Origin of the sequence: Methylococcus sp. ANG (assembly GCF_040730495.1) — a bacterium.
In the GTDB taxonomy this organism is placed as follows: Bacteria; Pseudomonadota; Gammaproteobacteria; order Methylococcales; family Methylococcaceae; genus Methylococcus.
Genome location: NZ_CP160399.1, coordinates 400,071 through 456,927, shown reverse-complemented (window position 1 = coordinate 456,927; position 56,857 = coordinate 400,071). Strand labels below are relative to the sequence as shown.

At 62.9% G+C, this 56,857-nt stretch carries 55 protein-coding genes and 3 tRNA genes (2 of these 58 only partly in view); 23 read left to right on the top strand and 35 right to left on the bottom strand.

Translation table 11 applies throughout. The annotated features are described in order from the left end of the window. From ABZN20_RS02160 to ABZN20_RS02140, 5 genes are all read right to left on the bottom strand, one after another. On the bottom strand, positions 1-102 hold the 5' portion of the coding sequence (locus ABZN20_RS02160) for a hypothetical protein (protein WP_367026623.1). The gene continues 531 nt to the left of window position 1, outside the view; the window shows 102 of its 633 coding nt (coding positions 1-102); the start codon lies at positions 100-102; its stop codon lies beyond the left edge, outside the window. A 95-nt stretch (positions 103-197) separates the two neighbouring features. Next, positions 198-431 carry a hypothetical protein gene (locus ABZN20_RS02155; RefSeq protein WP_367026622.1) on the bottom strand — a complete coding sequence of 78 codons (234 nt, stop codon included), beginning with the start codon at positions 429-431 and terminating at the stop codon, positions 198-200. Beyond that, a complete protein-coding gene (locus tag ABZN20_RS02150) occupies positions 415-660 on the bottom strand; it encodes a hypothetical protein (RefSeq protein ID WP_218806500.1) in 246 nt (81 codons plus the stop codon). Before ABZN20_RS02150 ends, ABZN20_RS02155 begins: the two co-directional genes overlap by 17 nt. A 125-nt stretch (positions 661-785) precedes the next feature. Continuing rightward, a complete protein-coding gene (locus ABZN20_RS02145) occupies positions 786-1,637 on the bottom strand; it encodes a class I SAM-dependent methyltransferase (RefSeq protein ID WP_367026621.1) in 852 nt (283 codons plus the stop codon). 56 nt (positions 1,638-1,693) lie between these two features. Next, a complete protein-coding gene (locus ABZN20_RS02140; protein WP_255556385.1) occupies positions 1,694-1,828 on the bottom strand; it encodes a hypothetical protein in 135 nt (44 codons plus the stop codon). Between the two features lie 701 nt (positions 1,829-2,529). On the opposite strand from ABZN20_RS02140, the gene ABZN20_RS02135 reads away from it, so the two are divergent. The 6 genes from ABZN20_RS02135 (at position 2,530) to ABZN20_RS02110 (ending at position 8,264) form a co-directional block, all read left to right on the top strand. Beyond that, positions 2,530-3,468: an ABC transporter ATP-binding protein gene (locus ABZN20_RS02135; RefSeq protein ID WP_218806499.1), complete on the top strand. Its 939-nt coding sequence runs from the start codon at positions 2,530-2,532 to the stop codon at positions 3,466-3,468. Further along, the gene (locus ABZN20_RS02130; RefSeq protein ID WP_218806498.1) at positions 3,465-4,199 is read left to right on the top strand and encodes an ABC transporter permease subunit; all 735 of its coding nucleotides are present in this window, start codon (positions 3,465-3,467) and stop codon (positions 4,197-4,199) included. Before ABZN20_RS02135 ends, ABZN20_RS02130 begins: the two co-directional genes overlap by 4 nt. A 13-nt stretch (positions 4,200-4,212) precedes the next feature. Beyond that, positions 4,213-6,084: a GldG family protein gene (locus ABZN20_RS02125; protein WP_218806497.1), complete on the top strand. Its 1,872-nt coding sequence runs from the start codon at positions 4,213-4,215 to the stop codon at positions 6,082-6,084. Positions 6,085-6,096: 12 nt separating this feature from the next. Continuing rightward, positions 6,097-7,266, top strand: coding sequence for a DUF4340 domain-containing protein (locus ABZN20_RS02120; RefSeq protein ID WP_218806496.1), 1,170 nt, complete (start codon positions 6,097-6,099; stop codon positions 7,264-7,266). 156 nt (positions 7,267-7,422) lie between these two features. Next, positions 7,423-7,821: a group III truncated hemoglobin gene (locus ABZN20_RS02115; protein ID WP_218806495.1), complete on the top strand. Its 399-nt coding sequence runs from the start codon at positions 7,423-7,425 to the stop codon at positions 7,819-7,821. Next, entirely contained in the window at positions 7,818-8,264 is a 447-nt protein-coding gene (locus ABZN20_RS02110; RefSeq protein WP_367026620.1) for a hypothetical protein, read from the top strand. Before ABZN20_RS02115 ends, ABZN20_RS02110 begins: the two co-directional genes overlap by 4 nt. A gap of 74 nt (positions 8,265-8,338) precedes the next feature. Here ABZN20_RS02110 and ABZN20_RS02105 read toward each other — a convergent pair whose 3' ends face one another. The 9 genes from ABZN20_RS02105 to ABZN20_RS02065 form a co-directional block, all read right to left on the bottom strand. Continuing rightward, positions 8,339-8,503, bottom strand: coding sequence for a type II toxin-antitoxin system YhaV family toxin (locus ABZN20_RS02105; RefSeq protein WP_218806493.1), 165 nt, complete (start codon positions 8,501-8,503; stop codon positions 8,339-8,341). Continuing rightward, entirely contained in the window at positions 8,484-8,747 is a 264-nt protein-coding gene (locus tag ABZN20_RS02100; protein ID WP_218806492.1) for a type II toxin-antitoxin system PrlF family antitoxin, read from the bottom strand. Before ABZN20_RS02100 ends, ABZN20_RS02105 begins: the two co-directional genes overlap by 20 nt. 414 nt (positions 8,748-9,161) lie before the next feature. Then, positions 9,162-10,427, bottom strand: a complete 1,266-nt coding sequence (glp, locus tag ABZN20_RS02095) for a gephyrin-like molybdotransferase Glp (protein WP_218806491.1) — start codon at positions 10,425-10,427, stop codon at positions 9,162-9,164. A 96-nt stretch (positions 10,428-10,523) separates the two neighbouring features. Then, positions 10,524-11,729: an NAD-dependent formate dehydrogenase gene (locus ABZN20_RS02090; RefSeq protein WP_218806490.1), complete on the bottom strand. Its 1,206-nt coding sequence runs from the start codon at positions 11,727-11,729 to the stop codon at positions 10,524-10,526. A gap of 130 nt (positions 11,730-11,859) precedes the next feature. Then, on the bottom strand, positions 11,860-12,777 hold the full coding sequence (locus ABZN20_RS02085; protein WP_218806489.1) for a LysR family transcriptional regulator: 918 nt from the start codon (positions 12,775-12,777) through the stop codon (positions 11,860-11,862). 176 nt (positions 12,778-12,953) lie between these two features. Then, a complete protein-coding gene (locus tag ABZN20_RS02080; RefSeq protein WP_218806488.1) occupies positions 12,954-13,931 on the bottom strand; it encodes a foldase protein PrsA in 978 nt (325 codons plus the stop codon). Continuing rightward, on the bottom strand, positions 13,931-14,218 hold the full coding sequence (locus tag ABZN20_RS02075; RefSeq protein WP_218806487.1) for a BolA family protein: 288 nt from the start codon (positions 14,216-14,218) through the stop codon (positions 13,931-13,933). The genes ABZN20_RS02080 and ABZN20_RS02075 overlap by 1 nt, the downstream gene beginning before the upstream one ends. Then, the gene (locus ABZN20_RS02070) at positions 14,215-14,517 is read right to left on the bottom strand and encodes a YciI family protein (RefSeq protein WP_218809110.1); all 303 of its coding nucleotides are present in this window, start codon (positions 14,515-14,517) and stop codon (positions 14,215-14,217) included. The genes ABZN20_RS02075 and ABZN20_RS02070 overlap by 4 nt, the downstream gene beginning before the upstream one ends. Before the next feature lie 5 nt (positions 14,518-14,522). Further along, a complete protein-coding gene (locus ABZN20_RS02065) occupies positions 14,523-15,065 on the bottom strand; it encodes a septation protein A (RefSeq protein WP_218806486.1) in 543 nt (180 codons plus the stop codon). A 178-nt stretch (positions 15,066-15,243) separates the two neighbouring features. On the opposite strand from ABZN20_RS02065, the gene ABZN20_RS02060 reads away from it, so the two are divergent. Further along, positions 15,244-15,555, top strand: coding sequence for a DUF1244 domain-containing protein (locus ABZN20_RS02060; RefSeq protein WP_218806485.1), 312 nt, complete (start codon positions 15,244-15,246; stop codon positions 15,553-15,555). On the opposite strand, the gene gloA is transcribed toward ABZN20_RS02060, so the two are convergent. Next, a complete protein-coding gene (gene gloA, locus ABZN20_RS02055) occupies positions 15,552-15,944 on the bottom strand; it encodes a lactoylglutathione lyase (RefSeq protein WP_218806484.1) in 393 nt (130 codons plus the stop codon). The genes ABZN20_RS02060 and gloA overlap by 4 nt on opposite strands. Before the next feature lie 173 nt (positions 15,945-16,117). On the opposite strand from gloA, the gene ABZN20_RS02050 reads away from it, so the two are divergent. Further along, positions 16,118-16,208: transfer RNA gene (locus ABZN20_RS02050), tRNA-Ser, on the top strand. A 171-nt stretch (positions 16,209-16,379) separates the two neighbouring features. Here the strand turns inward: ABZN20_RS02050 and ABZN20_RS02045 are convergent. Next, on the bottom strand, positions 16,380-16,754 hold the full coding sequence (locus tag ABZN20_RS02045) for a hypothetical protein (protein WP_218806483.1): 375 nt from the start codon (positions 16,752-16,754) through the stop codon (positions 16,380-16,382). Positions 16,755-16,941: 187 nt separating this feature from the next. Here ABZN20_RS02045 and ABZN20_RS02040 point away from each other — a divergent pair, with 187 nt between their 5' ends. Further along, positions 16,942-19,671, top strand: a complete 2,730-nt coding sequence (locus ABZN20_RS02040; RefSeq protein WP_367027524.1) for a putative bifunctional diguanylate cyclase/phosphodiesterase — start codon at positions 16,942-16,944, stop codon at positions 19,669-19,671. A gap of 1 nt (position 19,672) precedes the next feature. On the opposite strand, the gene ABZN20_RS02035 is transcribed toward ABZN20_RS02040, so the two are convergent. From ABZN20_RS02035 to ABZN20_RS01965, 15 genes are all read right to left on the bottom strand, one after another. Beyond that, positions 19,673-19,981, bottom strand: a complete 309-nt coding sequence (locus ABZN20_RS02035; protein ID WP_218806482.1) for a hypothetical protein — start codon at positions 19,979-19,981, stop codon at positions 19,673-19,675. A 120-nt stretch (positions 19,982-20,101) separates the two neighbouring features. Then, positions 20,102-20,605: a phosphatidylglycerophosphatase A family protein gene (locus ABZN20_RS02030; protein WP_218806481.1), complete on the bottom strand. Its 504-nt coding sequence runs from the start codon at positions 20,603-20,605 to the stop codon at positions 20,102-20,104. Next, on the bottom strand, positions 20,602-21,579 hold the full coding sequence (thiL, locus tag ABZN20_RS02025; RefSeq protein ID WP_218806480.1) for a thiamine-phosphate kinase: 978 nt from the start codon (positions 21,577-21,579) through the stop codon (positions 20,602-20,604). The genes ABZN20_RS02030 and thiL overlap by 4 nt, the downstream gene beginning before the upstream one ends. Before the next feature lie 14 nt (positions 21,580-21,593). Next, positions 21,594-22,190 carry a transcription antitermination factor NusB gene (gene nusB, locus ABZN20_RS02020; RefSeq protein ID WP_218806479.1) on the bottom strand — a complete coding sequence of 199 codons (597 nt, stop codon included), beginning with the start codon at positions 22,188-22,190 and terminating at the stop codon, positions 21,594-21,596. Further along, complete coding sequence (gene ribE / locus ABZN20_RS02015) at positions 22,187-22,666, bottom strand: 6,7-dimethyl-8-ribityllumazine synthase (protein WP_218806478.1); 480 nt, start codon at positions 22,664-22,666, stop codon at positions 22,187-22,189. The genes nusB and ribE overlap by 4 nt, the downstream gene beginning before the upstream one ends. 12 nt (positions 22,667-22,678) lie before the next feature. After that, the gene (gene ribBA / locus ABZN20_RS02010; protein WP_218806477.1) at positions 22,679-23,794 is read right to left on the bottom strand and encodes a bifunctional 3,4-dihydroxy-2-butanone-4-phosphate synthase/GTP cyclohydrolase II; all 1,116 of its coding nucleotides are present in this window, start codon (positions 23,792-23,794) and stop codon (positions 22,679-22,681) included. Beyond that, on the bottom strand, positions 23,791-24,450 hold the full coding sequence (locus ABZN20_RS02005; RefSeq protein WP_218806476.1) for a riboflavin synthase: 660 nt from the start codon (positions 24,448-24,450) through the stop codon (positions 23,791-23,793). Before ABZN20_RS02005 ends, ribBA begins: the two co-directional genes overlap by 4 nt. A 4-nt stretch (positions 24,451-24,454) precedes the next feature. Next, complete coding sequence (ribD, locus tag ABZN20_RS02000) at positions 24,455-25,603, bottom strand: bifunctional diaminohydroxyphosphoribosylaminopyrimidine deaminase/5-amino-6-(5-phosphoribosylamino)uracil reductase RibD (protein ID WP_255556383.1); 1,149 nt, start codon at positions 25,601-25,603, stop codon at positions 24,455-24,457. A gap of 13 nt (positions 25,604-25,616) precedes the next feature. Continuing rightward, positions 25,617-26,114: a transcriptional regulator NrdR gene (gene nrdR / locus ABZN20_RS01995; protein ID WP_218806475.1), complete on the bottom strand. Its 498-nt coding sequence runs from the start codon at positions 26,112-26,114 to the stop codon at positions 25,617-25,619. Between the two features lie 53 nt (positions 26,115-26,167). Continuing rightward, complete coding sequence (gene glyA / locus ABZN20_RS01990; protein WP_218806474.1) at positions 26,168-27,424, bottom strand: serine hydroxymethyltransferase; 1,257 nt, start codon at positions 27,422-27,424, stop codon at positions 26,168-26,170. A gap of 141 nt (positions 27,425-27,565) precedes the next feature. Continuing rightward, complete coding sequence (locus ABZN20_RS01985; protein ID WP_255556382.1) at positions 27,566-29,590, bottom strand: methyl-accepting chemotaxis protein; 2,025 nt, start codon at positions 29,588-29,590, stop codon at positions 27,566-27,568. Further along, positions 29,587-30,873, bottom strand: a complete 1,287-nt coding sequence (locus ABZN20_RS01980; protein ID WP_218806473.1) for an ABC transporter substrate-binding protein — start codon at positions 30,871-30,873, stop codon at positions 29,587-29,589. Before ABZN20_RS01980 ends, ABZN20_RS01985 begins: the two co-directional genes overlap by 4 nt. Before the next feature lie 34 nt (positions 30,874-30,907). Continuing rightward, positions 30,908-31,234 (bottom strand): STAS domain-containing protein, encoded by a 327-nt coding sequence (locus tag ABZN20_RS01975; RefSeq protein WP_218806472.1) that lies wholly within the window; start codon positions 31,232-31,234, stop codon positions 30,908-30,910. Between the two features lie 36 nt (positions 31,235-31,270). Continuing rightward, entirely contained in the window at positions 31,271-32,998 is a 1,728-nt protein-coding gene (locus ABZN20_RS01970; RefSeq protein WP_367026619.1) for a solute carrier family 23 protein, read from the bottom strand. Positions 32,999-33,008: 10 nt separating this feature from the next. Then, positions 33,009-33,725 (bottom strand): carbonic anhydrase, encoded by a 717-nt coding sequence (locus tag ABZN20_RS01965; protein ID WP_218806470.1) that lies wholly within the window; start codon positions 33,723-33,725, stop codon positions 33,009-33,011. Positions 33,726-33,847: 122 nt separating this feature from the next. On the opposite strand from ABZN20_RS01965, the gene ABZN20_RS01960 reads away from it, so the two are divergent. The 8 genes from ABZN20_RS01960 (at position 33,848) to mrcB (ending at position 41,578) form a co-directional block, all read left to right on the top strand. Next, a complete protein-coding gene (locus ABZN20_RS01960; protein WP_218806469.1) occupies positions 33,848-34,324 on the top strand; it encodes an ATP-binding protein in 477 nt (158 codons plus the stop codon). A 133-nt stretch (positions 34,325-34,457) separates the two neighbouring features. After that, positions 34,458-35,003: a hypothetical protein gene (locus ABZN20_RS01955; protein WP_367026618.1), complete on the top strand. Its 546-nt coding sequence runs from the start codon at positions 34,458-34,460 to the stop codon at positions 35,001-35,003. A gap of 65 nt (positions 35,004-35,068) precedes the next feature. Next, positions 35,069-35,812 (top strand): pyridoxine 5'-phosphate synthase, encoded by a 744-nt coding sequence (gene pdxJ / locus ABZN20_RS01950; protein ID WP_218806467.1) that lies wholly within the window; start codon positions 35,069-35,071, stop codon positions 35,810-35,812. A gap of 114 nt (positions 35,813-35,926) precedes the next feature. After that, complete coding sequence (locus ABZN20_RS01945; RefSeq protein WP_367026617.1) at positions 35,927-36,586, top strand: hypothetical protein; 660 nt, start codon at positions 35,927-35,929, stop codon at positions 36,584-36,586. Between the two features lie 61 nt (positions 36,587-36,647). Next, entirely contained in the window at positions 36,648-37,685 is a 1,038-nt protein-coding gene (gene dusA, locus ABZN20_RS01940) for a tRNA dihydrouridine(20/20a) synthase DusA (protein WP_367026616.1), read from the top strand. 22 nt (positions 37,686-37,707) lie between these two features. After that, positions 37,708-38,265: a GTP cyclohydrolase I FolE gene (gene folE / locus ABZN20_RS01935; RefSeq protein ID WP_367026615.1), complete on the top strand. Its 558-nt coding sequence runs from the start codon at positions 37,708-37,710 to the stop codon at positions 38,263-38,265. A 4-nt stretch (positions 38,266-38,269) separates the two neighbouring features. Beyond that, positions 38,270-39,247 carry a ferrochelatase gene (gene hemH / locus ABZN20_RS01930; RefSeq protein ID WP_218806463.1) on the top strand — a complete coding sequence of 326 codons (978 nt, stop codon included), beginning with the start codon at positions 38,270-38,272 and terminating at the stop codon, positions 39,245-39,247. Between the two features lie 72 nt (positions 39,248-39,319). Then, the gene (gene mrcB / locus ABZN20_RS01925; RefSeq protein WP_367026614.1) at positions 39,320-41,578 is read left to right on the top strand and encodes a penicillin-binding protein 1B; all 2,259 of its coding nucleotides are present in this window, start codon (positions 39,320-39,322) and stop codon (positions 41,576-41,578) included. Positions 41,579-41,675: 97 nt separating this feature from the next. On the opposite strand, the gene ABZN20_RS01920 is transcribed toward mrcB, so the two are convergent. From ABZN20_RS01920 to hypE, 4 genes are all read right to left on the bottom strand, one after another. Next, a complete protein-coding gene (locus tag ABZN20_RS01920) occupies positions 41,676-45,713 on the bottom strand; it encodes a bifunctional diguanylate cyclase/phosphodiesterase (protein ID WP_367026613.1) in 4,038 nt (1,345 codons plus the stop codon). Positions 45,714-45,772: 59 nt separating this feature from the next. Further along, positions 45,773-47,863 carry a methyl-accepting chemotaxis protein gene (locus ABZN20_RS01915; RefSeq protein ID WP_367026612.1) on the bottom strand — a complete coding sequence of 697 codons (2,091 nt, stop codon included), beginning with the start codon at positions 47,861-47,863 and terminating at the stop codon, positions 45,773-45,775. A gap of 129 nt (positions 47,864-47,992) precedes the next feature. Continuing rightward, positions 47,993-49,708 carry an ABC transporter ATP-binding protein/permease gene (locus ABZN20_RS01910; RefSeq protein WP_367026611.1) on the bottom strand — a complete coding sequence of 572 codons (1,716 nt, stop codon included), beginning with the start codon at positions 49,706-49,708 and terminating at the stop codon, positions 47,993-47,995. A 192-nt stretch (positions 49,709-49,900) separates the two neighbouring features. Continuing rightward, complete coding sequence (gene hypE, locus ABZN20_RS01905) at positions 49,901-50,926, bottom strand: hydrogenase expression/formation protein HypE (RefSeq protein WP_218806458.1); 1,026 nt, start codon at positions 50,924-50,926, stop codon at positions 49,901-49,903. A gap of 124 nt (positions 50,927-51,050) precedes the next feature. On the opposite strand from hypE, the gene ABZN20_RS01900 reads away from it, so the two are divergent. From ABZN20_RS01900 to ABZN20_RS01875, 6 genes are all read left to right on the top strand, one after another. Then, a tRNA-Gly gene (locus ABZN20_RS01900) sits at positions 51,051-51,126 on the top strand. A gap of 164 nt (positions 51,127-51,290) precedes the next feature. Then, positions 51,291-51,364, top strand: a tRNA-Cys gene (locus ABZN20_RS01895). 481 nt (positions 51,365-51,845) lie between these two features. Beyond that, entirely contained in the window at positions 51,846-52,448 is a 603-nt protein-coding gene (locus ABZN20_RS01890; RefSeq protein WP_367026609.1) for a hypothetical protein, read from the top strand. A 45-nt stretch (positions 52,449-52,493) separates the two neighbouring features. Further along, on the top strand, positions 52,494-53,450 hold the full coding sequence (locus tag ABZN20_RS01885) for a chromosomal replication initiator protein DnaA (RefSeq protein ID WP_367027522.1): 957 nt from the start codon (positions 52,494-52,496) through the stop codon (positions 53,448-53,450). A 114-nt stretch (positions 53,451-53,564) separates the two neighbouring features. Then, positions 53,565-54,617, top strand: coding sequence for a PspC domain-containing protein (locus tag ABZN20_RS01880; protein ID WP_367026608.1), 1,053 nt, complete (start codon positions 53,565-53,567; stop codon positions 54,615-54,617). Then, on the top strand, positions 54,617-56,857 hold the 5' portion of the coding sequence (locus tag ABZN20_RS01875; protein WP_367026607.1) for a mechanosensitive ion channel domain-containing protein. It continues 102 nt past the right edge of the window; the window shows 2,241 of its 2,343 coding nt (coding positions 1-2,241); it begins with the start codon at positions 54,617-54,619; the stop codon falls past the right edge of the window. The genes ABZN20_RS01880 and ABZN20_RS01875 overlap by 1 nt, the downstream gene beginning before the upstream one ends.

Sequence of the window (56,857 nt, the reverse complement as noted above, 5' to 3'; positions counted from 1 at the left end):
TGCCTGCTCACGCGTGTGGAATGACCGGCTTTGCTCTGGGAACCCGCGACGCCGAACCCTGGCTAGAAACTGATACGCCCCCCGTTTGGTGATGCTTGCCACGCTGTCGCTCCGAAGAATAGATCGGAGACATACAGTGCCACATTGTCACAGACATTGCCACAAACAGAAGGGTGTCCGTAAATACACTTGGTATTTCAATAGGCTAGGTACGACCCGAAGTAGGGAGACCCGTAGTAATAGTACGGGTTGCCGCCATAGAAGCCTCCCCCGCCCAGAGGGTTGCCGGCCGCGCCGGCGTAATAGCCCATGGGCTCGCCGTCCTGCGTCAGATAGGCATCGGGTCCCGGCCCGCAGCCCGCCATTGTGCAGACGGCCAGACAGGCAAGAAAGCGCGGAGTCGAAACTCCGGGATCAGCGATGGTGGTCATCGACGACACCCACGTAAGGATCCCCCCAGTAGCCGCCCGTACCGTACGGCATCCCATAGTAGTAATAGGGGTCGCCGTAGAAGCCGCCGTAGCCGCCGTAATAGCCCATGCCCGCGTAGGGATCGCCAGCGCCCACGGAGTAATAGCCGAAGGGCTCATCCTTGTTCAGATAGCCCTGATAGCCGGGATCGGCGCAGCCGCCCCCGAGGACCGCCAGGCCTCCTGCCATGATTCTGCTCAAAACCTTTTGCCGGAATTTCAAGACGGTCTCCCGCGGCGGATGAACGAGCGCAGAGGATAGCCGGTTTCACGGCCGCAAGCACGCCCGTTCCCGGGCCGCACCCGATTCCCGGCTCAGTCGCCCGGCTTGCGGAAAGCGAGGATACGATAGCGCAGGAACCCCAGGCGGCTGGCCAGCTCGGCAAACAGCGTTTCCGCCACGGCGGATAACCGCAACTCTCGCAGCCGTGGGCTCAAGCGGCGCAGGAACGGATAGGTGGGAAGCGTGTTGCGGGTGATATCGCGATCGAGTAACGGCAGGAAGCCGGCTTCGGCGGCGAGCCTCGCGTAACGGTCCGCGGTACAGCGCATATCGACCTTGCCGTAGAACCCGCGGGAACCCGGCCAGAAGCCAGCGGCCACGGCGGCCGGCAACAGCGCTCTGCCCGGCACGAAATCGGACAATGCCAGCCGGCCGCCGGGCTTCAGCACCCGCCAGGCTTCGGCGAAAAAGCGTCGGCGATCGGGGAAATGGAAGATACACTCCACCGCGAGAACGACGTCGAAAGACGCATCGGCGAAGGGCAGTGCGCAGGCATCGGCCCGAAGCCATGCCAGGGTATTTCCTGCGCTGGGGGCATGCATCCGGTCGGCGCGGAGCAACTGGCGGTGGTCGATGTTCAAGCCGGTGAGGGCGACCCCGCCGCGATGCGCGTCGATGCTGGCCAGCGTCCCGCCGAAGCCGCAGCCGACGTCCACCACTCGTTCACCGTCACGGATGCCAGCCGCCTGCCAGACCTCTCGGGACAAACGCTCCGCCGCCGCCGCGAACTCGCCCGGCGTCGGTGCACGGTCCGGTTCTTCGTCCCAATAGCCCCAATGGACGTGGTGGCCGAAAGCCTCGGAGACGGCCATATCTCCCGCCTCGAAGCTCTCCAGCAGTGCGTCGAAATAGGGAAGTCGCGGATCGTGGGAATGCCGGGCCACGGCTGCTCCTGTCTCTCGGACATGCGGCCCTGCGCCCGGCCTCCCCTTGCCCAGTGTCAGATCAACGCAGTCAAAACGATCAGTGAAACGAAACCGACCAGGACGAAGGTAAGGACACGTTCGTGATGGCCCGCCTCCTCGTCCGCGGAGAAATTTTCTAGCTCATCGAGCGCCTTGTCCAGAAGTTTCATGGTGTTTGTATCCGAATGCCGCGCACGGAATGAGCCGCGCTCCGATGAGGTTTACGTGAAAGTCGCAGCACCTTTACTCCCTTCTCCCTCTGGGACAAATCTGTCGGGAACAGATTTGCATTGCCCCGAATGGGGCCGGGCAGGAGAGCCCGGCATGAAAGGGCCGGGGATGAGGGGAACGATCATGGCGAGCAGCGGCGCTCATGCGATACCTCCCTGTATCGCACCCTTCGGGCGCAAAGCGTGCACAAATTTGCAGGGAGCAAATTTGAACATGCGGAGCATGGCCCGGAGGGCAGGTCCCAAGGACGGGACCTGTCAATCGGCCTTCCTGCCGATTTGTCATCATCCCGGGCCGGCTGATCGCCATGATCGTTAAGCACAATTCGAGCCAAGAAACATGTATTTTTAGATCAAAAACTTAGGAAAAAAGAACCGGGGCGAATTCCTGCCCCCCCTGGTTGATGGCAACCAGGCTGGCGGCCTTTGAACCCACGGCAAAAAACCGTGGCGCACCTTGTACAGCCCAGGACATTTTCCCGCCGACGTTTTCCGGTCTCACGACAGCCTCTCGGCGACTTGAAAAACTCCGCTCCGCCCCTATGAATTCCCGCGGACTCTCAAGCAACTGCAACCCATAAGGAGGTAGAACGCATGCTTGCTCACTTGGACCCGTCCTCCCAGCCGTCGAGGTATCAGCCATGATCGAAGCCTCGGCACTCACCAAACGCTACGGCCATTTCACTGCCGTAAACAACGTCACGTTCGAGGTCACGCCCGGCCAGGTGCTCGGTTTCCTCGGTCCCAACGGCGCCGGCAAATCCACCACCATGAAGATGATCGCCGGCTTTCTCTCCCCTACGGCAGGACGCGCCAAAGTCTGTGGCTTCGATGTCGAAATCAACCCGATCGAAGCCAAGAAGGCGTTGGGTTATCTCCCGGAAGGCGCTCCCAGCTACGGCGAAATGACGGCCCGCTCGTTTCTCGAATTCATCGCCGGCGTCCGAGTCCTCACGGGAGAGTCGAAACGGCGCCGGCTCGACGACGTGATCGGACGTCTGCGCCTGGAAGACGTGCTGGAACAACCCATCGACACCCTCTCCAAGGGCTTCAAACGCCGCGTCGGTCTGGCGCAGGCCATACTCCACGATCCGCCCGTACTGATTCTCGACGAGCCCACCGACGGCCTCGATCCCAATCAGAAGCACGAGGTCCGGCGCCTGATCAACGACATGGCCAAGAACAAGGTGATCGTCATTTCCACGCACATCCTCGAGGAGGTCCACGCGGTCTGCAACCGCGCCATCGTGATCGCCGGCGGCACACTCTTGGCCGATGCCACACCGGGCGAGCTGGAAGCCCGCTCCCGCTACCACATGGCGGTATCCCTGACCACGGATGAAACCGCGAAAGCCAGGGAAGCCCTGACGGCCATCCCGGAGGTCGAGACCGTCGAAGTCGATCCGCAGAACCAGCGCCTGACCGCCTTCCCCCGCAAGGGCAAACAGATACTGACGGCGGTCGGCGACGCCCTGAAAGCGCAGGGAATCACCGTCAGCGAACTCCAGCTCGAAACCGGACGCCTGGACGAGGTGTTCCGGAGCATCACCCAGCCGCATCTGAGGGAGGCGCGCGCATGAAGCCGACACTCACCCTCTTCGAGCGCGAACTGCGCAGCTATTTCGCCACGCCCGTGGCCTACGTCTTCATCGTCATCTTCCTGCTCTTGTCCGGCGCCTTCACCTTTTACCTGGGCCGGTTCTATGAGCGCGGCCAGGCCGATCTCGATCCGTTCTTCCAGTTCCATCCCTGGCTCTATCTGTTCCTGGTGCCGGCGGTGGCGATGCGGCTTTGGGCCGACGAACGCAAGAGCGGCACCATCGAGCTGCTGCTGACGCTGCCCATCACCATGGGGCAGGCCGTTTTGGCCAAATTCCTCGCGGCGTGGTCCTTCGTCGCCCTCGCCCTGGCGCTGACCTTCCCCATCTGGATCACGGTGAATTATCTGGGCGATCCGGACAATGGCGTCATCGTCACCGGCTACCTCGGCAGTCTGCTGATGGCCGGCGCCTATCTCGCCATCGGCGCCTGCCTGTCGGCGGCCACACGCAGCCAGGTGGTCGCTTTCATCCTCAGTGTGGTGGTGTGTTTCCTGTTCCTTCTGGCCGGCTTTCCGCTGGTCTTGGACGCGTTCCGCGCCATCGCCCCGCAGGGCCTGGTGGACGCGATCGCGGGCCTGAGCTTCCTCAGCCATTTCAACGGAATTTCCCGTGGCGTGATCGATCTGCGCGACCTGATCTATTTCCTCCTCACCATCGGCTTCTGGCTCTATGCCAATGCCATCGTCATCGACCTGAAGAAGGCCGATTAAGGAGCAAAGGAGCATGACTCTGAATCGCAAGACCCTGACCGGCAGCGCCCTCGCCGTTATGGCGGTGCTTTTCGTGTCCCTGACGCTGCTTTCCAACACCCTCTTCCGCGGCGCCCGGCTCGACCTGACCGAAAATTCGCTTTACACCCTGTCGGAGGGAAGCCGTAACATCCTGGCGAAGTTGGATGAGCCCGTCCACCTGCGCCTCTATTTCTCCGACAAGGCGACCGCCGAAAGCAACCGTCCCGATGTGCGCGGCCTCCGCCTGTACTTCGACCGGGTTCGGGAAATCCTGGAAGAAATGAGCTCCCGCGCCAGCGGCAAGATCGAGCTCGAGGTGATCGATCCCCTGCCCTATTCCGAAGCCGAGGACCGCGCGGCGGCGGCCGGACTCCAGGGCATTCCCCTCGGACCGTCCGGAGAAAAGGTGTTCCTCGGCCTGGAAGGTACCAACTCGACCGACGGACGGGCCACGATCCCGTTCTTCGAACCCGGCAAGGAGCCATTTCTGGAATACGATCTGGCCAAGCTCATCCACGACCTCGCCACACCGAAAAAACCGGTGGTCGGGCTCGTCTCCGGGCTGCCTCTGGCCGGCGGCTTCGACCCGCAACGGGGCGACATGGGTGTGCCATGGACCGTCTATGAACAACTCTCGCAATTGTTCGACGTCAAGTCCCTGGATGCCGGCAGCCTCAAGACCGTCGCTCCCGAAATCGAGGTGCTGGTCGCCGTCCATCCCAAACGGCTCGGAGAGGATGCCCAATACGCTCTGGACCAGTTCGTTCTACGCGGCGGACGTCTGATGGTATTCGTCGACCCCCATGCAGAGAACGACACGGGAGGAGGCGATCCGCGCGATCCGATGGCAGCCATGCTGGCTTCCAAGGCCTCGGACCTTCCCGCCCTGTTCAAAGCCTGGGGCGTGGAGTACAAAGCCGATGAGGCGGTGCTGGACCGCGCCCGTGCGGTCACGGTCAATACCGCGCCGGGCGCTCCTCCGAGCCGGCATCCGGCGATTCTGCGGCTGGGCAAGGCGGACCTGAACGCTGCCGACGTGATCACCGCCAATCTGGACACCATCCACCTCGCCAGTGCCGGCCACTTCAGGCTGGCGAAGGACAGTGGAACCAGGCTTACCCCCTTGCTCCAGACCAGCGACCAGGCCATGACCGTCCCCACCGACCGGATCCGCTTCCTCAGCGATCCCTCCGGCCTGCTACAGGACTACAAGTCCGGCGACGAGCGCCTGGTCCTCGCCGGCAGACTGGAAGGCAAGTTCAAGACCGCCTTCCCGCAGCGCAACGATCCGGGCCACCTGGCGGAAGCCAAGGAAACCGGGGAGATACTGCTGGTAGCGGACACCGACATACTCAGCGACCGGCTGTGGGTCAGGTCGTCCAATTTCTTCGGCCAGAAGCTGCTCAACACCTTCGCCGGCAACGGCGACCTGTTCATCAATGCGGTGGACAATCTCGCCGGCACCTCGGATCTGATCTCGATACGAGGACGGGGCACCTCGGCACGTCCTTTCACCAAGGTCGAGGAACTCAAGGCGGCAGCGGATGACCGCTTCCGCAGCAAAGAGCAGGAACTCCAGCGGGAACTCGGCGAGACCGAGCGCAAGCTGGCCGAACTGCAAAGGGGCAAATCCGGAGACGACGCATTCGTCCTCAGCCCCGCCCAGCGGAAGGAACTGGACGACTTCCTGAGGCGCAAACTCGAAATCCGCAAGGAACTGCGCGAGGTGCGGCGGCGGTTGGATGCCGACATCGATGCGCTGGGAGCCCGGCTCAAGTTCATCAACATCGCACTCGTGCCCCTCCTGCTTACCCTAGGCACGTTGGGTTTCGTCGCCTGGAACGCCAGGCGAGGAAAAGCTTGAAGGAGACCCCCCATGACTCATCTCAACTCCAAGGCGGTGCTGGGACTCGGCGCCGCCGCCGTCGTCGCCGTGATCGCCGCCATGGCCATTTCCTCGGGCCGCCAGCCCGTCAGTGAACCCAAAGGCGCCGGCTACGCGCTGCCCGGACTACGGGATCACCTCAACGACGTCCGATCCGTCATCATCATCGGCGCGGAAAACAAGACAGCGGTCAGCTTGCTGAAGGAGGGGCAAGACTGGCAGATCCAGGAAAAGGACGGCTATCCCGCCGACGCCGGCAAATTGCGGGAAATGCTGATCACGCTGGCGAACGCAGAACTGCTGGAGCGGAAGACGGCAAACGTTCAGCGTTACGCCGACCTGGGCATTGAAGACGTCCAGGCCAAGGAGGCCCAAGGTGTCGAGCTCCGGCTGGAAGGCTTGGGCCAACCGGCCCGTCTCATCGTCGGCAAGGTCGATGACAACAACGGCGCCACTTTCATCCGGAGACCGGAAGAGAAACAGAGCTGGCTGGCGAAAGGGGTGCTGCGCATCGAGCGGGACCCGGTCCGTTGGCTCGACAAATCCTTAACCGACATCCCCTCGAGCAGGATCGCGGAAATCATGCTGTCCCGCCCGGCGGGCAAGGGCCTGCGCCTGTTCAAGTCGAAACCCGAAGACAGCGCCTACAGCGTCGCCGACTTGCCGTCGGGGCGGGAGGCCGATCCCGCCGCCGCCGGCCTCGCATCGACCCTGGCGGGTTTGAACCTGATCGACGTCTTCCCGGCTTCGGCGGTTGCAGCCCCGCCCGAAAGCAACCTGCTCAAAGCCCGCTACCGGACCTTCGACGGACTGACGATCGAGGTCAAAGCCTGGAATCGAGACGACAGGCACTACGCCCAGTTTTCGGCGAAACTGGACCGCGCTCTGGCCGAAAGCCACCTCCAGGCCGAAGCGGCAAAAGCTTCTCAGAGCGCCCAGACGCACGATGCCGAGAAAACCCAAGGTTCGCCGGCCCAGGCGACGCCCGCCCCCGACATCGGGCAGCATCTGGAAGCTTTGGACAGGGAGGCCGAGCGGCTCAACCGGCGCTTCGCTGGCCGCAGTTTCGCCATTCCGGCGGACAAGTACGACAACATGGACAAGTCATTGGCGGATATCTTGAAGCCGGCTACAACCGGACCCAAACAAAAGAAAAAATAGCGTCTGATCCGGTCGATAAAGACCACTTTCATCGCTCGGACGAACGCCAGTACGCCGGCCAGATCGCCTCTGGCCGGTGCTTCCGAAACAGCGGCAAGGGGGGGGCACCATGTGGTAGATTGTCGGCGACCGCGTCTTCCACGCCGAGCCTCTTGCATGAATCCTCTCCCCGCCACCGAACAGCAGATCGCCGAACTGGTCAGGCGTTTTTACGAACGGGCTCTCGCCAACGACAGCCTGCGGCCCGTCTTCGAAGCCGCCATCACGGACTGGGACACGCATCACCGTGTGGTCCAGGATTTCTGGTCGCGGACTTTGCTGGACACGAGCAGGTACCGCGGGCATCCCTACCCTGTCCACGCGCAGCTTCCGTTGCAGCCGGAGCATTTCGACATCTGGCTGGAGCTGTTCCGCGAAACGGCGCGGGAAGTGCTCCCAGCCGATGCCGCCGCCAAGGCCATTTCACGTGCCGAGCACATGGCTGAGAGTTTCAAGGCGGGTATGTTCACTTTTCCACGGTACGAAGGCCCGAAGCTGTGGAAGTCGGCACTGTGAAGCCGCGGCCGGCCGCCGATGCCGAACCCCGCTTCCTGCTTTATCACCTGCATCCCCTCAGTTCGCGCCTGCTGTTCGTGCGCCACGCCTCGGGCAGCGTACTGACGCCGCGCCCCCTCCCGTTTCTGTCCAGCCCTGTCGAAGACGACGGCGCCGATCAAGAGCTGGATCCTGTCCTGCAATTGCGCCTGGGCATGCAAATCCACGCGGGGCTGGGTTTCGAGCCCGGAACGCTGGTGGTCGAACGGACATTTCTGCGCCGGGCGGAGATCCCCAGGGCGGTGGTGAACATTCATCTGGCCAAATTCATCGCGCTCGACCCGCCGCACGACGAAATGCGGGCCAAGGGCGGCGAGTTCCGCCCCATAACGGAGCTTCACGGCGGCCATCCGGTGGAAATGACCGTACTCCGCTGGGCCTACCAATTCCTGCTCGGCGGCTGAATCCTCCGCGGACGAACTGCCTGCCCAGGCCCAAGAGCTCAAGATGGGATACCACTAGACGCACGCTGCGCCAATCACTGCGCTGCTGCCGCCCTTGTCAAGGATTCCTGCATCCGCTGCGATTCTTTCTGCGCCTCGGCCAGGAGGCGATCCCAATCATCGGGCGGATGCCCGCTTTCCAGCGTCTGGCGAAAGACCCGGTAGGCGTCGTCGCTGCGCTCATTGGACGAGGCCGGCATCCACGGATTGAAGCCGCTCAGGATGGCGAGTGATGTCGACGGCCAGAAAGCCGAGGAACTGACCGAGCACCGGGTCGTCACCCTCGGAAGCTTCTGCGCGCGTCAGCACCACCTCGCCATTAGGGCGAATGGTGTAGTGGATTTTGTCGCGCTTGCCCAGCTTGAGGGCACGGCGCACGGTTTCCGGCACCGTGGTCTGGTAGCGATCGGTGAGTGTGGACTCGACTTCGAGGGTCGCAGCCATGGCAGCCTCCTACGGATCTGAGTTGACGCTGGAGTGGTAATGCAGTCGCATTGCCATGTCAATGCAGTTGCATTGTCACAAGAGGCGCTCGGCTTGAATGGGTGTAAATGGGTGTGCTTTTGGCTGTGGCGACTGGCGAGCCCTGCTACGATCTGCACTGACTGACGCGGGTTCGATTCCGCCCTCGGAATTGAACCAGTCCCAGAAAGCAGACAAGGTTGAGCAGCCTTTCCGGCCAGAATTCCCGCACCGTTCCGCAGCCGTTTTTGATGGCCCGTAATGCGGAAAGATGACGGAATACTGGCCGATGGGAGGGAATTACGCAGAGGCACGCCCTAGGTAGGCGCAAGCATACAGACACCGTTCCGGAGGAAAGCCAAGCGCGATTCGCGGAATCCGCCCGGCCGAAAGACATCAGACCAGTCCGAAAAACGGCTGCACGTCCACCAGGCTGCCCGGCTCTACCGGCCCGCTGTCCAGCGGGAGCACGATGAAGCAGTTGGCTTGGCTCATCGAGGTCAGGATACCCGACCCCTGCTGGCCAGTCTTGCGAACCACCATCCGGCCCTCGCGATCCGGCTCGACGATGCCGCGCTGGAACTCTACCCGGCCCGGCCGCTTCCTGAGTTTCGAAAGACTGACGGCCTTGAACACCGTCGGGGCCGGCAACGGCCACTCGCCCGCCATCCGCCGCAGGGCCGGCTGAACGAACTGGTAGAACGTCACCATGGCCGCCACCGGATTTCCCGGCAGGCCGAAGAAGGCAGCGTGGCCGATGGCGCCGACAGTGATGGGCCGACCCGGCTTCATCGCGATCTTCCAGAATTCGGTGCATCCCGTCCGATCCAGCGCTTCCCGGACCAGGTCGAATTCACCCACGGAAACTCCGCCGGTCGATACGATTGCGTCCGCTTCGGCGGACGCCTGGGCCAACACGGCCTCCAACCGTTGCCGGTCGTCACCGACGATCCCGAATTCGCGTACTTCGATTCCCAAGCGCTTCAGCATGCCGAGCAGGGTATAGCGGTTGCTGTCGTACAGGCAGCCTTCCCTCGGCGCTTCTCCCGGCTCCTGCAACTCATCCCCGGTGGTGAACAGCGCGACCCTCAACTTGCGGTAAACCGAGACTTGCGCCTGCCCCTGCCCCGCCAAAACTCCCAAGTCGGCGGGCACCACGCGCCGCCCCTGCGCCAACACAATCTGGCCGATGGCAACGTCCTCCCCCGCTTGCCGTACATTCTGGCCGGGCTTTTCCCCCGAACCGACTAGCACCCGGTCATCTTCGGCAACGACATGTTCCTGCATGACGACGGTATCGGCCGCCACCGGCATCACGGCACCGGTAAAGATCCGCACGCACTGTCCCGCCCCCACCGCGCCGTTGAACGGCGCGCCTGCACGCGATACACCGACGACTTCCAGGCGGCGCTGTCCTGATGATGGCAAATCCGCACCCCGCAGGGCATAGCCATCCATCGCCGAATTCGGCGCCGCCGGGACGGCAACCGTGGCACGGACATCCGCCGCCAGCACCCGGCCCAGCGCGGACCGCAGATCTACGGTCTCGGTTTCCGCTACGGGATGCACAGCGTCCAGAATGCGGGTCTGTGCGACCTCTACCGTCAATGCACTGGGGTCGTAGTCGTCTTTACAGGTAATGGCTTGGATGGCGGAGTTCATGAGGAGGCAGGGAACTGAGTCTTTGTTCAAATTGGCCGCACTGCTGGTGCGTGGGGCGGGAATGATAGCGCTATCATCCCCGCGCTCGAAAGGCGGCTATGCCGTCTTCTTGAACCGAGCCGCCTCCTCCGACCCTCCGGTCGCATCGCCTTTGCTGTATGAGTGCGCCCCCATGCCGGCCAGCTTTCCGCCGTCGACGATCAGATATTCTTCCCGGATGGGACGGGCATCGAACCAGCATTCGAGCACTTCCCGCACCCCGGCGGCATAGCGGGCCTGTGCGGACAGGCTGGTGCCGGAGATATGCGGCGTCATGCCGTGGTGAGGCATGCTCCGCCACGGGTGGTCCTGCGGCGCCGGCTGAGGGAACCAGACGTCGCCGGCGTAGCCGGCCAACTGGCCGCTTTCCAGCGCAGAGGCGATAGCGTCACGGTCGCAGATCTTGCCGCGCGCGGTATTGATGATGTAGGCGCCGCGCTTCATCTTGGCCAACATCGCCTCGTCGAACATATGTTCCGTTTCCGGATGCAGCGGACAGTTGATGGTGACCACGTCGCACATCCGGATCATGGATTCGACGTTCGGATGGAAAGTCAGATTCAGCTCTTGCTCAACTTCCGGCGCCAGCCGATGACGGTCGGTGTAATGCAGCTTGACGTCGAAAGGCTTCAAACGCCTCAGCACCGCCAGACCTATGCGTCCTGCGGCGATGGTCCCAACCGCCATGCCCTCCAGGTCGTAGGACCGCGCGACACAGTCGGCGATATTCCAGCCCCCCTTTACCACCCATTGGTACGACGGAATGTAGTTGCGCACCAGCCCCAAGATCATCATGACCACATGTTCCGCCACACTGATGCTGTTGCAGTAGGTGATCTCGGCGACCGTGATGCCGCGCTCCATCGCCGCCTGCAGATCGACATGATCCGAACCGATGCCAGCAGTCAACGCCAGCTTCAACCTAGGCGCCTTGGCGATCCGTTCACGGGTCAGGTAGGCCGGCCAGAACGGCTGGGAAATCACGACGTCGGCGTCATGCAGATGCCGATCCAGCTCGCAATCCTCCCCGTCCTTGTCCGAAGTCACGATGAGAGTATGGCCCTGAGCCTCAAGAAATTTCCGCAGGCCCAATTCACCCGAAACGCTGCCCAGAAGGTGACCGGGCAAGAAATCAATCGCCTCGGGACTGGGAGCGGTCTGCCCGTCGGGATAAACGCGAATCTCCGGGATGGAATCGCGCGCATAGGATTGCGGATAGCCGTCGACTGGGTCGTCGTACAGCACACATACGATTTTAGCCATGACACTTACTCCAAAAACTGAAATTGTCTCCGGCGTCCTGAGTGGACTGCCGTCCTTGATCGGGAGTGATCAAGTGCGAAACATTCTCAACGTCGCAACAGGGAGCAAGCCAATCGTTTGCGACAATCGTTCAATAACTCACGCTTATCAAAGCATCCAGCCGAGATTGCAGGCCCAGGTTTTCGGCGAGCATCCAAGCTTCGGCAAGAATAGGAGGCAGCAGTTGGTGATTGCGCGCTACCAGACCAATTTGCCGGGAAAGCTCGGGCCGCACAGGAATCGCCACCACCTCCTGCCGCATCTCGAATAGCGTCAACAGGCTATGGGGAACCACGGAATAAAGGCCGGCACAGCGGACGTGGGCGTAAAGCGCGAACACCGAATCTGTTTCGACCATGACCCGCGGCGTAGCGCCTGCGTCACGGAAGGCGGCATCGATCAATCTGCGGTTCTGCATGTTGGCGGACAGCAGGCAAAGGGGAAGCTCAGCCGCCTCCCGCCAGCCGATGGTCTGTCCCGCAGCGACTCCCGCGCCATCCCTGGCCAGCAGCACATGGGTTTCGCGGTACAGCGGCAAGACGCGGAATCCCCGCAGGCGGGGATCCTCGAGGTAAGTGAGACCAAGATCGAGTTCGAAGGCATCGAGGCCGCGGATGAGTTCTTCCGCGCACAATGCGCTCACGCTCAAACGGATGCCGGGGTGGACCCGCTGCAGGGATTCGGTGAACAAAGGCGAAACTGGCAGGGTGGTCGGAATGGCTCCCAGCCGCAGCACCCCGCTCAAACTGCCGCGAAGCTGTGCCGCCGCTTGCCGCATGCCGTCACAGTCGGCCTGAACCCGCCGTGCCCATTCGAGCAGGCGCTCACCTTCCGGAGTAAATCCTTGAAAACGCTGACCGCGCTGGATGAGCATCACGCCCAGCTCGGCTTCGAGATTCTGAAGTGCGATGGAAAGCGCCGGTTGCGAGACATGGCAACTTTCGGCGGCGCGTCCGAAATGCCCGGTCTTGGCCAAGGCGACGAGATAGCCGATCTGGCGTATGAACATGGTTGTCCCCGCTCTAAACAGGCAGGTATTCCACGATAGCCATCCCGATGATGCTGGCTAATGCCGAATATGCGCCGTAAAACCTGAAATACTGCGGTGAGTTTCCGACCGGCAACGCCCGTTGCGCTACCGGCCGGACTTAGGGACGTCGGGACAGGTATCCCGAGTGCGGCCGATTATTTCTTGGGCTGGGCAGCGGGAGCGGAAGTCCCTGCTGGCGCTGCCGCCGGCTTGGCGGCGGCAGGTTCGTTACCCTCCGGTGAGCCAGCCGGAGCCGCTGCAGGGGAAGCCTCGGAGGCCGGCGCCGGCGTCGCAAAGCGCTCGACCTTTGCCTTCGCCATCAGATCATCGATGTACTGATGCAGCTTCTGCGTCTGCAACATGGACTTGATCTGCTCCTTTACGGCATCGAACGCCGGCGGAGCGGACTCCCGCGACTCCTCGCGCTGGATCACGTGCCAGCCGAACTGCGTCTGTACGGGCGCCTGGGTGACCTCTCCGTTTTTCAGACTCTCGACAGCGGCGGAGAAGGGTTGAACCATCTGCTGAGGGCTGAACCACCCCAGTTCGCCGCCTTCGTTCTTGGAGCCCGGGTCCTTCGAAAATTTCTTCGCGAGGTCTTCAAACTTTGCACCTTTGCCGAGCTTGGCGATGATGTCCTTCGCCAAGTCTTCCTTGTCGACCAGGATGTGGCGGGCACGGAATTCGGCGCGCTGCATGGCGCCGACACGGTTGTCATACTCCTTTTTGAGCTCCTCATCGGAAACGGTGAGGTTTTTCATGAAATCCTCGGCCGCGACCTGCGACAGAATCACCCTTTCGGCGTTGTCAATCCGCGCCTGGTATTCCGGATTCTTGGTCAATTGCTTGGCCACCGCATCCTGCCGCAGCAGTTCGCGCTTAACCAGCTCGTCGACGATCTTATCTTCCGAAACGTCGCCGCTGCGACGCTGGGCGAGTTCCGATTTGATGGCGCCGACCTCAGCCTTTGTGATGGCCGTTCCATTGACGCTGGCCACCGAATTCTCCGGTGTCGCAACGACGCCGGCCTTGGCTGCGGACGCCTGGGATTTCGGTGCTTCCGGAGCAGGCTGATTACAACCGGTCAAGGCGACTGCCAAGATCGCTGCGCCGCTGGCAAGAGTCTTTTTCATCAAGAATTTCCTGTTGTTTGATGTTCAGAAGGAGTCAAAGCTTTCATGCTGAGGGCATGAATTTCGTTGTGCATCATGTCACCCAACGCCGAATAGACCATCCGGTGACGTTGCACCGGAGATTTCCCGTCGAATGCGGCTGACACGATTGTGGCATAGAAATGCCCACCGCCCGACATCGCCCCCGCATGACCGGCATGGGATGCGCTATCGTCGGTGATTTCCAGATGAAGGGGCTCCAGCGCCCCCTGAATGCGTTCGCGAATCTGTTCGACCCGGCTGCTCATTTTGGGTATACCTGCCGAAAAGGTTTGACCACCACGCGGGCATAGACGCCGGCGCGACCATATGGATCTTCGTCCGCCCAGCGTTGCGCTTCTTCCAGGCTCGGAAATTCGGCGACGATGAGGCTGCCGGTGAAACCGGCCTCACCCGGATCCTCGCAATCGACTGCAGGATGCGGTCCTGCCAGCACCAGCCGGCCTTCGTCCTGCAGGCGGTCAAGCCGCTGCAGATGAGCCGGACGCGCGCCCTTGCGAAGCTCGAGGCTGCCGGGGTGATCTTCGCAAAGTATGGCGTACAGCACTTGCATCACTCCTCGGTTTTCGCTTCGGGAATGTGGCGCGCAAGGAAGATCGATTGGGCTACGACGAACACCAGGGTCAGTCCCAGCATGCCGAACAGCTTGAAGTTGACCCAGGTTTCGGTATCGAAGCTATAGACGACGAACAGATTGGCGGCGCCGACGGCCATGAAGAATACGACCCAGGCCAGATTCAGCCGCTGCCAGATTTCCTTGGGGAGGTCGATCTGCTTGCCCATGATCCGTTCGATGAAAGTACGCTCGCCGATGAACTGGCTCAGCAGAAATCCGGAACCGAACGCCCAGTTGAGGACGGTCGGCTTCCATTTGATGAACAGCTCATCCTGGAACACCAGGGTAGCTCCGCCGAAGCCGGCAATCAGGATCAGGGTCACCAGGTGCATCGGTTCGATCTTGCGGGTCCGGTACCATGCGATGCCGACCTGCAACAAGGTCGCAGCGATGGCCACCGCCGTGGCAATGAAGATGCCCTGAAACTTGTAGGCTACAAAAAACAGAATGATGGGGAAGAAATCGAACAGCAGTTTCATCGGTACTCGAGTATTTGGAAGGGCGCCGGATACAGCCCTCGCCTTCCGGCGTCGCCGCCTGCTGGATCGGACTGCATCGAAATCGCCGAGCAGAGGCAGTTCATAAAAGCCATAGTTTACACATCCCGGTGACGGCGGGCATTATGATCTTGATCCGAATTCAACCTTCACTTCCTTCATGGACCAAGAGCAACGTACAGAAATTGAAGCGCGGGCGTTCCGCCGCCTCGTCGCCCATCTCCAAGCCCATACCGAGGTCCAGAACATCGACCTGATGATTACCGGAGACTTCTGCCGCAACTGCCTGGCGAAATGGTACAAGGCGGCGGCGGACGAAATCGGCGAAGAGCTTCCGTATGCCGACGCGCTTGCCGCCGTCTATGGCATGCCTTACGAGGAATGGAAAACCCGTTTCCAAGCCGATGCCTCGCCCGAGCAATTACGGCAATACGAGGAAAAGCAGAAGCGCAGCAAAGCCCCGTCGGCCTAGCCCGCCCGCTTGTGTTCGATCAATTCGATTCGGTAGCCGTCGGGATCCGCCACGAACGCAATGACCGTGGTTCCATGCTTCATGGGGCCGGGTTCGCGCACGATCTCGCCCCCTGATGCCCGTATCCGGTCCACGGCCGTGTGGATGTCGTCCACGCCCAGTGCAATATGGCCAAAGCCGGTGCCCAAATCGTACTTGTTCACGCCCCAGTTGTAGGTCAGTTCGATCACCGCGTCGTGCGCCTCGTCTCCGTAGCCTACGAACGCCAGGGTAAATTCGCCGTCCGGAAACTCCATCTGCCGCAGCAATCGCATTCCCAGAACTTCGGTGTAAAACCTGAGGGATTTCTGAAGATCCCCGACTCGCAGCATGGTATGCAAAATACGCATGGTTTTTTGTTCCTTCTTTTCGCCATCGTGACCGGCCGACGAATCCGGTGCGGAGATGATAGCGCGGTGGGGAGAGAAAAACTTCTGCCTTTCCCTCTTGCGGGTCAATGGCTGCAGGTGAGGGTGAGGGCTGACAGTCGACAAAATCTCGGCTAAAATGCGCGCCTTCCAGCGGAGAGATGTCCGAGTGGTTTAAGGAGCACGCCTGGAAAGTGTGTATACGGTAATACCGTATCGAGGGTTCGAATCCCTCTCTCTCCGCCATCCGACTGTTCCAGGCAGTCCCAGAATGTCCCCAAGCCCGCAGATCTGCGGGCTTTTTCGTTGAGCTTTCCAACTCGGCACTTTCCATCCCCAGGCAGGCGCCGGCCGTTCCCCGCTCCAATGCCGGCGAGGAGACCGGCCAGATACCCTGCTCGGCCCCGGCCCCGGCCGCTACCGCTTCACGCCGCTGGAAATGCCACCCGTACCGAAGGTGTTGCTCCACTGCCCCACGAAGACCTGCTTGTTCCTGGCGATCTGCAGATCAAACGTCGAGCTGCCGCCGCTGAAATCCATTTGCAGGGATGCACCGCAAGTCTTGTCCACGCTGGCCGTTCCGGTTACATCGAATTCCATGTGATGGCCCATCACACAATGGCCGGTGAATGCTCCCCGCAAGACGTTGATTTGGCACCGTCCGGTGTGCTGTTCAGCGAGATTGGACTGGTACATGATCCATGTGCCGTTGAGGTCTGGGGTTTTGCATCCTGCCTGCAGTTGTGCACTGAACAGGACGGCAGAGAGGGCAGCAAGCAGCAGTTTTTTCATCTTCGTAATGCCTCACTTTCTTTTTCTCGGGACCGATCGCCTCATCCACAAGGACAAGGCGACGTTTCTTGCGCGCGATGTCGCGGCCTGTTCCTTCGCAAACCTCGTGCCCCACACATCGCGGAGCCATCCGATTGATTTGGGAGTGGGGGAAAGGAAGGATTTGCGCCTTGTATGCTTGTATAGAGTGATATGCCGCAGTTTATGCGCGATATCACATGCCCGCATAAGACCGCAGGCGACGATACTTAAGCTGGAACATTACTCGCCGAGTGATAAGCTTATTTTCGATGGCCGCGACGCTCGAGGACAAATTCATGACGAAGGTCCCGCTCACTCAAGCGTTATTCCCTCATCCGGGCAGTCCGCGGCATCGCGCCGAGGTCGCCGGCACCCCCACCGCCTCAGACTGAATTGCGGCCAGGAGGACGGAACAGCCATGGCACCGATCTCGGCATTGAAGGCTTCACTGGATTACCTGCCCCATGGCTATTGCTATGCGTGGGTCCCTGAACTGCTCTGGTTGCACGTGGTTTCCGATCTGGTCATCGCCGCCGCTTACTATGCGATCTCCATTGCGCTCCTCTATTTCGCGAAACGACGGCGAGACGTGGTTTTCCGCAGCGTGTTCCTCCTGTTCGGCCTGTTTATACTGGCATGCGCCAGTACGCACTTCATGGGGGCCTGGACGGTCTGGTATCCCGCCTACTGGACCGACGGCGCCATCAAGGCAATTACGGCAGTGGTCTCCCTCGGTACCGCGATTCTGATCTGGCCACTGATACCGCAAGCCCTGCAGATCCCTTCACCCAGACAATTGCTTGAACTTAACGAGAATTTGGCGAGTGAGGTCATCGAGCGCAAACAGGCGGAAGAACGCTTGCGCAAGCTCATCGACGCGGAACCCGAATGTGTCAAAACGGTAGGCGCGAACGGCACCCTCCTCGACATGAACCGGGCGGGCCTGCGGATGATCGAGGCGGAGTCGATCGAAGATGTCCGGGGAAAGCCAGTCTCCTCGCTCGTCGTTCCTCCGGATCGGGAGCGGTTCGAAGCTTTCAATCGGCGGGTATTGGCAGGCGAAAGCGGCACGCTGGAATATCAGATCATCGGCCTCAAGGGCGGAAAGCGCTGGATGGAGACTCACGCGGTGCCTTTTGCAAGCAGGCCCGGCGCCCCCGACACGGTGCTAGCGGTCACCCGTGATATTACCGAACGTAAACTGGCGGAAGAAGCCGTCCGGCTGGCGGCAACGGCTTTCGAGACCAGCGAAGCCATCATGATCACCGACGCCGCGGGGATCGTGCAGCGCGTCAACTCGGGCTACAGCGCGATCACCGGCTATACCTCCGATGAAATCGTCGGCACGCCTTCGGAATTTCTACGCCCTGGCGCGAACGAAGGCAGGATTTCGTCGCCGACAATTTTGGAAACCTTGACCGCGACCGACTGCTGGAAAGGAGAGGTCACTGCCCGACGCAAGAACGGGGACGTCTTTCCGGTATGGCTTTCTATCAAGGCGGTACGGAACGACGAGAAAATCCTGACACATTATGTCGTGACGTTCGTCGACATCAGCGAGCGCAAGCGCGCACAGCAGGAAATCGAACAGTTGGCCTATTTCGATTCGCTGACGGGACTGCCGAACCGGCGCCTATTTCTCGAGCGGTTGAATCAGGCCGTCGGCGACAGCCGCGTCAATGGATCCCGCTGCTCACTGCTATTCGTCGATCTCGACCGGTTCAAGCATCTCAACGATGCGCGCGGCCACACGGTGGGAGACCAACTGCTGCGCAAGGTAGCCGAACGGCTGACCGAGGGCATTGGTCGCGACGACATGGTCGCCCGTCTGGGCGGCGACGAGTTCGTGATCCTGCTCGACAACCTGGATGACGAAATCGAACCTGCATACCGGCGTACCATGGAAGTTGCAGAAAATCTCCGGCTGATGCTGCAACGGCCCTTTCTCCTTTCCAGCGGCCAGCATTACGTCACCGCGAGCATCGGCACCGCTGTGTATCCGTTCGATACCGGCTCGGCCGACGATCTGCTGAAAGCGGCGGACATGGCCATGTACCAAGCCAAGGCGGCAGGCCGAAATACGGTGAGGGCCTATGCGTCGACCATGCAGGCGGTGGCCGAAACGCGCCTGACCCTGGAGAGGGACATGCATGCGGCATTGGAACGCGGTGAGTTCCGGCTCTACCTGCAACCGCAGGTCGACGGGGCTGGCAGAACCGTCGGAGCGGAGGCGCTGCTGCGCTGGCAACACCCGACCGAAGGACTGCTGCTGCCCGACAAGTTCATCGCACTGGCCGAAGAAACTGGGCTGATTCTGCCGATTGGGGAATGGGTGTTCGAACAAACCTGCCGCGAAAGCGTCCGTCTGTCACAGGCCGGACATACGCTGAGCCTGTCCGCGAATATCAGCCCCCGCCGTTTCCAGCAATCCGACTTCCTCGAACGGGTCCAGCGAATTCTCACCCGGACTGGCGCCAATCCTCACGATCTGATCTTCGAAATCACGGAAGGGTTACTGGTTTCGGACATCGACGATGCCATCGCGAAAATGAGCGCCCTGGAGCGGGTCGGAATCCGGTTTTCGGTCGACGACTTCGGCACCGGTTACTCGTCGCTGGCCTACCTGAAGCGCCTGCCACTCAGCGAGTTGAAGATCGCACAAACCTTCGTGGAAGACTTGCCAGACGACCCCAACGACGTTGCGCTGGTCGAAACCATCCTGTCGATGGCCTACCATCTGAACCTGGAAACCATCGCCGAAGGCGTCGAAACCCGCCCCCAGCTTGAATTTTTGAAAAACAGAGGCTGCACGCGATTTCAAGGGTATTATTTCAGCCGGCCGCTCCCGGCTGCGGAATTTTTCGAGAGGCTGGCTGACGCCAGCCCCTCGCCTTGACTCAATCTGCCGGCCGCATCAGAGGCGTTTCGATACCGATCTCGCTCTCGCATTTCGGGCATGCATACCAGGTCTCGGCGTCCGATCCCCAGGCATAACTGCCGTTCCCGTCCGCCTCCATCGGCACGAGTTCCCTGCCCCGCCCCCGCCAACCGCATTCCGGGCACAAGTACATGGACCGCTCCATCTCATCCAAGAAACGCTGAAAGGCGACGAAGCTCATCTTGTCCATCGACATTCGGGCGGAGCTGATATGAAAGCGGATCCCTGCCGCCTTATCGTCGCAATCCTTGATAATGCGTCTGGCCATGGCGATTCCCCGTTATTGTTGTTGGTAAGCTGGCGCCGGTAATTGTGCTAGCTGTGTCGAATAACGTACTCCTTCTTGGATTAACAGGTCAAATCCCACACCCCAGCCGCCCGACCGTGGTCAGGGGAACAGGCCTGTCACCGACGAGGGCGATATGAGGACATGAAGGATCAGGGACGACAACAGTCCGGCTGCCACATCGTCGAGCATGACGCCCCAGCCGCCGGCCGTGCGGCGGTCGATCGCCCGGATCGGCCAGGGTTTGACGATGTCGAAGAACCTGAAGAGGGCAAAGCCCAGCAATACGTTCGGCCATGAGGCGGGGATGCCCCACATCGTGATGAGAAAACCGACGATTTCGTCCCACACGATCGCGGGGTGGTCGGCTTGACCCAGGGCTCGGCCGCAGCGCCCGCAGGCGACCACGCCGAGCCCCAGCAGCACAACGACGATAGCCGAATAGACCGCTGGACTGGCGCCGGTGAACAGAAGATACAGCGGGATTGCCGCCAGGGTCCCAAAGGTGCCTGGCGCCCACGGTGCCAGCCCGGCACCAAAGCCGATGGCAATCAAGCTCCAGGGGTTTTGGCATGCCTGGCGGAACTCGATGCAGCGGCGCTTCATCTTTGCGTCTCCCCGGAAGAAAAGTGCAGATAGCCGGACCGTGACAGCTCGACTGGGCGGCCGGAGCGCCGGACGCTCAGACCGGTTCCGGCACGGATCGTGCCGATGCGCGTCACCGGCGTCGCGGCAGCTTCGGCGGCAAGCGCGATCGCCTGGGCATGGAGGGGTGGCGCGGTGAAGCACAATTCGTAGTCGTCTCCGGCGACCAACGGCATCTCCCAGTCGCCGGAATCCGCCACGTACCGGCAGACGCTCGCCGATAGCGGCAGGGCCTCCCAGTCCACCTCGGCTCCGACGGAACTCTGTTCGAGGATATGCCCCAGATCCGCCGCCAGACCATCGGAAACATCGATGCCGGCGCTGGCCAATTCCCCGAGGCGTAAGCCGAAGGCAGTCCTGGGTTCGGGAGCTTCCAGCCGATCCAGCGCCTCCTCGTCCGGGACAAGATAGGCTCCCCGCCTGATCTTCAGGCCCAGGCCGGCCAAGCCGATACTGCCGGTGACATAAACGGCATCACCGGGCTCGGCGCCCGACCGTTTCACTGCCGATCCGCCGTCTACGGTCCCCAATGCCTGGACGGTGACGGCAAGTGGCCCCCGCGTGGTATCCCCACCGATGAGCTGTACGCCGTAGCGCTCGGCGAGTCGGAAGAAGCCTTGAGCAAAGGCAGCGATCCAGTCGGGATCGTTTTCCGGCAAGGTCAAGGCCAGCAAGGCCCACCTCGGCCTGGCCCCCATGGCGGCCAGATCGCTGAGACTGACCGCGAGCGCCTTGTGGCCGAGCCTCATCGGGTCGGCGTCGGGAAAAAAATGGATGCCAGCGACGAGGGTATCGGCGGTCAGGGCAAGCCGGGTGGCCGCCATAAAGTTGAGGACCGCGCAGTCGTCGCCGATGCCGAGCTCCGTGTTTTCGTCCACCACCCGCTGCTCGGAAAAAAAGCGCCGGATGATCTCGAACTCGCCCGGTCGCTGCATGGAACCGGGCAAGCTCAACCCCGTCTGCGAGCCGCCATCTCGACCGCCCGGCAGTCGTGCGCCACCCGGTCGAGAATGCCGTTCACGTAACGGTAGCTCTGGGCTGCGCCGAACTCCTTGGCCAGATTGATGGCCTCGTTCAGGATCACCCGGTATGGCGTCTCGGGGCGACGCAGGAATTCGTAGCAGCCGATTCGCAGAATCGCCCGCTCCACCGGATCGACCTCATCGATGGGACGATCGAGATATTTCGCCAGCGCGGCATCCACCAAGGCCAGATTGCTCGCCACACCGTGCAGGAGCTCCTTGAAATAACCGACCTGGACATCGGGCACCTGGCATTTGCTGGCCCGCTGCTCCAGCGTGGCATCCTCTTCCTCGAATTCGTCCGTTCCCTCGGATCGGCCGAATTTTTCCAGCAGTTCCTCGAGCTGCTCCCTCTCAGGCGGGCTCAGTTCGAAACCGTTGGCATGGCGCCGGTACAACGACTTGGCAAGCTGCAGCTCCTCAACGAACTGGCGTTCGATTTCCGGAAGGCTTTCCCGCGCTAGCTGCCATTGGTAGACGGCTTGCACGGCGGCGCGGCGCGCCAGCGTCCGCGCCAGACTCATTCCGCCCCCAACTGCCGCAGCAGATTGACCATTTCGATCGCGGACAATGCCGCTTCCGCCCCCTTGTTGCCGGCCTTGGTTCCGGCCCGTTCCACCGCCTGCTCGATGGTGTCCACGGTGAGCACGCCGAAGGCGACCGGCAGACCGTGCTGTAGCGAAACGCTCGCCAAACCTTTCACGCATTCGCCGGCGACGTAATCGAAATGAGGCGTCGCGCCCCGGATGACCGCTCCCAACGCGATGATCGCGTCAAAACGCCCGGAGCCGGCGATCTGCTTCACCGCCAGCGGCAGCTCATACGCTCCCGGCGTCTTGGCAATGCAAATGTCGTCCCTGTTGGCCCCGTGGCGGACCAAGGTATCGATCGCACCGCTGACCAGGTGGTCCACGATGAAACTGTTGAAGCGCGAAGCGGCGATGCAGACGCGCAGTCCTGCGGCGTTCATGCCGCCTTCGAAAGTCTTGATATGAGCCATGTCGGTTCCCGATCAGTCGGTTGTCACGTAATCCACGACTTCCAGCCCGTAGCCGGAAAGCCCCAAATATTTCTTGTGCGCGCCCAGAACCCGCAATTTATGCACACCCAGGTCGGCGAGAATTTGCGCTCCGGTTCCGGTCGTACGCCAGTCCACGCCGGGGTCCTCGCGCTGGCCGATGTCCACGCCGTGGTCCTCCATCTGGTAATGATGAATGCGCTCCACCAGGCAGCGATCGTCTTCCTCGTTGCGGATCACGACCAGCACGCCACGTCCCTCGTCCGCGATCCGCTTCATCGCCGCGCGCAGCGAGATGCCGACATCGCCGCGCCTCACCCCGAACAGGTCGGTCAGCAGGTTGCGGCCGTGCACCCGCACCAGCACCGGCTCGTCGCCGGCGATGTCGCCCAGCGTCAGCGCAAGGTGCAGCTTGTTGTCCAGACGGTCCTGATAGGCGTGGAGGCGGAAGCGGCCGTATTCGGTCGGGAAATCACATTCGCAGATGCGTTCCACCGTCTGTTCGTTCTGCATCCGGTAATGGATCAGGTCGGCGATGGTGCCGATCTTGAGGCCATGGACCGCCGCGAACTGTTCCAGGTCCGCGCGCCGCGCCATCGAACCGTCCTCGTTGAGGATTTCCACGATGACCGCTGCCGGCACCAGTCCGGCCAGGCGTGCCAGATCGCAGCCCGCCTCGGTGTGGCCGGCACGGTTCAGCACGCCGCCGGGCTGCGCCATGAGCGGAAAAATATGGCCCGGCTGGACCAGATCATCGGGCTTGGCGTCCACGGCCACGGCGCACTGGATGGTGCGGGCGCGGTCGCTGGCCGAAATGCCCGTGGTGACGCCGGTCGCGGCTTCGATCGACACCGTGAAATTGGTCGAGTGCGGCGTCCGGTTCTCGTTCACCATCAAGGGCAACCGCAACTGCTGGCAGCGCTCCCGGGTCAGCGTCAGGCAGATCAGGCCTCGGCCATAGCGCGCCATGAAGTTGATGTCCTCCGGCCGCACGTGGCCCGCCGCCATGACGAGATCGCCCTCGTTTTCCCGGTCCTCGTCATCCATGATGACGACCATCCTGCCCCGGCGGATGTCTTCGATGATTTCTTCGATCGTATTCAGAGTCATTCTGCGATGAATCCATGGCCGCGCAGCAATTCGCGCGTGAGTGAACCGGCGGGCCGCGCGGCGGCCTCGCCTTGAATCAGCCGTTCCAGGTACCGCGCCAGCAGATCGACTTCCAGATTGACGCGCCTGCCGGCCGGGGCTTCCCCCAGCGTCGTTTCGGCCAGCGTATGGGGAACGACGTTGACGTCGAAGGTGCAGCCGTCGACGCGATTGACCGTCAGGCTGATTCCGTCGACGCAGATCGACCCCTTTTCGGCGATGTATTTCGCCAGCTGCGCAGGCGCATCGATGCGGAACCTGACCGACCGTCCATCCCCGCCCCGTGCGCTGATGGTACCGACGCCGTCGACGTGACCGCTGACGATGTGTCCGCCCAGGCGGGTGCTCGGTGTCAGCGCCAGCTCCAGGTTGAGCGCCGCCCCGGCCCCGAGCTCTCCCAGTGTGGTGCGGGACAGGGTCTCGCGGGAGACGTCGGCGCTGAAACCGCCCCCGCCGAATTCGACCACGGTCAGGCAGACGCCGTTGACCGCGATGCTGTCGCCGAGCCTCACTTCGCCCATGGCCAGCTTGCCGGCGGCGACGGTCAAACGGCAGTCGCCGCCACGGGGCTCCTTGCGCTGTAGCTGCCCTATGGCCTGTATTATGCCTGTAAACATCGCTTCAAAGTTCTCCGGGACCGATCGGCCGTAGGATCAGCCGCATGTCCCTGCCAACCCGCCGTGCGTCCACGATCGCCAGTTCCGGACGGTCCGCCATCCCGGCCAGACCGGGCAGGCGGAACAGTCCGCGCGCCTCGTCCCCCAAGACACAGGGCGCGAGGTAGACGACCCACTCGTCGACCGCGCCGGCCATCAGCAGCGCTCCGTTCAGGGTTGCGCCGGCCTCGAAAAGCACCTCGTTGAATTCCATCTGTCCCAGCACCCGCACAACGGCCGACACTTCCGGCTTTCCCGAAGCATCGGGCTCCACCTCCATCACCTCCGCGCCGGCATCGACCAGGGATTGCCGCGCCGGAGGATCGGCCGCCGTGGTCAGCACCAGCGTACGGCCGGCCTGCCGGAAAACCCGTGCGTCCGCCGACGATCGCAGGCGGCTGTCCAGAATCACCCTCGCCGGCTGTTCCAGATCGGTATCTTCGCTCAGGCGGGCGGTGAGCAAGGGATCGTCGGCACGCACGGTGCCGATCCCGGTCACGATGGCGGAGCTGCGCGCCCTCAGGCGATGGACGTCGTACCGCGCCGCTTCGCCGGTGATCCATTTGCTCTCGCCGGAGGCCAGGGCGGTGCGCCCGTCGAGGCTCATGGCCAGCTTGCTGCGGACGAAAGGCAAGCCCGAACGCATCCGCTTGACGAAGCCTGGATTCAAGCGCTCCGCCTCCTGCCACAACAAGCCGCAGGACACTTCGACCCCCGCCCGCCGCAGCCGTTCAAGGCCTTGCCCCGCCACCCGCGGATTGGGATCCTGCATGGCCGCCACTACACGGCGAACTCCCGCCTCGATCAGGGCGTCGGCGCAGGGCGGCGTCCGGCCGTGATGCGAACAGGGCTCCAGCGTCACATAGGCCGTGGCGTCCCTGGCCCGTTGTCCGGCGTCCCGCAGCGCCGCGATCTCGGCATGGGGGCCGCCGGCCCGCTGGTGCCAGCCCTCGCCGACCACTTCATATCCTTGCACCAGGACGCAACCCACCCGAGGGTTGGGGTCGGTCGTATACAAACCCTTTTCGGCAAGACGCAGGGCGCGCGCCATGAAGCGGTGATCCTCGGCGCACCAGTTCGCGGCATCGGGCAAGGGGAGCATCGATGAAGGCACGGAACGCCCGTTTTCAGGCATCGAAAGCATCGGCCTGCCTGCGGGCGGTTTCGGAATCCGGCTCGCTTTCCAGGCGGTCGATCACTTCGCGGAATTGGTTGACGTCCTCGAACCGGCGGTAGACCGAGGCGAACCGGACATAGGCCACGTCGTCGAGCTGGCTCAGCTCGTTCATCACGTACTCGCCGACCAGGCGGGACTGCACTTCACGCTCGCCGGTGGCGAGCAGGCGCTTCTTGATGCGGGTGATGGCCGCCTCCACCCGGTCGCTGGGCACCGGGCGCTTTTCCAGGGCGCGCAGCATGCCGGCCCGCAGCTTCTCCTCGCGGAACGGCTGCCGGCTGCCATCCGATTTCACCACCCTGGGCATGTTGAGTTCCGCCGCCTCATAGGTGGTGAAGCGCTCCTTGCACTCGCCGCACTCGCGGCGGCGGCGCACCTGGTCCCCCTCCTGCGACAGCCGGGAATCCACGACTCGCGTATCTTGAGCACCGCAGAAAGGGCACCGCACGGGCGAACTTCACCCCTCAAAAACCGCGGGGCTCCGGTGAGCGACCCGCACGTTCAGTTGGCATAGACCGGGAAACGCCGGCACAGATGGGTCACCTCTTCGCGCACCTGGCCGATGACCGTTTCGTCCTCGGACTTGTCCATGACGTCGCACATCCAGCTCGCCAGCAGACGGCATTCCTCGACCCCGAAGCCGCGGGTCGTCACGGCGGGCGTCCCCACCCGGATGCCGCTGGTCACGAAGGGAGACTGCGGATCGTTCGGCACCGCATTCTTGTTGACGGTGATATGCGCCCTGCCCAACACCTCTTCGGCCAGCTTGCCGGTCAGGCCTTTTTCGATCAGATCGACCAGAAACAGATGATTCCGGGTGCCGCCGGACACGATGCGGTAGCCGCGCCCGATGAAAGCCTTCGCCATGGCGTCGGCGTTCTCCATCACCGCAGCCTGATAGTGCTTGAAATCGGGCTGCAAGGCCTCTTTCAACGCTACGGCCTTCGCCGCGATCACGTGCATCAGCGGGCCGCCCTGAATGCCGGGGAAAACCAGCGAGTTGAGCTTTTTCTCGACGTCGGGATTGGCTTTGGCCAGGATCAGGCCACCGCGCGGCCCGCGGAGCGTCTTGTGGGTGGTGGTCGTCGTCACGTCGGCGATCTGCACCGGGCTGGGATACAGGCCGGCCGCGATCAATCCCGCGACGTGGGCCATGTCGACCATGAGCCAGGCGCCGACCGAATCGGCGATCGCGCGGAAACGCTGCCAGTCGACCACCTGGGAATAGGCGGAGAAACCGGCCACGATCATCTTCGGATGGTGCTCGCGGGCCAGTTCTTCGACCTGGCCGTAATCGATTTCGCCGGTTTCCGGGTTGAGCCCGTACTGGATGGCTTTGTAAAGCTTGCCTGAAAAATTGACCTTGGCGCCGTGGGTCAGATGTCCGCCGTGCGCCAGGCTCATGCCCAGCACCGTATCGCCCGGATTCAGCAAGGCCATGTAGACGGCGGCATTGGCCTGCGAACCGGAATGCGGCTGGACGTTGGCGTAATCGGCCTCGAACAGTTGTTTGGCGCGCTCGACGGCCAGGGTCTCCACCACGTCGACGTACTCACAGCCGCCGTAATAGCGCTTGCCTGGATACCCTTCCGCGTACTTGTTGGTCAGCACGGTCCCCTGGGCCTGCATCACCCGCGGGCTGGCATAGTTCTCCGAAGCGATCAGCTCGATGTGGTCCTCCTGCCTGCGTTCCTCGTCCTGGATCGCAGTCCAGAGTTCGTCGTCGAATCCGGCAATCTCCATACCCTTGCTGAACATGGGAACCTAAACCTCTTCCGTCGGAGTGAAAAAAACACGCCTTGGCGGCGCAAAATCGAACGTGAGAGTTTACACCGATTGATTGCCGGCTTCCAAACGCGTTCCACGGAGCGGCCCGGAATCCACACCCCCCCAAGCGCATCACGACAAACGGAAGATGGCGATTTCCTTGCGGAGCTCGGCGATCGCCGTCTCCAGCCGCTGCGAGGCCCGGTTGGTTTCTTCCAATGCCTGCGCGGACTGCATCGCGCTCTCCGACAAAGCCACCATGGCGTCGCGAATCTGGAGCGCGCCGGCCGACTGCGAGCGCATGCCCTCGTGCACGGCATCGAACCGCGGAGTCAGCTCCCCCACCTGCTCGATGATCCGGGAAAACTGCTGGCTGATCCGACTCGTCTCGTCGACCCCCCGCCGGACCTGCTCGGAGAACTTATCCATTTCCATGACCCCGACCGACACCGCGGCATGCATCTCCCGCACCACGGTTTCGATGTCCAACGTAGCCACGGCGGTCTGGTCCGCGAGGCGGCGGATCTCGCGGGCGACGACGGCGAATCCCAGACCGAACTCTCCGGCTTTCTCCGCTTCGATCGAGGCATTGAGCGACAGAAGATTGGTCTGCTCCGCCACCCGCTTGATGGTGGTAGTCATCGTGGAGATGTCGCTGGCGCGCGCACTGATGGCGTTGAGCTTGTCGGCGATGGAACCGGTGGACTCGGCCAGGGTGCGCATCACCTGCTCCATGTCGGCCAGCTCGTTACGCCCGGCATTCGCCATCTCGGCCGTGCTCCCGGCCATGCGGGTCACGTCCGCCATCGTGCGCAACAGCTCTTCCGAAGTCGCCGAGATTTCCCGCGAAGCCGCCGCGATCTGATTCGTGGTCGCACCGAAGGCCGATATGTCCTCTTCCTGGGCCCGGTTCATCGCCGTCAGCGTGTTGGAGGTCGACACCAGCTCGATGATCGACTTCTGCACCTGTCCGACCAGCGAATTGAGATAGGTCGTCATGCGCCCCAACGCCCGGAGCAGTTTGCCCGTTTCATCGTTCCGGTCGCTGTCGAGATTCGCCGTGAGGTCGCCGGCGGCGACCGTCTCTGCCGCGGCTATGGCTTCGCCCACGGGGCGCGAGATGGTGCGCGAGACCAGGGAAGCCGCCAGGGCGGTGGGAATCAGCAGCAACGCCAGCAGCCCGCCGTTGACCAGACGCTGGGTGTCCACCAGGGCCAGCGCCTCGTCCACGTCCATCTGCACCGAGAGTCCCCACCGGAAAGACGGCAGGTAAGTCCAGCTCGCCAGCACCGGCTCCTTGAATATTCCGGAAATCTCCCCGAAATCGCGGTTCCCCAGCACGGCCTTCTGGATGCCCTGACCCTGGCTGTCCCCCATCTGGATACGGAGCTTCTGCGCCGCATCGGGCTGGTTTCTCAGTGGTGAAATGATGCGTATCTCGTTGTGGTCCAAGAGGCCCACGACCGTCTGACCGGTGTCTCCCAGGCCGCTGTAGTCCAGGAACGGCGCAAATATCTCGTCCGTATCCAACTGCAAGGCGATGATGGCGACGAGCCCTCCCCCGCTGTCGAACAGCGGCGTCACGACGTATCCCACCGGCTTGTCGCCGCCCGGATAGGCACCGAAATCGGAGATTTCGGCGTCGAGCAGCGTCGTGGCGTGCTGCACCGCTTTGGCAAGCGGCGACTCCTTCAGTTGGCCTTCAAAGAGGTTCTTCCCGAGCTGCTGGACCGGATGCGACTGGTACAGAACTTCCCCCCGGGGATCGAAGGCGATCAGATTCCTGAAAGCCAGGTTTTCTATCATGAAATCCAGCACGGGGCGCGCCTCCAGGTCGAATGCCTGCTGCTCCCTGGCGTAACGCCCCGGTTCGCGCCGGTATTTCTGTAAAGCATTCATCGACGCGACCAGATACTGGTCGTTGCGCAGCACCACCGCCGCCCTTATCCGCTCATAGGCATAGGTTTCCACGTCCTCGGCCTTGGAAAGGGCGATGAACATCAGCTCGCCCTGGACGCGGTCGCGCAGCGCCTCCGCGGAAAGATAATTGGTCACCAGGGTCAATGCGATGGCGGGGACCGTCGCCAAGATCAGGAACCAGCGGAGTATGCGTCCCGCGATGGTGCCTTGCCCGAGCCTCGAAGCCGAGATTTTCACTGCCGCTTGTCCTTTCTTTCGACGGTCGCGACGGTGGGCACGGGATTCGCCCAGTTGTGGTTCCACCCTATGTAGAGCTCGTTGAGAAAGTTTTCCCATTCGCGTCTGCTGCGGGTCCTGGGATACGGCACGGGCCTGATGGGGTGATCCGTCGACCAGACGATTTCGACCTGGCCATTGTCGAGGATGCGCCCCATGTTGAACGACCTCCAGGTATGGCGCGTGGCCGGATCGATCGTCACCACGCCCTCGGGGGCGTCGATGCTCTGGCCGAGCATGTATTCGTTGACCAGGCCGGCCTCGGGCGACCCGGCCTCGCGCACCGCCTCGGCCCACAGCAGCATGCTGAAATAGGCCGTCTCCGGAAAATCCGCCGTCACCCGGTCCTGGCCGTAGCGCTCCCGGAACCGCCTCACGAAAGAGGTGTTTTCCTCGCGGGCGACCGCCTGAAAATAACCCCAGGCGGAATAATGGCCGGCGGCGTCCCGCGGTGGAATGTCGCGGAGTTCTTCTTCCCCCACCGACAGCGACACCACGGGAACGTCTTTCGCCTGGATACCGGATTCCCGCAGCACACGGTAGAAAGCCAGATTCGATTCCCCCGCGATCGTGCTGATGACGACGTTCGGACGTAGGGCGGCGATTTTCTCGACCACGCTGCCGACGTCGCTGCTGCCGAAGAAAACGTATTCCTCGCCCACGATTTCGCCATCCAGCCCCTTGATCCAATCCCGCAGAACGGCATTGACGCTGTGCGGCCACACGTAATCCGAACCCACCAGGAAAACGCGCCTGCCCAGCTTGTCCAGGCTCCATTTCAGGGCGGGGACGATCTGCTGATTAGGGGCCAGCCCCGTGTAGATGATGTTCTTGGAAATCTCCAGGCCTTCATAGGCCATGGGATAGATCAGCAGGTGGTTATATTTTTCCACCACCGGCTTGACGTTTTTCCGGCAGGCGGAAGTCCAGCAGCCGATGATCGCACTGACCTTTTCCTCGGTGATCAGCCGGCCCGCCTGCCTGGCGAAAGTCCCCCAGTCCGACGCGCCGTCGGCCACCACCGCTTCGACCCGGCGCCCCAGCAGGCCGCCCGCGGCGTTGATCTCGTCGATGGCCATGAGTTCCGCATCCACAGCCGATTTCTCGCTGATGGCCATGGCGCCGGTCAGCGAATGCAGTATGCCTATCCTGATCGGCGGCCGGGCGTGCTCGCGCAAGCCCCATGCGCCGGCCAAAGCGGCCAGGACCGCGAGTGCCGCGCCCGAAACGACCAGCTTCTTCATGGCAGACACCAGGATGGCCGCGCCGGCATTCGACTCAGGTCACATGTTCCAGCGACGGATAGATCGAAAACAGCCGGCTGAATCCGCTGATCTCGAAAACGTCGTTGACCGCCGGCGTGAGCGCGCAGAGCTTCACCGAGCCTTCCGCCTCCTTGAGTTTCTTGGCGATCAGCAGAAAGACCCGCAAACCGGCGCTGCTGATGTAGCTGATGGACGAAAGATCCATCACCAGGTTTCGGGTTCCCGCATCCAGCCAGGCCAGCGCCTGTTCCTCGAAGGCGCGGGACGCGGCGGCGTCGATGCGGCCGCTCAGATGCGCGACCAGCACCTCGCCCCGGGTTTCACAAGTGATATCAAGCATCGGTTTGCTCCAGGCAACAAGTTGAAATGCAGCGAATCATTCGACAAAGGTCAGGCGGAGCTCCGCCATCCCATTGAAAAGCGCGCGCGAACGCACCCTGTCCGCGAGCTTGTAAAGCAGATAGCCCGCCATCTCCAGGATACCCGTATCGGACTCCAGAAGCTCCTCATGACTGGGGGCGTGGGTGGAGAGCGGGATCGCGTCGCCGCGGTAACGGGCGATCACCGTGAACGTGAATTCGTCGACCAGGGTCTCGACCTCGACGACACCCTCGCCTTGTTCGTTCCGCGTCACGAAACCGTGGTCGTGGAGGATCTCGAACGCCTGCCATATCGCGTATTCGCTGCGCCGCACGACGTCCGGGCGGGCGCCCCAGGCCCGCCCCTGCCGGTCCAGGTAGTCGATGACGTCGTCGAGCTGCGATTCTCCGAGGACGAACGACCGCCGTCGCCGCGTGCCCGCACCGATGCGGAACACACCCGACAGCAAGGTCGCACCGGCCACGCCGAGAGCGACGCTCGACTGGGTTACCGGCACCAGGAAGGAAGGCAGCTCTTCCCGATAATGGTGCTTCAAAGGCTCATGGCTGACCCCCAGCAAGAGGCCGATGCCGACGGTGAGAATCTTGCGGTTGTCGAGCATGCGCGATGCGATCATCTGCAAGCCGGCCAGCAGGGTGAAGGATGACAGGAATACCGCCGCCGCCCCGATCACCGGCACGGGAAGCACCGACCAAAACACCGTGATCTTCGGTACGAATGCCAGGACGATCATGATACCGCCGAGCCAATAGGCAATATGGCGGCTGGTACAGCCGGTGGCCGCTGCCAGGGAGACGGCACCGCCGCTGGAAGTGAGCGGCAGACTGTTCACCAGTCCGGCAATGAGGTTGGAAACCCCCTCCGCGCGAATGCCCCGCGATATCTGCGCCATGTCGGGATGCCGCCATTCCGAATCGTTGAAGCGCTGAGCGGCGGCGAGCGCACCGAATCCGTGCAGGGAAAAAGCCAGACCCAGCACGATGTAAGGCACGATCAGCGCCGGATCGAATGCCCAGCCGAAGGTGGGCAACTGGGGCAGCGCCAGCAAAGGCGTCTCCTTGTAGTTCTCGGCGTCCTCGGGCCGAATGCCGTCGACCAGAACACTGACGGCCAAACCTGCGGCCAATCCGGCAAACGCCGAAAACAAGCGAAGACTGCTGGACGACCAGACGTTGCAAACGATCATGACCGCAAGCGCGAGAAATCCAATGGCGATGTCGTGCTTCCACAGCCCACCGGGCGCATCGATGCCGCCGAGCAGGGTGACCCCCTTGTAACCGAGGCCCAGTCCGACCAAGGTCACGGCCACGCCGGCAAGTTCAACCGAAAATATGCTGCGCAGCCGCCGGAACACCTCGCCGAACAGGACCTGCGCCGCTCCCATCACGCCCACCATGCCGAAGGCAAGCTCCATGCCCCCGGCAAGCCGTGCCAGTTCCATGGTCGCGAACGACGCCGAAGTGGCCTGCAAGGGGCAAAAATACCCGGAACCTATGCCGAGGCGCCCGGCCGCCTGCAACATGACCCCGATTCCGGAAACCAGGAGCGTGGTCGCCAGCAGAATCTGCGAGTCGTGGTCACCGATGTTTTCGGTCCTCACGAACAGCGGCGAAATCACGAGGTAGACGCCGAGAAAGGACATCTGCTGCAGGCCGACGAACGCGGAGATCGCGGCCGGCGGTTTGTCGTTCAGCCAATAGACGATGTTCTCGGGCCGCTTCATCCGGGAGAAGTCAGTCGGTAACGGGCAAGAACTGCGAATTGTCGCCGCTGGTGACCCACAGATCCCCGGACTCGAGATCGAACCACCACCCCTGCAGGAAAAGCCGCCCCTGCTCCACCGCCTCCCTGACCCAGGGATAGGTCAGCAAATTCCCCAGGGAACCCTGAATGGCCGCGCGCTCGACGAGATAGGAATAGTCCTTCAGACGCTCCAGAGAGACCTGCCTGAGCCCCTCCCCGCTGGCATCCGGCACGTACTGCCAGCAGGCGTCCATGGCCATCGAGACCCACTCGCCGATGAAGTCACTCTCGAACTTGGCACCGGTCGCCATGTCGAGCAAGGCCTTGATTCCGCCGCACTGGGCGTGCCCGAGGACGATGATGTGGGGCACTTGGAGATGACGGACGGCGTATTCCAGCGCCGCTCCCACACCATCAGGGGCGAACGAGGCATGGTAGGGCGGAACGAGGTTGGCGACGTTGCGCACCACAAACAGATCACCCGGCGCCACGTTCATGAGCAAAGCCGGATCGACCCGCGAATCGCTGCAGGCGATCATGAGCGCGACCGGACGCTGTCCTCGCTCGATGAGCCGCTGCATGTGTTCCGGGTAGCGCCCGTAGAAACGGTCCTTGAACCCCTTGACGCCGGAAATGAAACGTTCGAGATCGCAGCAGGAGCATTCGACCCCACGCTCATCCTTGCCTTCGATGTCAGACTCTTGCACGATTCCTGTCCTTAAGATGATGGATGCGGCCCGAGCACGGCCCGCCGCGTCGAGAGACGCTTACGCAAAAGCGGCGTTATTCTACACCGGTTTTTTCCCGACCCAACCCACATCGAGCCTCCATGGAACCGAACGAGCCCGACGTGCAATGCGCCAAATTCGAGCGCACCATCGAAGCCGGAATACAGCCCCTGATCGAGGTCATGGAGCAACTGGAAGCGTTCTGCTCGGCTTCTGGCGTACCCGAACCGGTCGCGGTCCAGTTGAATCTCGTCCTGGAAGAGCTGGCGACCAATACCATCAAATACGGATACGGTGCGGGTGAACGGGGAGAAATCGGCATCCGCCTCTCGCTGCACGGCGGCCGCGCCCTGCTCACCGTCACCGATGATGGCAATGAGTTCGACCCCACGGCCGCCCCTTCGCCCGAGGTACACCGCAAGCTGGAGGAACGCGCCATCGGCGGCCTGGGGATTCTCCTCGTGATGAGGATGATGGACTCGGTCGGCTATCGGCGCCTGGACGGCAGGAATATCGTCACGGTATGGAAAACACTCCCCGCGCAAGGGTCGGAGGGACGCTGCCCGACCCCGCCGTAAGTGAAACGGATCGCCCCAACTGGTACTATGAATATCCGCTCGATTGACCGAGTTAGGGGACGCCATTTGTCCCTGGCCGGCCGCCGACGCAACGGGCCACTGGAATCCACATAACCAACGTACGAGTAATCTCATGCCCCCTTCCGACACTACTACCCCGGCTTTCAGGATCAAAGCAGTAAGTGCAGGAATCCTTTTTCTGTTCGCCAGCGCCTGTGCGCATCGTCCGGATGAAACCCAGCTTCCTTCCGAAGCGGAAATATGTTCGTCCCTGAACTACGTTGTCAGTCAGGCCGATTCTGATTTCAAAGAGATAAGACGCAACGTGGCCGTAGATCCCTTGGTGAACCGTTGGGACACGAAACCGATATTCCCGGGCACCGAATGTGATGTATTGGACTGGGGCGGCGGACGCTTTACCTACAATTGCGTGTGGCAAGAAAGCGACCAGCCTACAGCAAAGGACAATTACGAAAGCAACGTAAAGCTTGCCACCCGCTGCCTCCATGCGGACTGGCGTGCCTCGGAGCAGCCGGGAAAAACTGGCCGGACTACCCTGTTTTCCAAATCCGGAACAGACACCAAAATAGAGTTGCGGTATTTCCAGGAACGCGCGCCGTCGACGTTGTGGCAAACCTCGGTAACCATTGGCGACCGCATCACACCGGATGCTCGTTGATTTGATATGGCTTACCGATTCAAGGCGGCTCCACCGCCCCATCCAATCCGCCGACGCAGACCCTCGTGAACGTCAAACTGCCCATCAGACTCGGCGTCAATATCGACCACGTGGCGACGATCCGGCAGGCGCGGCACACCCCTTACCCTTCGGTCCTGCACGCCGCCTTGGTCGCCGAACAGGCAGGTGCCGACGGGATCACCGCGCATCTGCGCGAAGACCGCCGGCATATCCAGGACAGGGACATCGAGTTGCTCCGGGAACAGATCGAAACCCGGCTCAACCTTGAGATGGCCGTCACGGACGAAATGGTCGCCATCGCCTGCCGCGTGGGTCCGCATGCCTGCTGCCTGGTGCCCGAAAGGCGGGAGGAGCTGACGACCGAGGGAGGACTGGACGTGGCGGGCCACTTGGAACGGATCGGCGAAGCGTGCCGGCGCCTTGGCGACGCCGGCATCGAGGTGTCTCTGTTCATCGACCCGGAAACCGCCCAGATCGAGGCCGCGGCCCGCGCCGGTGCGCCGGTGATCGAACTGCACACCGGCCGTTACGCGGATGCGGGAACCGACGAGGAAAGGTCCCGCGAGTTGGAGAAACTACGCCATGCCGCGTCGGTTGCGGAGGCGTTGGGGCTGCAGGTCAATGCGGGGCACGGCCTGACCTACGCCAACGTGGCCGCGATCTGCAACATCCCGCAGATCGTCGAGCTGAACATCGGCCATGCCATCGTTGCCCGTGCCCTGTTCTCAGGGCTAGGAAAAGCGGTGGCGGACATGGTGGACATCATGCGGATCGCCCGCTCCGGATGAAATTGACCGGCCGCCGACGATCTGTCATATTTAAAAGTCAGTTCCGATCCGGCTGAATCGCTGTGAGCGCGCGCAAACCAACCTTCAATGCCCATGGATAAAAGGGGGAGCAAGATGTCCCAGGGTCATCCTCGCCCGGATTTCGGTGGAATCGTGCTCGCCCGGCCGACCGTGGCGGAGAGTCGGGGAGCGTCCTGGCTGCGCACGGCGGGAATTCTTTTCCTGTGGCTTACGCTTGCGATCATGGTACTGATCCTGTGGCGGGGAGAAGCCCTGCTCAGAGGACTGAACGCGTCTTACGGCGAACACACCGCCATTCGGAATCCCGATCTGCAGCAATATCAGAACGAACTCGATTCCCTCCAGGGGAGGGTCGCCGGCCTGATGAAGGACTCCGTCGAGAACAAGCTCAGAATGCTGGAAAAGAGCGTCCAGGGGGGGCGCTTCGGACCGGACGAAGCCGGGCTTCTCGAGGCCCTGAAGTCCGAGCTCCGGTTCCTGCAGAATTACGCAACCCAGGGCGGCCAGTTCAAATCCGCAGGCGAGCACGAGCGCTACCGCATGTCGCCGGAACCGGCCGAGGACTCGGCCACCGCCCAAGCCGTGCGGGAGTGGGTGGAATTCGAGAAACTGCTTTATCTCGGTGCCGGGGCGCTGGGCGCCGGCACGCTGATGCTGAGCGGAGCCTGGTTGAGTGCCCGCTCCGTGCAGTACCAACCCTCCCGCCAAGATGTGTTCCTGACCGGCCCCTCGGAAGACAATTCCGGATCGTGACCTTTCCTTGAGCGCTTTCAACGTCCGGCCATCGGGCCGTGATCCAGCCGGGGCATTGGCGATGCCGACGCTGCCGACCGACGCCCCGGGACCCCGGCGCCGTCTGAGCGTCGCGCCGATGATGGACTGGACCGACCGGCATTGCCGCTATTTCCTGCGGCTGATTTCCCGCCATACCCTGCTCTACACCGAAATGGTGACGACCGCTGCCATCCTCCATGGCGACCGGGAGCGACTCCTCGGCTTCCACCCTGCGGAGCATCCCCTGGCGATCCAGCTTGGCGGCAGCGACCCCGCGGATCTGGCCCAATGCGCGAAGATCGCGGAATTCCGGGGCTACGACGAAATCAATCTCAACGTCGGCTGCCCCAGCCCCAGGGTCCAGACCGGCCGCTTCGGCGCCTGCCTGATGGCCGAACCGGGGCGCGTGGCCGACTGCGTCAGCGCCATGTGCGAGGCCGTCTCGGTGCCGGTCACCGTCAAGACCCGCATCGGCATCGACGACCGCGATTCCTACGAAGACCTGTTTCGGTTCGTTATGGCCGTAAGCCACGCAGGCTGCCGCACTTTCATCGTCCATGCCCGCAAAGCGTGGCTGCAAGGCCTTTCGCCCAAGGAAAACCGGCATACGCCGCCGCTGCGCTACGACGTGGTCCAGCGGCTCAAATCCGACCTGCCCCAGTTGGAGATCGTGCTGAACGGCGGTATCCAGACGCTGGACGAAGCCGAACGGCATCTGTCATGGTGCGACGGCGTCATGATCGGCCGGGCCGCCTATCACAACCCCTACCTGCTGGCCGAGGCCGACCACCGCTTCTACGGACACGGCGACCTCAGACCCAGAACCCGGCAAGAAGTCGTCGAAGACTTTCTGCCCTACGTGCGGGACGAACTCGCCAAAGGCAGCCGGCTGCACGCCCTCACCCGGCATATCCTGGGCCTTTATCATGCAACGCCGGGCGGAAAACGCTGGCGCCGCCATATCAGCGAAGGCGCCTCCCGGCGGGGCGCCGGTGAAACCTTGCTGCTGGAGGCCGCGAATGCGCTCGGCGCAGATGGATGTCACGGAAACCGGGGCCGGCACGCCTCGTTCCTTTAACCCGATTCAAGAGGCTTACCCGATGCACAGCGCGATGGAAAAACTTTTCAGCCAGCTCATTCAGGAAATCGGCGAAGACGTTTCCCGCGAAGGGCTCATCGACACCCCCAAGCGGGCGGCGAGCGCCTTCCGGTTCCTCAACAGCGGCTATCACCAGTCGCTCGATCATGTCCTCAACAACGCGGTTTTCGAGGCGGATTCCGAGGACATGGTGATCGTCAAGGACATCGAGCTGTATTCGCTGTGCGAACACCACCTGCTTCCGTTCATCGGCAAATGCCATGTCGGGTACCTGCCCCAGGGCAAGGTCATCGGTCTGTCCAAGATCGCACGGATCGTGGAAATGTATGCCCGCCGGCTGCAGATACAGGAGCGCCTGACCAAGCAGATCGCGGATGCGATCCAGACCGCGGTCAATCCGCGCGGCGTCGCCGTCGTGGTCGAAGCCAAACACCTGTGCATGATGATGCGCGGCGTCGAGAAACAGAACTCGGTGATGACCACTTCCTCCATGCTCGGACTCTTCCGCAAGCAAAGCAGCACCTGGGCCGAGTTCCTGGACCTCATCAACCGAAAATAGGGCCATGAGCTCCGGCACCGCCCGACTCGGAGTCCTGCTGGTCAACCTCGGCACGCCGGAGGCGCCGACGCCGAAGGCGGTCCGGCGCTATCTGCGCGAATTCCTGTCCGATCCGCGGGTGGTCGAGATTCCCCGCGCGCTGTGGTGGCCGATCCTCAACCTCGTCGTGCTGCGGGTCCGGCCCGGAAAATCGGCCCATGCCTACCGTACGATCTGGACCGAACGCGGCTCGCCGCTGCTGGCCTATACGGAGGACTTGCGCGATCTGCTGGCCGCCGACGGCAGATTCGCCGCCGTCGAAATCGCCATGCGCTACGGCAGTCCCTCCATCCGTTCGAAGCTGGAGGCGCTGCGGCGCCGGGTTGAAGCGATCGTCGTGCTGCCGCTCTATCCCCAGTATTCGGCCGCTACGACCGGCTCGGCATTCGATGCCGTGTGCGACGCCGTGAAACCCTGGCGCCACATTCCCAGCCTGCATTTCATCGGCGACTATTACCGCTCGCCGGCGTACCTGGAAGCCGTCGCCTCGAGCATCCGCTCGTTCTGGCGGGAACACGGCCGTCCCGAACGCCTGTTGTTCTCCTTCCATGGACTGCCCAAACGCTGCATCGACCTGGGCGATCCCTACGCCGGCCAGTGCCAGGCCACGGCGCAAGGCATCGCCCGTTTGCTCGAACTGAACGATGACGAATGGCTGCTGGTCTACCAGTCGCGCTTCGGCCGAGCCGAATGGCTCAAGCCCTATTGCGTCGACACCCTGCGGGAACTTCCGGCCCGGGGTATCCGGCGAGTGGATGTGGTGTGTCCCGGTTTCGCCGTGGATTGCCTGGAGACCCTGGAGGAAATCGCGATCGCCAACCGCAACGAATTTCTCGGCGCCGGCGGAAAATGCTATCGCTACATTCCCGCCTTGAATGCGAGTCGGGAGCATGCCGATGCCCTGATCGGCCTGCTGGAGCCTTACCTGGCACCGACCGCCTGACCGGCCCGCCATTCCCCGGAAACCTTCGATCGGTGATCCCCTGTGACGTCCGACTCCTCTCCCCCAAAGCGCATGACCCGCAAGATCCTTTACATACTTGCACTGGGCCTGGCGATCGCATTGATCGTCTATCTCGCCTATCAGGACTCCGTGATCCGCGAAAAATTCGAAGGCCGGCGCTGGGCTCTGCCCGCCAAGGTGTACGCCACGCCGGTGGAACTCTATGCCGAGGCTCCGATCTCGGCCGAGCAACTGGTGTGGATGCTGGATCAGCTCAAGTACCGCAACGATCCCGAACTGACGTCTCAAGGCAGCTACACGCGCAAGGGCAGCGAGATATGGCTCAGAACCCGGGAGTTCCTGTTTCCCGACAAATCCGAACCCTCCAGCACGGTTCGAGTCGCGTTTAACGGCGGCGCGGTGCAAGCGCTGGAGGGCCTGGACCCGACCGACGCCCCGGCCCTGGTGCGGCTGGACCCGGTGCAGATCGGCAGCTTCTACCCGGCGCTGAAGGAAGACCGGATACTGGTCAAGCTCGAGGAGGTGCCCAAGTCGCTGATCGACGCGCTGCTCGCGGTCGAAGACCGTGATTTCTACGAACATTTCGGCCTTTCGGCCAAGGGCATCCTGCGGGCGACCTGGCAGAACGTCAAGGCGGGCGGCTTCGTCCAGGGCGGCAGCACGCTGACTCAGCAACTGGTCAAGAATTTCTTTCTCAGCTCCGAACGCACGCTGGAGCGCAAGATCAGCGAAGCCTTCATGGCGCTGATACTGGAAGCCCGCTACAGCAAGGACGCGATTCTCGGAGCCTATCTCAACGAAATCTACCTGGGCCAGGACGGCACCCGCGCCATCCACGGCTTCGGCCTGGCGAGCCAGTACTATTTCAGCCGTGCCCTCAACGAACTGGAGCTGCATCATGCGGCGCTGCTGGTCGCCCTGGTGCGGGGACCGACCTATTACGACCCCCTCAAACACCCCGAGCGCAGCCGGGAACGGCGCGACCGGGTGCTGGATGCCATGGTGGAGCAGGGATTCGTCACGGCGGCCGAGGCCGACGCCGCCAAACAGCGGCCGCTGGACGTGATCAAGAACCCGCACCAAGCCATCAGCCGCTATCCCGCCTTTCTCGATCTGGTCAGGCGCCAGCTCCAGGAGCAATACCGTCCCGAGGACCTGACCTCCGAAGGGCTGCGCATTTTCACGACACTCGATGTCTTCGCCCAGGAGCATCTCGAATCGGCGATCGCCAAATCCTTGGCGCGGCTGGACCATTCGACCCGGCCGGAAGAACGGCTGGAAACCGCGGCCGTCTTCACCCGACGCTCCAACGGCGAGATCGCGGCCTTCGCGGGCGGCCGCGATGCCGAGTCTTCGGGCTTCAACCGCGCGCTCGACTCCGTCCGCCAGATCGGTTCCCTTTACAAACCGGTGGTCTATCTCACCGCCCTGGAGCAGCCCGGCGGCTACACCATCGCCACCCCTCTGCTGGACGAAGCCATCAAAGTGGAAGGCGGAGGCAAACCGTGGACACCCAAGAATTACGACGGCAGGGAGCATGGGCAGGTGCCGCTGCACACCGCGCTGGCCAACTCCTACAACCTGGCGACGGTGCGGCTGGGCCTTGGCATTGGCGTCGAACGCACCGCCGAGACGCTCCGGAAGCTGGGCGTGAACCGTGAGGTTGAAACCTATCCCTCGCTGCTGTTGGGCGCGGCCGACTTGACGCCGATCGAGGTCGCCACCCTGTACCAGACACTCGCGAGCGACGGTTTCGTCACGCCCCTGCGGGGAATCCAGGCCGTACTGTCACAGGACGGCCAGACCCTGCAGCGGTTCGGGCTGGAGCTTCGCCAGGCCGTGGACCCGGGCGCGGTCTACCTGCTGAATACCATCCTGCAGGAGGTCATGAGCGGGGGCACCGGGCGTTCCGTCCACACCTACCTGCCGGAGGATTTCCACGTCGCCGGCAAGACGGGAACGACCAACGACATGCGCGACAGCTGGTTCGCGGGTTTCAGCGGCGACTACACCGGGGTGGTCTGGGTGGGGCGCGACGACAACCGTCCGGCGGGCCTGACCGGCGCCCGCGGGGCGCTGCAGATATGGGGCGCCACGATGCAGAAAATAGCGAAGGAACCCCTCGATCTCGTCCCGCCGGATAACATAGAAATACTCAGGGTCGATGAACATACTGGGCTGCGCGCCGACGCTGGCTGCGCCGACGCACGGGAATTGCCGTTCGTCAAAGGCTCGGAACCGGCGGCCTGGGCGCCCTGTGCCGAAGGCGGGGAAACCGGTGGAGATTCGTGGATCAAGAAACTGTTCTGAACGGCCCCGGCTACCCCAGTCCGCCGATTCGCCCGCGGCGAGCGGCGCGGAAGCAGGCCAGCCGTCGGGCTTCCGCCTCCAACGCGGACGGACGGCATCAGTCCCGATAGCGCAGATCCGTCTCCAGGCGCATCGCATGCTCCATACGCCATTTGGTGAACTCCTTGGAACTGAGCGGACGCGAGAACAGATAACCCTGGCCGAAGTCGCAGCCCTGCTCCAGCAGGATGCGCCGCTGTTCTTCGCTTTCGACCCCTTCCGCGATGACCTTTAGCCCCAGGCTGTGGCCCAATGCCACCACCGTGCCGGAAATCGTCCTGTCATCGGCGTCGAAGGCGATGTCGCGGACGAAGCTGCGGTCGATTTTCAACGTGGCTATCGGCAGGTTCTTGAGATAGGACAGGCTGGAATAGCCGGTGCCGAAATCGTCGATCGAGAGGCTGCATCCCAACGCGATCAGTTCCTGCAGCACGATCATGGTCTGGGCGTCGGCATCCAGCAAGGTGGATTCGGTCAGTTCGAGCTGCAGGGACGAGCCCGGGACGCCGTAACGGCACAGCAACGACTCGACGCGCCGCACCAGCCGCGGATCGCGGAAATGGCGGGCGGCCAGGTTGACTCCGACGGTGATCGGCGCCAGATCGGCTTTCTTCCATTGGGCGAGATGGCGGCAGGTGTCTTCGAGCACCCAGTCGCTGACGGCGACGATCAGATCATTGCTTTCGGCGATGGGAATGAACTGGTCGGGCGACAACAGGCCCCGCGCGGGATGCTGCCAGCGCACCAGGGCTTCGGCCCCGACCAGCTTCCCGTCGGCCAGATCGATCTCGGGCTGGAAGAAGGTCCGGAGCTCGCCGGCAGGGATTGCCTCCCTGAGTTCGGACAAAACCGTCAGCCGCGCCAGCATGTCCACGTTCATTCCGGGATCGTAGAAACGGAACTGGTTGCGGCCCTGCTGTTTCGCGTGGTACATCGCCGTGTCCGCGTTGCGGAGCAAGGTTTCGAAATCGGTTCCGTCATGGGGGTAAAGGCTGATGCCGATGGAGCCCGTCACCGCAAACGCCTGGCCCGAATGCTCGAAGGGCTTGCGCAGGGCAACCAGTATCTTGTCGGCGACTTGCGACACCCCGTCACGGCCCAGGTCCGGCAGAAGCAGCGCGAACTCGTCCCCGCCGAGGCGCGCGATCGTGTCCGTGTCACGAGTGAATTCCTTGATCTGCGCCGCCACCCGGACCAGCAGTTCGTCGCCCACCTGATGCCCGAGGGAATCGTTGACATCCTTGAAGTGGTCGACATCCAGGAATACCACCGCAAGCTCTTCCTTGCGGCGTTCCGCCCAGGCCAGCGCATATTCCGCCCGCTCCATCAGATAGCGCCGGTTGGGCAGGGCGGAGAGAGGATCATAATAGGCCAGGTGGTGAATGTGCTCTTCCGCCTCCTTGAGGCTGGAAATGTCCGCGGCGACGCCGATGTAGTTGACCGTCGCCCCGGTCTCGTCGCGAACCGCCACGATCGTCTCCAGAACCGCAAACAGCTCGCCATTCTTGCGCCGGTTCCAGAATTCGCCCTGCCAGGATCCTTCCTGTTCGACCGCCCGCCACATCGCCGCGTAGTACTCTTTGCCATGCCGGCCGGAGTGCAGGAATGCCGGCGTCCTGCCCACCGCTTCCTCCGGGCTGTAGCCGGTCATGTCGCTGAAGGCGGGATTGACCGCCACGATGACGCGGTTCGCATCGGTCACCATGATCGACTCGCGTACCGCTTCGAACACCTTGCCTGCCAAAAGCAGACGTTCATCTCCTTTTTTCCGGTCGGAAATGTCGATGCATGACCCGACATAGCCGACGAATTCGCCGCCCGCATCGAACCGCGGCGTCGCCTTGCCCAGCATCGTGCGGTACTCCCCGTCGCGACGGCGCAGGCGGTATTCGATCTCGAACGGCTTCCGTGCGTCGAACGCAGCGGAATAGGCGCCGGTCCAGCGGGAACGGTCCACGGGGTGTATGCCCTCCAGCCATCCGTCACCCAGTACGTACTCGAGCGAACGCCCGGTGAAATTCAGCCACATATCGTTGAAAAAAGTGCAGGCGCGCGCGGTGTCCCCCATCCAGATCAGCACCGGTGCCGAATTGGCCGCCAGCCGGAACCGCTCCTCGCTTTCCCTGAGCCGCATCTCGCTCCTTTCCCGTTCCGCGTCGCGGGCGAGGATCTCCAGCGCGAAAGAGACGTCCATGGCCATGGTGTCGAGCACGGCAACGATGTCTTCCGAAAAGAAACCCGGTTCGCCCGCGTAGAGGTTGATCGCACCTACCACCTTTCCGAGCCGCCAAACGGGAAAAGCGCCGGAAGCCCGTACGCCCGCGGCACGGCCTGCCTCATGCCACGGCCGGGTGGCGGGATCGGCGAGAAAATCGTCACTGATCACGTGGTGGCCGGCGGTCACGGCCATCCGCGCGGGACCGCGGTGCTGCCCGGTGTCTCCCCCGGACAGGTTCAGGCTTCCCACATAACCAGCATCGTCTCCGTACCGGGCAACGGGGGCCAGGGTACCGGTTTCACTATCGATCATCCCGATCCAGGCGAAGCGGAAGCCGCCATTCGTGACGGCGATCCGGCAGATCGAGTCGAACAGCTCCTGCTCGCTGGTATGGCGGACGATGACCTGGTTGGTCTGCGCCAGCAGGCTGTACAGATCCTTCTGCCGAGCCAGCGCCAGTTCGATACGCTTGCGCTCGCTCACGTCCCGCACGATCGCCTGGACGAAATCGGCCCCCTCCACGCTGATCGAGCGGACGCTCAGCTCCACCGGAACCGGCACCCCGTCCTTGCGGGTATGCACCGACTCCCAGACGCCTCCCCCCCGGGCGACCGCTTCCTCCAGACGCATCTGCTGGACACCTTCCGCATCCCCGGCCACGACCTCGGCCAGGGCCATCCCGGCCAGTTCCTCCCTGGAGTACCCATAAAGCTCCAGCGCGCGATCGTTGGCATCGACGATGTGGTGATCCCGGTCGGCGAGGAGAATGGCGTCATTGGCGTATCTGACGAAGTATTCGAAGCGCCTCAACAGGTCGGCCCGTTCCCTTTCCGCCCGAAGCGCGGCTTGCGCGTGATGCCGGTCGGACCATCGCCCGAGCAATGCCGCCGCGGCCGCGAGGGTGCCCAGCAATCCCAGCAACGACGCGCCGAGAACGAACGGCTGGGCTTCCTGCGGAAGCGGCGTGGAGCGCATTTCCGCCATCACGTACCAGGCTGATCCTGGAATCGGCGCCCCCAGCGACAGCAGGGCCGCTCCGGCGTCACGTTCCTGCGTGAGCAGTCCACGCTCGCCCCGGACGATTCTGAACGCCGCTTCGGAAACCGGTGTCGCCTGCGCCGAAGGCTCCCCGTCACGCGCGAGAAAATTCCGGTCCAGGGATACCACGCGGTTTCCTTTCTGACCGATCAGAGAAATCTCCGTGTTGAACTGCGACAGCGATTCGAGCAAGGCGCGCAGGAAATGCCCGGCATCGGCTACCATCACGATGGCGCCCACGAGCCGACGCTCTCCATTCATTTCATGCGATACCGGGATAAGCGCATCGGCCAGAAAGTCGCTTTCGTCCCGCGAAAGGTACCAGTCGCCGAGGACCGGGCGTGCGCCCTCCCCTTCCGCCGGCATTGGAATGCGCTCGTATTTGCCCTCCCTACCGTGCTCACCCTGGGCCTTCAGCGACAAACGGATTCTGCCGGCCGCATCGAGCAGCAGAACATCCCGGTAGCCGCCCGCCTCCCGGGACGATTGCATTTGGGACAGCACCAGCCGGGTCGAAGCCGTATTCTGCTTGTCCGCGGCCAGCCAGGCGCCGGCCGCCGCGAGGAACGAAGCATTCCCGGCCACTTGCTCCGCATCCGCCAGCCTTTCGGCGCGCCATTGCACAATATGCTGGAATTTCGCCTGAACCACCGCTGCCAGTGTGTCGCCGGCGTGCGACCGCAAATGCTGCACATGGGACAGATAGAACTGCAACCCGCCGAGGAGGGTGGTGCAAACCGCCAGCGCGATGATGACCGACCATCGGGGGAAGCATCGGACCGAGCGCACCACCGCTACCCGCTTCACGCCAAGTGATGCACCCTTTGTCTCGTTACTCATTATTGCCCCTGGAAATAACGCGAAAACACAGGGAAAGGCCGTACCGCCGCGAAAGCGATTTACAGCCTGAACTTGCCGATTTCAGCCTGCAGCTCCTGCACTGCGGTGTGGAGCTTGACCACCATCGAGCTCAAGTGCTCGGACGATGCCGCCGCCCCTTGGGCTTCATCCTTCAACGCGACCATCGCACCATTGATCTGCTGCGCGCCCTCCGCCTGCGCTCGCATTCCTTCATAAACCCGGCCGAAACCCGGCACCAGATGGTCGATCCGCTCCAAAACGGCGGTGAAATGGTCGGCCAGCCGCCGCACATTCGACAGACCGGCCGTGCTCATCTCCTCCTGGAAAGACTCCAGGACCTGGACTCCCCCTGCGACCGCCCGTTGCATGTCGCGCACCATCGCCTCCACATCCAGCGCCGCGACGGCACTCTGGTCGGCCAGCCGCCTGATCTCGCTGGCGACGACGGCGAACCCCGCCCCTTGCTTCCCTGCTTTCTCGGCTTCGATCGATGCATTCAACGAAAGCAGATTGGTCTGGACGGCGATATCCGTCATGGCATTCATGATCCGGTTGATGTTCTGCGCCTGCTCGCCGATGGCGGCGAAGCGCTCCACCACCGACGACATTCCCTCGCTCATGCGATGCATCGCCGCCTCCGTTTCCGCCAGGCACTCTTTCCCGGCCGAGGCGACTTCCGCCGTTTCGGCGGTTGCCCGCGCGACATCGGCGATGCTGCGGACCATCTCATCGCCGGTTGTCGAAATCTCGCGAACCGAAGCGGCGATCTGCTGTGTCAGCGCGCCGAAGTCATGGGCCAGGCTTTCTTCATGCCGGGCCGCCACGGTGATTTCATCGCCAACGGCAACCAGCTGCTGGCTGGACCGCTTCACCCGCCCGATCAAATCGGCCAAAGCCTGCCGCATGGCCTCCATGGCCCGCACCAGATCACCGATTTCATCCGTGCCCGCAGCATCCAGCCTTGAACTCAGATCGCCGGCCGCGACCTGCGCCGCGACCTGCGCGGCATCCTCGATACGGCGGCTCACCGCCCGCAAGGCCAGGAACGCCACCCCCAGGACGGCTGCCAGGATAGCGGCCGACACTCCCAGTGCCCCCTTGACGGTACCGATCAGGCCAGCCAGGATTTCCGCGCGGCTGGCAGCCAGAACCAGCGTCCACTCGCCAGTCGCCAGACGGGTCGATACAAAATAGGTTTCGGCGCCGTTGCGGGGATCGGGGACCAGTTGGAAGGTACCTCTACCGGTATCGAGATACGCCGGCTCCAATACCGGCAACCAGGGGGTATCTTCTATGGGACGGGCCCGGGCGGACGGGTCGACCGTCGACGCGATGATGCGCCCCCGCTGGCTCAAGAGGAAAAACCCGCCCGCTTCATGGCGATGCATCCCCCGAAGTGTTTCGTCGATGTCATTGAGTGCCTTGTCCACTCCCGCGATGCCCAGGAACCGCCCTTCCCGCATCAAAGGGACGGCATGCTCCACCATGTATTTCCCTTCATAGTCATAAGGTTCGGTCACCATCGCGAATCGCTGGCCTTGCGCCCCACGCCCGGAATGCCGGTAAAGCCGGCTGATCCCTCCGGCCAGACTGATGCCCTCCTCCTCGGCCTTCCCTTCGTGGCGATTCTTGACCCCGCGGTAATAGTAACTCGACTCCGTGTTCGCCAACGGCGACAGCCTTATCCGCATGGGGTCCTCACGGTCGCGAAACCAGTAAGGCAGAAACCGTCCTTCCCGGCTCACCGCGTCCGACGGAATCCCGCCGGCCTCGGAAACGGAACGGTCGTGGCCGTCTCCATCGGGTTCATAGCCGAAATAAGCGCCGGTAAACTCGGGAAAGGCCTCGAGTATCTTGCGCGCGAACTCCAAGGATACCAGCCGATTGCCGAACAGCCCCGCTTCTTGCGCCAGCGCCATGGTCCTCGGGACGGTCAAGGCGGTGATATTGGCCAGTTCGATCCTCAACCCCGCCTCGTTGACCTCGGCCCGAAGTCTCAGCTCCGACTCCCGGACCAGGTCCCGGTAATAATTCCAAATGACGAACCCCAGCATCAAGGCCATGGCCAGAGCCATTGGAAGAACGCAGGCGACCAAGAGGCGCGCGCGCACCGTCAATCGGAGTCGCATGTCGAAACCCTAAGAAGAGCTAACGGGGTATGGGAAAACGCAGTCTCCATCTGCCCGCGAAGGACTGGGTCTGGACGGCACCGCAAGGGTGCTGCACCCGCCAAGGGTCGGAATTGCCGCTAAACGGTGTCAGCCGGCCGGTTCGACGACCGCACCATCCCGAATTTCTTTCCAGGACCAGCGGCCCTCGGGTTCCAGATCCAGCACGGCATCGTAGAACGACAGATTGTCGTGGCTGTTGCCGAGAGTGATGTAGGCGATCGAATTGTCATGCAGCATTTGCAGCACCCGGTCCAACTGCTCGGCATCGAGGGCGGTTCCCGGCCGGTCCAGAAACACGAAGCGCGGCCCCAGGAGCAGGAGATGCGTGAAAGCCAGAAGCTGCTGCTCTCCCAGGGACAGGACGTCGTCCCAATCGGCCTCCGTATCCAAACCGCCGACCCGGACGAGGATGGAATCGATGTCCAAAGACCGCAATGTCGCCATGATCCGGTCGTCCGGAATCTGATCTTCACCGCCCGTGCGCAGCAACGACTCGCGCAGAGTTCCAGGGGGCAAGTACGGCCGTTCCGGCAGAAACAGCGTATCCTCGAGGCCGGGACGGATGATCTTTCCGGTTCCCACATTCCAAAGATCCGCCGTCGCTCTGAACAAAGCCACCTTCGCGGTCTGGTTCTCACCTCGGATCAGAAGACGGCCACCCGCCGGAATCTCCACGGAAAGCTGGTCGATCAGAAGCCGACCGTCCCGCGGCGAGTACAGGGTCAGTTTCTCGTAGGCGATCCGGTCGCACATCTCGCAGACTTCGATCGGTGCCGCGGTTCCCGAGCGCACCTTCTCCACGGCCTGGACCAGACCGCGGAGCCGGGCTATCACCGCGGTGTATGCCGAGATGGACTGAAACTGCGTCACGATCAGCGAAAACGCGCCGAGCAGATAGGTGAACGCCATCGCCGACTGGGTGATCACACCGAATTCGACTTTACCATCGATGAACAAGGGTGCTACCACCAGTGCCGGTATGACCGGGATCAAATAGTTGTACCAGGTCGTGAAAAATCCGAGATTGCGATTGACCGCGATCAGCCTGCGGAAATTGGCGGTGAGCGCCTCGAGCTGACGCAGCAGACGGGACTGAATTCGCCGTTCGCGATGCAGCAGCGCGATGGATTCGGCGTTTTCGCGGACATGGATGAGACCCGCCCGAAAATCCGCCTCGCGGTCGAGCTGATCATAATTGAGCTGGACGAGGGGCCGCCCCAACCGAACCGTGAAGTAGGAACCGGCCACGGCATAGACGACCGCGACCCCGAACAGCAGCGGACTGATGCTCCACATCACGCCGGAAAAAGCCAGCACGGTGAACGAACTGTTGAGAAGCATCAAGGTAAAAGAAAGGGTGGTGACGGTGAACGCCTTCACGTCCTCCGCGATGCGTTGATCGGGATTGGCAACCTCCTGGCTCTCGTCGAGACGGAAATAAATGCGCTCGTCCAGATAAGCATTCACCAACCTTCGAGTCAGCCATTCCCGCCAGAGCAGACCCAGCCGTTCTTCGCAAAACCGGTAGATCACCGCCGCGACGGTGGTCGCAGCGAACACGCCGAGATAGATCGCCGCATACCAGACGAACCCACCCATGTAGCGATTTTCGATCGCGGTCATGAAATCCCGGCCCACATAGCTGTTCAGCACGTTCAGACCGTTGATCGCCAGCATCAACAGAAGGAGCGAAGCAAACAGGATCTTGGCCTTCCAGCCCACTTCCGAGCCGGCGAAATCCCTCACATTGCCAAGGATGCGCTTCAGGATCAATCCATATTTTGAGACTTGTTCGGCGCTCATGATTGTTCTTCTCGAATGCTTTTCCCGCAGATGCCGAAGCGGAGATCCGCCCGCGAAAAAAAAGGGCGGCCGGCCCGGCCGAGCCGCGGCTCATCTTGCCGGCACCGGAACTGGACGGCGTTGAGGCATTATCGACAAAACGCGAAAAGACACAATCGACGCGTCCGCTGCGAACGATTATCGTCCGCCGATTCAGCAAATGCGGGGGAGTGGATCGTCTTCGAGTTCAGGGAGGATTCTTTCGCCACCCAGGGATGTCTGAAGAACGACTCGCGGAACCCCTGCTTCGATCACGCCCGCGATGCCCGCCTCCGTGAATCCCCCTCGGTGGAGCGCCGCCACCGCCTCAGCCGCGGCAGCAGCGTCCACGACCGCCACGACCCGTCCTTCACAGGCCAAGTAATAAGGGTCGTAGCCCAGAATTTCGCATACGCTGCGAACTTCCGGCCGAACCGGCAAATCACACTCGAGCAGGCGAACGGTCGCACCGGCAGCCCGGGCGATCTCGTGCGAGACGGTTGCCACGCCTCCACGGGTGGGATCCCGCATGAAACGCAGAGCCGGGAAGCCGAGCAGAATTTCGGCAATCGGCAGGACGCTTCCCGCATCGGACCGGAGATTGCCGGACAACCCGAACTGCTCCCGAGCCAGCAATACCGCGGCGCCGTGGTCTCCCACCGGACCGCTCACTATGACCCGGTCACCCGGGCGAACGCGGTGCAAGCCCAGATCGAGACCCGACAGCCTTTGCCCTATGCCGGTGGTCGCCAGATAGAGCCCACCGCCCTGCCCCCGCCGGACTACCTTGGTATCCCCGGCCAACACCCGCACACCGCAATCCGCGCAGGCACGCGCCATGGATGCAACGATCCGCTCGAGAATCTCGACGTCCAGCCCCTCCTCGATGAAAACGTTGAGGCTGAGAAAGCGCGGCACCGCCCCGGAAACGGCAAGGTCATTGATGGTGCCGTGCACCGCGAGACTCCCCACATCGCCTCCCGGGAACTCCAGAGGCTCTACGGTGAAGCCGTCCGTCGTGATCATCCACTCGGCGTCACCGGCTTCCAGCGGAAGCCTTGCCGCATCGGCGGCGGTATCCAGATCTTCCCGGCCGAGGTGGAAAGCGAAAATTTCTTCGATGATTTCCCGCATCAAGCGGCCCCCGTTACCATGGGCCAGCGAAATCCGAACGGCATCACGACGGTCGTCGTCATTCATTAGGGTTGGTGGAAAGATTGTCTTGAAAACGGATCAGATGGTAGCAGAGTAAGCGGTCGCCGTAGCTCTTGAATAAAGCTTGTTGACATCCCAATCAGGATCAGTAAAATGCTGCGAATCGAATGCGGGAATAGCTCAGTTGGTAGAGCACAACCTTGCCAAGGTTGGGGTCGCGAGTTCGAGTCTCGTTTCCCGCTCCATCGCTTTCGGAAAAGCCGCGTTCCTAACCGCGGCTTTTTGCTTTAACGTGAAAGTCGCAGTACCTTATCCCCCCTCTCCCTTTGGGAGAGGTGAGGGGAACGATCATGACGAGCAGTCGCTTTCATAGTCCAGGGCGGTTGGTGCCATGAACGTTAACTTCAAAGGCTGAGTGGCAGAGTGGTTATGCTGCGGATTGCAAATCCGTCTATGCCGGTTCGATTCCGACCTCAGCCTCCATCTTTCTCCTTCCAGATCAACAGCGTAAGGCAAACCGCGCTTATGCCGGTCTTGCCAGAGCACGTCCAAAGCCGGTAGAAATCGGCCAAAAACCCGCCCCGAGTGGCCGAAACCACTCCACTAACGGACGATTTGTCCGTCACCGTTGGAGCTGGAATGGCCGTCATACGGAAGCGCTCGTCCGGAGCGTGGGAAGTCGTCATCCGTCAAGAATATGCGTCCGCGGCCCCCACTACGCAACTCTCGATTCCGAAGCCGAGGCGCGTGCCCATGCGCGCAAGCTCGATGCCATCTTCGACTCCGGCATCGTTCCACCCGAGCTTCAGGAAAACCATGAGCCCGATGTGACGTGCCCTCGGGGCATAGTCTACGGAAAAGCCGCGCCGTTTCAGGTCGCATCCGGCGCGGAAATTCGTACGCGACCTGAACCGACGTCCGGTGCGGCTAGGCTGAGGGCTCCTTATCTCCCGGGAGCACCGCCATGGACCGCGAAACCGGCTATTTCCTGCCCAAATCGATCCGTGAAATCGATCGCCGCCACGCCCGGCCAAATCCAGCCCAATACCTACCCTTCCCGCTGGAGCCGAACTCGTCTCCCGCACCCCGCCGCCCGCCTTCGGCGCTGAAATTCTCCTCCGGCCTCCTCACCGGTGTGGTTCTTGCCACCGCCGCCGTGCTGCTGTCCGACCTCATGGGCATTCGCGTCAGGCTCCCTTCCCTGGCTCCGGACACCAGCACCGCCGCTGCAACGGCAGTCCGGCTTCAAGCCCCCGCCGAGGTGATCGACAAATACGAGCAGCTCAAGCGGCAGGTGGAGGAGGCCGACCGCCGGGTGCTGGACGCCGATCAGCGCGTGGTCGAACTCAACAAGGCGCTGGCGGAGCAGACCCTGAAAGCGCAGTTGGCCCAGAAAACACTGGATCAGGTGCTGGAGGGATTGCAGAAGAATGCCGAGGACCGCGGCGACGGCGGCGCCACCGCCAGCCTGCGGGAACAGGCGCACAAACTCTCTCCCGCGATCATGGCCTGGCTGGCGGCCGGCGGGGAGAACCTGACGCTGTGCAAGAAGACTTCGGAGCGGTAACCGCGATGCGTCCCGAGACTCCGAACCCGTCTTTCCGGTTTTCCAATTTCATCGAGGCCCGATCGAACAGCAAGGCCGGAACGGCTGCGCTGCGGGTCGCCCGGAACCTGGGACCGGCGCCTGTCCCTCTGGGGTGCGGCCGGCCTGGGCAAGACGCATCTGCTCCAGGCCATCGGCAACGAAAGGCTCCGCCTGAATCCCGAGGCCCGTATCGTCTATCAGACCGGCGAAGGCTTCGAGGCGGACATGGCCGCCGCCCTGCAGGAAGGGGCTATCGCCGGCTTCAGAGACCGCTACCGGAGTACCGACCTCCTGCTCTTCGACGACGTTCAGCGCTTGGCGGCGAAGGTTCGCGCCCAGGCCGAACTGGTCCGGCTGTTCGATGCCCTGCTCGAAAGCCGCCGGTCGATCGTGCTGGCGGGCGACCGTTCTCCCTACGACATGACGGGGATGGCGGGCGATCTCAAGACCCGATTGAACCTGGGACTGTCCATCTCCATCGAACCACCGGACCTGGAGACCCGCGCCGCGGTCCTCATGCAAAAGGCGCGGACATGGGGGATCGACCTGCCTCCGGAGGTGGCGTTGTTCCTCGGCAGGCGTATCCGTACGGATCTGGCGGAGCTGGAAAGAGCGCTGTTTCGGGTGTCGGCATGCGCCCGGCAGCCGATCACGCTCGAAACCGCGGCCTGGGAACTGCGCCACATCATCGCCTTGCCGGACCGGACGATCACCGTCGAACGCATCCAGGCAGCGGTGGCGAACCATTTCGGCATCGCTCCCGGCGATCTGCTGTCCAACCGGCATGCTCTCCCGCTCCAGCTTGCCATGGCTTTGTGCCCGGAGCTTACCGACCATGGCCTCGAGGAAATCGGCCGCAGGTTCGGAGGCGGGGACGCCGGGGCGGTGCTGCTCGCCTGCCGTGAAGTGCAGGCGGCGCGGGAAGCCGATGCGCGATTCCGGGACGATTTTTCCCATCTGCTTGGAATGCCCGCCCTCTGAACAAGGCGCGGCCTGGATTCCGGGCGATGAATGCCGGACCGGAGGGAACAGGCGTGGGCTCAGTTGCGCTATGCTTGCCCGGTTTACGGCCACCCGACGGTTTCGATGCGCTCCATGCAGACCCCCGCTCCCCTTCCCCGTTCCTCCCGCCTCGAACGCGATCTCGACCGGCGCCGCATCGGCGGCGTGTGCGCGGGGATCGCACGCTATTTCGCGCTGGACGTGTCGCTGGTCCGACTGATCTTCCTGGTCTCGATCTTCTTCAGCTTCAGCTTTACCTTCTGGCTCTACCTGGTGCTCTGGCTGGTGCTGCCGGCGCGGGGAGCGGGTTTGTCCTGGGGGCTGCGGAGAAAGGCGCGGCGTCTGGCCCGGCGGTTCGACGGCGCCCGCGCGCGGGCGAGGCTGCCGGCGCTGCAAGCCAAGCTTTCGGAAACCGAGGCTTTGGTGCAGTCACTACTTCCACAGCTCGATCTTCCCCGCTCGCAGCAGTCGCCGACATTGCTGGCGGTGCGCAAAGCGGCACTGGAAGAGCTGCCCGCGCTGCTGAACCATTATCTGGAACTTCCCGAGCATTACGCCGCCAGACACAGGCTCGACGACGGCAGAACGCCCGAACAGCAGCTCGTCGCCGAACTCGACACGCTGGAACAGAGCCTTCGGCAGGTCGCGCTCGAAACCTTCAGCGAGCGTTTCGCCCGCACCGCCGGCAATCTGGACCAGCTTCGCGAACAATTCGACGAAGACCCCGCGGCGACGGTGCGGGTGCGGCTGGAAACCCTGCAAAGCCGCCTCGCCGGACGCCTCGACCCCGAGGCGGAAGCCCGGATCGCCAGCATCGGCGAGTCGCTGCTCGCGGCGCTGGACCGGCTACTGCGCACGGCCCATGAGGCGGACCCCATGCTTTACGACGTCCGCCGCATCGCCCTGGAATATCTGCCGGACGCGGTGGAGCACTATCTCGCGCTGCCCGCCGACCTGGCCCGCACCGAACCGCTGCTGCACGGCAAGACGGCCCAGGCGGTGCTGCACGAACAGCTCGACGTGCTGGACCAGTCCCTGCGCCAGATGCTGAACAGCCTGTACCGCGACGACGCCCAGGCTATCGCGGTGCATGCCCGGTTCCTGAAAGAGAAATTCGCCCGCTCGCAGACCGAATGGAGTTCCTGATGGCGACACACAGCCTGCGCCGCGCCGCGGGGGCGCTGCTGGCGCTGCTCGCTTTGGCCGCGCCCGCCGCATCCGGCCAGACGCCTGCGTTACCGGGCGGCAATGCCCAGGCGGAAGCCTCCCCCTCCCCCGCCGCGATGCCGCCCCCCGCGGAGCTGCGTCCGGAAATCCAGCGGAAACTGGAAGACGCCATTGCGCTCCGCGACAGACTGGCGGGTGAGGACAACGCAGCGGAATTCACGCCCGAGGACAAGGCGCTGGCCCGCCGCCAGTCCGACCTCCTGGTCTACATCTATCAAGTCGAATTGGAGACCCTGTCGGAACAGGAAGCGGCGAGCCGGGCGCGCGACGAGGCCAAAGCCAGGGAAGCGGCCTGGTCGGGCTTCGATCAGCCGCCGCCCTATTCGGTGCTGCTGCTGGACGATCTGCAGGATGCGCTCGACGCCGCCCGGACCAAGATCGCGGCGTTCGAATCCGCCCAGGTCCAGCTCCAGCGCGACGCCGTCCGGTTCGAGGCGGACGCCAGGCAGGAAAAAGCCGCCGTGCGGCTGGCCGCCGAAGCCGTCGAACAGGCCAGGACGCCGGAGGACGCCGCCAAGGCGAAATCGAACCAGGCGCTGGCCCAACTGCGCCAACGCGTGACGGACAACCGTCTGGCCTGGAGCGGGCTGGAACTCACCCTCGCCAAGACTCGGCTCGACGCCTCGAAATCGGAAGCCACGCTGCTCCGGAGGCAGATCGCCAAGGCCCGCGACGACAGCACGTTCACCCCTCAGGATCTGGCGGCTGTACAGGAACGCCTGCGGCAGTCTCAGCAGCCCCTGGAGCGGGAGCAGCAAGGCATCCTGGCCGATCATGAGCGCTGGAGCAAAGAGCGCGAAGCGGCTGCGCGCGCACTGCAGCAAGCCAAAGCCGGTGCGGATGCGGCCACGCCAGGGCCGGAGACCGACGCTCTCGCTGCACGTCTGAAAGCGGCCGACGCCTGGCTGCAGACCCTTCGGTTCCGCAGCTATGCCGTGAACACGAGGGGGGCGATCGGCCGCTATCTGTCCGACCTCTGGAACCAGCGCTACATCCTGGTGACCAGCCCCGCCCCCGAAGCCCGGCGTCCGGCGTTCGACCTCATCGGCCAGAGCATCGAACGGCTGCAGCCCGTATTGGCCTATCTCGCCGCCGAATCGGATCTGGCGTACGCGGAAGAACGCGGCCAGGCGGCGCGGCTGGACAAGCTGCAAGGCGGTACCGACCAGGTCCGGGGCTACGAACAATCGGCGGCCGAAGCCTACCGCGCCCGCCAGGAGGCCGTCCAAAAATTGCGGCTCTTCGTGGACCGGACCGAACGCACGCTACGGCGCTGGCGGGACGAACACAAGGTTCAGCTCAGCGCGCTCGGCTTCGAACAGCGGCTGGGCGAGTTTATCGCCGCGGCAATCGGTGTCGCCAAATCGGTTTGGCAATTCGAACTGTTCGCCGTCGACGACAGCATCGAAATCGAAGGCAAAGCGGTCGCCATCAGCCGTGGCGTCACTTTCGGCAAGAGTGTCGGCGCGGTGCTGCTGTTCCTGCTCGGCTACTGGCTGTCCGGCGTGTTCAGCCGGCGGTTCCAGCATGTCCTGATCACCCGCGGCGGCATGGACGCGCCCCAGGCCAATCTGTTCCGCCGCTGGCTGCGCGCTGCTGTCATCCTGGTGCTGCTCCTGATCGTGCTCGACTTCATGAGCATCCCGCTCACCGCCTTCGCCTTCCTGGGCGGCGCCCTCGCCATCGGCGTGGGTTTCGGCACCCAGACCCTGCTGAAAAACTTCATCAGCGGCGCCCTGATCCTGTTCGAACGCAAGATCAAGGTCGGCGACATCGTGGAAGTGGACGGCATCGTCGGCACGGTGACCGACGTCGACGTCCGCTCGTCCACGGTACGCGGCTTCGACGGGGTGGAGACGATGCTTCCGAATTCGACTTTCCTCGAAAACAAGGTCACCAACTGGACCTACACCACCCCCAAGCTGCGGCGCTCGGTCAAGGTCGGCGTCGCCTACGGCTCGCCTTCGCACCGGGTTTCGGACATCCTGCTCGAATGCGCCGGCCGCCACGGACTGATTCTCGACGATCCGGCACCGTTCGTGTGGTTCGAGGACTTCGGGGAGAATTCGCTGGTGTTCGGACTCTATTACTGGCTGGAAATGCACCCGTCCATGAGCGCCTACCAGATTGCCAGCGACCTGCGCTTCATGATCGAAAAA

Bases quoted from the DNA above. Each gene is read 5' to 3' on its own strand.
- ABZN20_RS02155 (WP_367026622.1), bottom strand. From the start codon at position 431: ATGACCACCATCGCTGATCCCGGAGTTTCGACTCCGCGCTTTCTTGCC.
- ABZN20_RS02150 (WP_218806500.1), bottom strand. From the start codon at position 660: ATGGCAGGAGGCCTGGCGGTCCTCGGGGGCGGCTGCGCCGATCCCGGC.
- ABZN20_RS02140 (WP_255556385.1), bottom strand. From the start codon at position 1,828: ATGAAACTTCTGGACAAGGCGCTCGATGAGCTAGAAAATTTCTCCGCG.
- ABZN20_RS02135 (WP_218806499.1), top strand. From the start codon at position 2,530: ATGATCGAAGCCTCGGCACTCACCAAACGCTACGGCCATTTCACTGCC.
- ABZN20_RS02130 (WP_218806498.1), top strand. From the start codon at position 3,465: ATGAAGCCGACACTCACCCTCTTCGAGCGCGAACTGCGCAGCTATTTC.
- ABZN20_RS02125 (WP_218806497.1), top strand. From the start codon at position 4,213: ATGACTCTGAATCGCAAGACCCTGACCGGCAGCGCCCTCGCCGTTATG.
- ABZN20_RS02120 (WP_218806496.1), top strand. From the start codon at position 6,097: ATGACTCATCTCAACTCCAAGGCGGTGCTGGGACTCGGCGCCGCCGCC.
- ABZN20_RS02115 (WP_218806495.1), top strand. From the start codon at position 7,423: ATGAATCCTCTCCCCGCCACCGAACAGCAGATCGCCGAACTGGTCAGG.
- ABZN20_RS02105 (WP_218806493.1), bottom strand. From the start codon at position 8,503: ATGCCGGCCTCGTCCAATGAGCGCAGCGACGACGCCTACCGGGTCTTT.
- ABZN20_RS02100 (WP_218806492.1), bottom strand. From the start codon at position 8,747: ATGGCTGCGACCCTCGAAGTCGAGTCCACACTCACCGATCGCTACCAG.
- glp (WP_218806491.1), bottom strand. From the start codon at position 10,427: ATGAACTCCGCCATCCAAGCCATTACCTGTAAAGACGACTACGACCCC.
- ABZN20_RS02090 (WP_218806490.1), bottom strand. From the start codon at position 11,729: ATGGCTAAAATCGTATGTGTGCTGTACGACGACCCAGTCGACGGCTAT.
- ABZN20_RS02085 (WP_218806489.1), bottom strand. From the start codon at position 12,777: ATGTTCATACGCCAGATCGGCTATCTCGTCGCCTTGGCCAAGACCGGG.
- ABZN20_RS02080 (WP_218806488.1), bottom strand. From the start codon at position 13,931: ATGAAAAAGACTCTTGCCAGCGGCGCAGCGATCTTGGCAGTCGCCTTG.
- ABZN20_RS02075 (WP_218806487.1), bottom strand. From the start codon at position 14,218: ATGAGCAGCCGGGTCGAACAGATTCGCGAACGCATTCAGGGGGCGCTG.
- ABZN20_RS02065 (WP_218806486.1), bottom strand. From the start codon at position 15,065: ATGAAACTGCTGTTCGATTTCTTCCCCATCATTCTGTTTTTTGTAGCC.
- ABZN20_RS02060 (WP_218806485.1), top strand. From the start codon at position 15,244: ATGGACCAAGAGCAACGTACAGAAATTGAAGCGCGGGCGTTCCGCCGC.
- gloA (WP_218806484.1), bottom strand. From the start codon at position 15,944: ATGCGTATTTTGCATACCATGCTGCGAGTCGGGGATCTTCAGAAATCC.
- ABZN20_RS02045 (WP_218806483.1), bottom strand. From the start codon at position 16,754: ATGAAAAAACTGCTGCTTGCTGCCCTCTCTGCCGTCCTGTTCAGTGCA.
- ABZN20_RS02035 (WP_218806482.1), bottom strand. From the start codon at position 19,981: ATGGCCAGACGCATTATCAAGGATTGCGACGATAAGGCGGCAGGGATC.
- ABZN20_RS02030 (WP_218806481.1), bottom strand. From the start codon at position 20,605: ATGAAGCGCCGCTGCATCGAGTTCCGCCAGGCATGCCAAAACCCCTGG.
- thiL (WP_218806480.1), bottom strand. From the start codon at position 21,579: ATGCAGCGACCGGGCGAGTTCGAGATCATCCGGCGCTTTTTTTCCGAG.
- nusB (WP_218806479.1), bottom strand. From the start codon at position 22,190: ATGAGTCTGGCGCGGACGCTGGCGCGCCGCGCCGCCGTGCAAGCCGTC.
- ribE (WP_218806478.1), bottom strand. From the start codon at position 22,666: ATGGCTCATATCAAGACTTTCGAAGGCGGCATGAACGCCGCAGGACTG.
- ribBA (WP_218806477.1), bottom strand. From the start codon at position 23,794: ATGACTCTGAATACGATCGAAGAAATCATCGAAGACATCCGCCGGGGC.
- ABZN20_RS02005 (WP_218806476.1), bottom strand. From the start codon at position 24,450: ATGTTTACAGGCATAATACAGGCCATAGGGCAGCTACAGCGCAAGGAG.
- glyA (WP_218806474.1), bottom strand. From the start codon at position 27,424: ATGTTCAGCAAGGGTATGGAGATTGCCGGATTCGACGACGAACTCTGG.
- ABZN20_RS01980 (WP_218806473.1), bottom strand. From the start codon at position 30,873: ATGAAGAAGCTGGTCGTTTCGGGCGCGGCACTCGCGGTCCTGGCCGCT.
- ABZN20_RS01975 (WP_218806472.1), bottom strand. From the start codon at position 31,234: ATGCTTGATATCACTTGTGAAACCCGGGGCGAGGTGCTGGTCGCGCAT.
- ABZN20_RS01970 (WP_367026619.1), bottom strand. From the start codon at position 32,998: ATGAAGCGGCCCGAGAACATCGTCTATTGGCTGAACGACAAACCGCCG.
- ABZN20_RS01960 (WP_218806469.1), top strand. From the start codon at position 33,848: ATGGAACCGAACGAGCCCGACGTGCAATGCGCCAAATTCGAGCGCACC.
- ABZN20_RS01955 (WP_367026618.1), top strand. From the start codon at position 34,458: ATGCCCCCTTCCGACACTACTACCCCGGCTTTCAGGATCAAAGCAGTA.
- ABZN20_RS01945 (WP_367026617.1), top strand. From the start codon at position 35,927: ATGTCCCAGGGTCATCCTCGCCCGGATTTCGGTGGAATCGTGCTCGCC.
- dusA (WP_367026616.1), top strand. From the start codon at position 36,648: ATGCCGACGCTGCCGACCGACGCCCCGGGACCCCGGCGCCGTCTGAGC.
- folE (WP_367026615.1), top strand. From the start codon at position 37,708: ATGCACAGCGCGATGGAAAAACTTTTCAGCCAGCTCATTCAGGAAATC.
- hemH (WP_218806463.1), top strand. From the start codon at position 38,270: ATGAGCTCCGGCACCGCCCGACTCGGAGTCCTGCTGGTCAACCTCGGC.
- mrcB (WP_367026614.1), top strand. From the start codon at position 39,320: ATGACCCGCAAGATCCTTTACATACTTGCACTGGGCCTGGCGATCGCA.
- ABZN20_RS01920 (WP_367026613.1), bottom strand. From the start codon at position 45,713: ATGAGTAACGAGACAAAGGGTGCATCACTTGGCGTGAAGCGGGTAGCG.
- ABZN20_RS01915 (WP_367026612.1), bottom strand. From the start codon at position 47,863: ATGCGACTCCGATTGACGGTGCGCGCGCGCCTCTTGGTCGCCTGCGTT.
- ABZN20_RS01910 (WP_367026611.1), bottom strand. From the start codon at position 49,708: ATGAGCGCCGAACAAGTCTCAAAATATGGATTGATCCTGAAGCGCATC.
- hypE (WP_218806458.1), bottom strand. From the start codon at position 50,926: ATGAATGACGACGACCGTCGTGATGCCGTTCGGATTTCGCTGGCCCAT.
- ABZN20_RS01890 (WP_367026609.1), top strand. From the start codon at position 51,846: ATGGACCGCGAAACCGGCTATTTCCTGCCCAAATCGATCCGTGAAATC.
- ABZN20_RS01880 (WP_367026608.1), top strand. From the start codon at position 53,565: ATGCAGACCCCCGCTCCCCTTCCCCGTTCCTCCCGCCTCGAACGCGAT.